General features: G+C 71.6%; 38 protein-coding genes and 1 pseudogene (1 of these 39 running past the window's edge). 27 read left to right on the top strand and 12 right to left on the bottom strand.

Features of this window, described 5'->3' with window-relative positions; genetic code table 11:
* A protein-coding gene (locus tag ACFVJX_RS05605) for an MFS transporter (protein ID WP_384126850.1) crosses the window boundary here: on the bottom strand, positions 1-877 show its 5' portion. Its footprint begins 398 nt before the window's first position; 877 of the gene's 1,275 nt are visible here — the first part of the coding sequence; it begins with the start codon at positions 875-877; its stop codon lies off the left edge, out of view.
* 493 nt (positions 878-1,370) lie between these two features.
* Positions 1,371-2,213: a FadR/GntR family transcriptional regulator gene (locus ACFVJX_RS05600; protein WP_384126848.1), complete on the bottom strand. Its 843-nt coding sequence runs from the start codon at positions 2,211-2,213 to the stop codon at positions 1,371-1,373.
* 242 nt (positions 2,214-2,455) lie between these two features.
* Here ACFVJX_RS05600 and ACFVJX_RS05595 point away from each other — a divergent pair, with 242 nt between their 5' ends.
* From ACFVJX_RS05595 to ACFVJX_RS05565, 7 genes are all read left to right on the top strand, one after another.
* Positions 2,456-3,298 (top strand): fumarylacetoacetate hydrolase family protein, encoded by an 843-nt coding sequence (locus ACFVJX_RS05595; protein ID WP_384126847.1) that lies wholly within the window; start codon positions 2,456-2,458, stop codon positions 3,296-3,298.
* 28 nt (positions 3,299-3,326) lie between these two features.
* A complete protein-coding gene (locus tag ACFVJX_RS05590; RefSeq protein ID WP_384126846.1) occupies positions 3,327-4,253 on the top strand; it encodes a VOC family protein in 927 nt (308 codons plus the stop codon).
* Positions 4,254-4,257: 4 nt separating this feature from the next.
* Complete coding sequence (locus ACFVJX_RS05585) at positions 4,258-5,892, top strand: bifunctional 3-(3-hydroxy-phenyl)propionate/3-hydroxycinnamic acid hydroxylase (RefSeq protein ID WP_384126844.1); 1,635 nt, start codon at positions 4,258-4,260, stop codon at positions 5,890-5,892.
* 180 nt (positions 5,893-6,072) lie between these two features.
* Positions 6,073-6,828 (top strand): CoA transferase subunit A, encoded by a 756-nt coding sequence (locus tag ACFVJX_RS05580; protein ID WP_384126843.1) that lies wholly within the window; start codon positions 6,073-6,075, stop codon positions 6,826-6,828.
* Positions 6,828-7,484 carry a CoA transferase subunit B gene (locus ACFVJX_RS05575; protein WP_384126842.1) on the top strand — a complete coding sequence of 219 codons (657 nt, stop codon included), beginning with the start codon at positions 6,828-6,830 and terminating at the stop codon, positions 7,482-7,484. Before ACFVJX_RS05580 ends, ACFVJX_RS05575 begins: the two co-directional genes overlap by 1 nt.
* An 85-nt stretch (positions 7,485-7,569) precedes the next feature.
* On the top strand, positions 7,570-8,679 hold the full coding sequence (locus ACFVJX_RS05570; RefSeq protein ID WP_384126841.1) for an amidohydrolase family protein: 1,110 nt from the start codon (positions 7,570-7,572) through the stop codon (positions 8,677-8,679).
* A gap of 173 nt (positions 8,680-8,852) precedes the next feature.
* A complete protein-coding gene (locus ACFVJX_RS05565; RefSeq protein WP_384126839.1) occupies positions 8,853-9,818 on the top strand; it encodes an amidohydrolase family protein in 966 nt (321 codons plus the stop codon).
* Between the two features lie 71 nt (positions 9,819-9,889).
* Here the strand turns inward: ACFVJX_RS05565 and ACFVJX_RS05560 are convergent, their stop codons facing one another.
* Positions 9,890-10,636: a hypothetical protein gene (locus ACFVJX_RS05560; RefSeq protein WP_384126837.1), complete on the bottom strand. Its 747-nt coding sequence runs from the start codon at positions 10,634-10,636 to the stop codon at positions 9,890-9,892.
* 104 nt (positions 10,637-10,740) lie between these two features.
* Here ACFVJX_RS05560 and ggt point away from each other — a divergent pair, with 104 nt between their 5' ends.
* Both ggt and ACFVJX_RS05550 read left to right on the top strand, forming a co-directional pair.
* Positions 10,741-12,549: a gamma-glutamyltransferase gene (gene ggt / locus ACFVJX_RS05555; protein WP_384126836.1), complete on the top strand. Its 1,809-nt coding sequence runs from the start codon at positions 10,741-10,743 to the stop codon at positions 12,547-12,549.
* A gap of 145 nt (positions 12,550-12,694) precedes the next feature.
* On the top strand, positions 12,695-13,543 hold the full coding sequence (locus ACFVJX_RS05550) for a glycoside hydrolase family 75 protein (protein ID WP_384126834.1): 849 nt from the start codon (positions 12,695-12,697) through the stop codon (positions 13,541-13,543).
* 5 nt (positions 13,544-13,548) lie between these two features.
* Here the strand turns inward: ACFVJX_RS05550 and map are convergent, their stop codons facing one another.
* Positions 13,549-14,316, bottom strand: a complete 768-nt coding sequence (gene map, locus ACFVJX_RS05545; RefSeq protein ID WP_384126832.1) for a type I methionyl aminopeptidase — start codon at positions 14,314-14,316, stop codon at positions 13,549-13,551.
* Between the two features lie 41 nt (positions 14,317-14,357).
* On the opposite strand from map, the gene ACFVJX_RS05540 reads away from it, so the two are divergent.
* The 6 genes from ACFVJX_RS05540 (at position 14,358) to hydA (ending at position 20,697) form a co-directional block, all read left to right on the top strand.
* Positions 14,358-14,627 (top strand): helix-turn-helix domain-containing protein, encoded by a 270-nt coding sequence (locus ACFVJX_RS05540; protein WP_384126830.1) that lies wholly within the window; start codon positions 14,358-14,360, stop codon positions 14,625-14,627.
* 49 nt (positions 14,628-14,676) lie between these two features.
* Positions 14,677-15,057, top strand: coding sequence for a PPOX class F420-dependent oxidoreductase (locus ACFVJX_RS05535; protein ID WP_384126829.1), 381 nt, complete (start codon positions 14,677-14,679; stop codon positions 15,055-15,057).
* 151 nt (positions 15,058-15,208) lie between these two features.
* Complete coding sequence (locus tag ACFVJX_RS05530; protein ID WP_384126827.1) at positions 15,209-16,687, top strand: hypothetical protein; 1,479 nt, start codon at positions 15,209-15,211, stop codon at positions 16,685-16,687.
* Positions 16,688-17,033: 346 nt separating this feature from the next.
* Positions 17,034-17,876 carry a nitrilase-related carbon-nitrogen hydrolase gene (locus ACFVJX_RS05525; protein WP_384126825.1) on the top strand — a complete coding sequence of 281 codons (843 nt, stop codon included), beginning with the start codon at positions 17,034-17,036 and terminating at the stop codon, positions 17,874-17,876.
* Entirely contained in the window at positions 17,873-19,156 is a 1,284-nt protein-coding gene (locus ACFVJX_RS05520; protein WP_384126823.1) for an aspartate aminotransferase family protein, read from the top strand. Before ACFVJX_RS05525 ends, ACFVJX_RS05520 begins: the two co-directional genes overlap by 4 nt.
* Before the next feature lie 140 nt (positions 19,157-19,296).
* Complete coding sequence (gene hydA / locus ACFVJX_RS05515) at positions 19,297-20,697, top strand: dihydropyrimidinase (RefSeq protein WP_384126821.1); 1,401 nt, start codon at positions 19,297-19,299, stop codon at positions 20,695-20,697.
* 34 nt (positions 20,698-20,731) lie between these two features.
* Here the strand turns inward: hydA and ACFVJX_RS05510 are convergent.
* Positions 20,732-21,070, bottom strand: a pseudogene (locus ACFVJX_RS05510) (flavin reductase family protein); the annotation flags it as partial.
* Between the two features lie 188 nt (positions 21,071-21,258).
* Positions 21,259-21,852 carry a TetR/AcrR family transcriptional regulator gene (locus tag ACFVJX_RS05505; protein WP_384126819.1) on the bottom strand — a complete coding sequence of 198 codons (594 nt, stop codon included), beginning with the start codon at positions 21,850-21,852 and terminating at the stop codon, positions 21,259-21,261.
* Positions 21,853-21,954: 102 nt separating this feature from the next.
* Here ACFVJX_RS05505 and ACFVJX_RS05500 point away from each other — a divergent pair, with 102 nt between their 5' ends.
* Positions 21,955-23,439, top strand: coding sequence for an MFS transporter (locus ACFVJX_RS05500; RefSeq protein ID WP_384126818.1), 1,485 nt, complete (start codon positions 21,955-21,957; stop codon positions 23,437-23,439).
* A 61-nt stretch (positions 23,440-23,500) separates the two neighbouring features.
* Here ACFVJX_RS05500 and ACFVJX_RS05495 read toward each other — a convergent pair whose 3' ends face one another.
* Positions 23,501-23,623 carry a hypothetical protein gene (locus ACFVJX_RS05495; protein WP_384126817.1) on the bottom strand — a complete coding sequence of 41 codons (123 nt, stop codon included), beginning with the start codon at positions 23,621-23,623 and terminating at the stop codon, positions 23,501-23,503.
* 187 nt (positions 23,624-23,810) lie between these two features.
* On the opposite strand from ACFVJX_RS05495, the gene ACFVJX_RS05490 reads away from it, so the two are divergent.
* From ACFVJX_RS05490 to ACFVJX_RS05480, 3 genes are all read left to right on the top strand, one after another.
* The gene (locus ACFVJX_RS05490; protein ID WP_384126816.1) at positions 23,811-24,344 is read left to right on the top strand and encodes an LLM class flavin-dependent oxidoreductase; all 534 of its coding nucleotides are present in this window, start codon (positions 23,811-23,813) and stop codon (positions 24,342-24,344) included.
* Between the two features lie 272 nt (positions 24,345-24,616).
* Complete coding sequence (locus tag ACFVJX_RS05485; protein WP_384126814.1) at positions 24,617-25,618, top strand: TIGR03842 family LLM class F420-dependent oxidoreductase; 1,002 nt, start codon at positions 24,617-24,619, stop codon at positions 25,616-25,618.
* A gap of 73 nt (positions 25,619-25,691) precedes the next feature.
* Positions 25,692-27,242, top strand: coding sequence for an NCS1 family nucleobase:cation symporter-1 (locus ACFVJX_RS05480; RefSeq protein WP_384126813.1), 1,551 nt, complete (start codon positions 25,692-25,694; stop codon positions 27,240-27,242).
* Here the strand turns inward: ACFVJX_RS05480 and ACFVJX_RS05475 are convergent.
* Positions 27,205-27,975 (bottom strand): hypothetical protein, encoded by a 771-nt coding sequence (locus ACFVJX_RS05475; protein WP_384126812.1) that lies wholly within the window; start codon positions 27,973-27,975, stop codon positions 27,205-27,207. The two genes, ACFVJX_RS05480 and ACFVJX_RS05475, sit on opposite strands and share 38 nt — an antisense overlap.
* A 179-nt stretch (positions 27,976-28,154) precedes the next feature.
* On the opposite strand from ACFVJX_RS05475, the gene ACFVJX_RS05470 reads away from it, so the two are divergent.
* Entirely contained in the window at positions 28,155-28,505 is a 351-nt protein-coding gene (locus tag ACFVJX_RS05470; RefSeq protein WP_384126810.1) for a hypothetical protein, read from the top strand.
* Between the two features lie 158 nt (positions 28,506-28,663).
* Complete coding sequence (locus ACFVJX_RS05465) at positions 28,664-30,169, top strand: amidase (protein WP_384126809.1); 1,506 nt, start codon at positions 28,664-28,666, stop codon at positions 30,167-30,169.
* On the opposite strand, the gene ACFVJX_RS05460 is transcribed toward ACFVJX_RS05465, so the two are convergent.
* Positions 30,144-31,076: an alpha/beta fold hydrolase gene (locus ACFVJX_RS05460; RefSeq protein WP_384126808.1), complete on the bottom strand. Its 933-nt coding sequence runs from the start codon at positions 31,074-31,076 to the stop codon at positions 30,144-30,146. The genes ACFVJX_RS05465 and ACFVJX_RS05460 overlap by 26 nt on opposite strands.
* A gap of 114 nt (positions 31,077-31,190) precedes the next feature.
* Here ACFVJX_RS05460 and ACFVJX_RS05455 point away from each other — a divergent pair, with 114 nt between their 5' ends.
* A complete protein-coding gene (locus tag ACFVJX_RS05455; RefSeq protein ID WP_384126806.1) occupies positions 31,191-32,102 on the top strand; it encodes a LysR family transcriptional regulator in 912 nt (303 codons plus the stop codon).
* Positions 32,103-32,114: 12 nt separating this feature from the next.
* Here the strand turns inward: ACFVJX_RS05455 and ACFVJX_RS05450 are convergent, their stop codons facing one another.
* Together ACFVJX_RS05450 and ACFVJX_RS05445 are read right to left on the bottom strand one after the other, a co-directional pair.
* Positions 32,115-33,179: a biotin/lipoate A/B protein ligase family protein gene (locus ACFVJX_RS05450; protein WP_384126804.1), complete on the bottom strand. Its 1,065-nt coding sequence runs from the start codon at positions 33,177-33,179 to the stop codon at positions 32,115-32,117.
* A gap of 353 nt (positions 33,180-33,532) precedes the next feature.
* Complete coding sequence (locus tag ACFVJX_RS05445) at positions 33,533-36,235, bottom strand: glycoside hydrolase family 97 catalytic domain-containing protein (protein ID WP_384136125.1); 2,703 nt, start codon at positions 36,233-36,235, stop codon at positions 33,533-33,535.
* Between the two features lie 583 nt (positions 36,236-36,818).
* On the opposite strand from ACFVJX_RS05445, the gene ACFVJX_RS05440 reads away from it, so the two are divergent.
* Positions 36,819-39,209, top strand: coding sequence for a DNAJC11 domain-containing protein (locus ACFVJX_RS05440; protein ID WP_384136127.1), 2,391 nt, complete (start codon positions 36,819-36,821; stop codon positions 39,207-39,209).
* A gap of 162 nt (positions 39,210-39,371) precedes the next feature.
* Here the strand turns inward: ACFVJX_RS05440 and ACFVJX_RS05435 are convergent, their stop codons facing one another.
* Positions 39,372-40,319 carry a methionyl-tRNA formyltransferase gene (locus ACFVJX_RS05435; protein WP_384136129.1) on the bottom strand — a complete coding sequence of 316 codons (948 nt, stop codon included), beginning with the start codon at positions 40,317-40,319 and terminating at the stop codon, positions 39,372-39,374.
* 248 nt (positions 40,320-40,567) lie between these two features.
* Between ACFVJX_RS05435 and ACFVJX_RS05430 the strand changes: the two genes are divergently transcribed.
* The 4 genes from ACFVJX_RS05430 (at position 40,568) to ACFVJX_RS05415 (ending at position 57,630) form a co-directional block, all read left to right on the top strand.
* Complete coding sequence (locus tag ACFVJX_RS05430; protein ID WP_384136130.1) at positions 40,568-41,917, top strand: lysine N(6)-hydroxylase/L-ornithine N(5)-oxygenase family protein; 1,350 nt, start codon at positions 40,568-40,570, stop codon at positions 41,915-41,917.
* A gap of 119 nt (positions 41,918-42,036) precedes the next feature.
* Positions 42,037-43,080 (top strand): iron-siderophore ABC transporter substrate-binding protein, encoded by a 1,044-nt coding sequence (locus ACFVJX_RS05425; RefSeq protein ID WP_384136132.1) that lies wholly within the window; start codon positions 42,037-42,039, stop codon positions 43,078-43,080.
* A 100-nt stretch (positions 43,081-43,180) separates the two neighbouring features.
* Complete coding sequence (locus ACFVJX_RS05420) at positions 43,181-57,424, top strand: amino acid adenylation domain-containing protein (RefSeq protein ID WP_384136134.1); 14,244 nt, start codon at positions 43,181-43,183, stop codon at positions 57,422-57,424.
* A complete protein-coding gene (locus ACFVJX_RS05415) occupies positions 57,421-57,630 on the top strand; it encodes an MbtH family protein (RefSeq protein ID WP_384136136.1) in 210 nt (69 codons plus the stop codon). The genes ACFVJX_RS05420 and ACFVJX_RS05415 overlap by 4 nt, the downstream gene beginning before the upstream one ends.
* Positions 57,631-57,671: the final 41 nt, after the last annotated feature.

Genomic DNA, 57,671 nt, shown 5'->3' with positions numbered 1-57,671 from the left:
CGGCCTTGATGAACCCCCGGTCGGCGATCATGCTCGCCACCACGGTGCCGACGATCGCCCCGATGTTGAAGGTGATGGAGAACTCGAGCGACGAGCTGAGGTCGTAGCCGGCGTCGACCATCAGGGTCGGCAGCCAACTGCCCGCTCCGTAGACGAGTACCAGGCCGGTGAAGGTCGCCGCCCAGAACAGCAGGGTCGCCCGCCGGTACTGCGGTGTCATCAGCCGCGCGAGCCGGTTGCCCGGGAGCGTGTTCTCGTCCCGGTGACCGGTCTCGGCCGGATGCTCCTGGACGCCCGCCGGAACCAGGCTCCACACGACGGGGATCAGGATCAGCGGCAGGACACCGAAGAGGAACAGGGTGTGGAAGTCCAGCGCCGGGAGCATGGCCCGGCCCAGAACGCCGGTGATCAGCCCGCCGATGGCGACGCCGGTCAGCGCGGTGCCGACCTGGAGCGAACGGCGGGCGGGCGGGACGGATTCGCTGACGTAGGCGGTGACCAGGGGGATGAGCGCGCCCAGACCGATGCCGGTCGCGAAGCGGGTCGCGGCGAAGAACTCGAGGTTGCCGGCCACCGCGCTGAGCAGCATCCACAGGCACAACCAGGCCAGTGCGGCGATCATCGGCGTACGTCGTCCGTAGAGGTCGCCCGCCCAGCCGGCTGCGATCGACCCCAGGGGCATGCCGAGTGCGGTGAGACTGCCGAGGAAGCCCAGGGTCGACCTCGTGACCTCCCAGTCGGGCTGGGCCAGCAGCGACGGGCCGACCGCGCCGAGGACGAACAGGTCGTATCCCTCGATGGTCAGGATGACGAGCCCGAGGATCACCGCGAAGCGCGGATGCGATCGGGACGCGGGCATGCCGGGTGTGGTGCTCATGGGCGAACTCCTCAGGGGTGGGCCGGGTGTCCGTGGGGCGGAGCAGGGCCGGGTGAGGCCGGTCGCCGGAAGCGGCCGGCTCGCGGTGCGTGAGGGGCCGGGCGCAGGAAGAGGCGCTCAGAGGTTCGCCGCGGGCATGGCGCGTGGGCGCCCTGTGCAGGCGTGAGCCGGTTACTGGAGCTGAGCTGAGCTGAGCGCTGTCGAGGTCCGGGGCACCCGGCGCACGTCGCCGCGGGGGCGGTGCGGTGCTGGTGCCGATGCCGTCGAAGAAGCGTCGCTGGGCGTCTCGATGACATACGCGGTGCCGACAGGCGCACGGGCGGATCGGGTGCCGCGCCGCCGTCCGGTCGCCCGGCGGTGCCTGCCGTGGTGGATTGGCTGTGATGTTGGGGGGACACGAGGCCGGCTGTCAATCCCCGCGACAGGGAAAAGGCCGGGCCCGGTCCTCGTACGGGACCGGGCCCGGCCCGTGCTGTGTGGTGGAGCCGGCTGCTCAGCGCGGCGGAGTGGGCTCTTCCGCCTGCAGACTGGTGTTGTGCTCGTGGATCAGCCGCAGGGCTTCGTCCCGGTCGCGCCGGTCGAGTGCGTCGACGAGGTCACGGTGGAGTTCGTGCCGGTGGCTGATGTACTCATCCAGCGGCTCCTCGCTCGTCGGCAGCACCGACAGGGTGTGCGACTCGATGAGATCCAGCAGGTTGGAGTAGAGCGAGCTCAGCAGTGCGTTCGGGCTGATGGCCGCGATGGCTGCGTGCAGGCGCCAGTTGGCGTGCACGAACGCGACGGGATCCGCGGCGTCCACGGCCCCCTCCATGGCGGTGATGTGCTCCTTCAGGCCGGAGATGTCCGCGGGCGAGGCGTGCCAGAGGGCGTCCTCGATCAGCAGGGGATCGAGCGCGTCACGGATCCGTACGGCGTTGGCCACATCGCTCTGCTGGGCATCCAGCGCCAGCACGGAGTTGCCGAGCCGGACCATCGGTGACTGCTCCGCGCTGAACAGTCCGCCGCCGGGTCCCGGCTTGACGGTGACCAGGCCGCGGGACTGCAGCAGGCGCAGTGCTTCGTTGAACGTGCCGACCGATACGCCGCAGTGCGTGCGCAGCTCTTCCTTGGTGCCCAGCCGTGAGCCCGGTTCGGCTGCCGCGACGAGTCCGGCGACCTTCTCCGCCGCGATTTCCGCCCGCCCCGACGACGGCGCACGGGAGGCTCCGACGGCCTGGCGGGGCGATGCAGGCCCGTCGGACGCGGCTCCCGAACGAGGGCTGGGGCGCTGGTCGGAGCCGGTCCGGACCGCCGCCCGCCGCTCGGTGTGCGCTGCGCTGCCGGGTGTGGTGGTCAAAGCTTCTCCAGGGAATCGACATATTCATCATGAAGGTTATCGGTCTAGCTCTTGACGTCGCGGGTGACATCGACGCAACATCGAGGTAATCATCATGCTGAATAGCCGGTGGGTGAGCAAGGGGTCCGTTGTCGCTGGCGGCCCTCCCTGCTCATCGGGCCGGTTGCTCGACGGCCTTCGTCCCACACGCCGACCACGGCGGTCGCGAAGGCCCTCGTCTCTTTCCTGTCAGGAGTGTCTCCATGCGTATCGCCAATATCTCCGGCCGTCTGGTCCTGATCGCCGACCGTCGCGCGATCGACGTCGAGCAGGCCAGTGGAGGCGCCTTCCCGGCCGATCCGCAGGCAGTCTACGAACGCTGGGCCGAGTTCCGGGCCTGGGCCGAGGCCGCCACCCTCCCTGCCGGGAAGCCCTTCGAGGTGTCCGATCTGGGATCCCCGGTGCCCGCCCCCCGCCAGACACTGGCCATCGGTCTCAACTACCGGGAGCACGCCGCTGAGTCCGGATTCGTCGCCCCCGAGGGCCTGCCGCCGGTGTTCACGAAGTACGTCACCAGCATCAGCGGGCCCGTCACCGAGGTGACGCTGCCGCCGAATGGTCATACGGACTGGGAGGTCGAGCTGGTCGCCGTCATCGGTACCCGTGCGGAGAAGGTGTCCGAGGCCGATGCGTGGAGCCACGTCGCAGGGCTCGCGGCGGGGCAGGACATCTCCGAGCGGGTGGTGCAACTGGCGGGCCCGGCGCCGCAGTTCAGTCTGGGCAAGTCCTTTCCGGGATTCGCCCCGATCGGGCCGTGGCTCGTCACACCCGACGAGTTCGCGAACCCGGACGACCTGGAACTGAGCTGCTCGATCAACGGCGAAGAGGTGCAGAAGGGTCGCACCCGCGACCTGATCTTCTCGGTGCCCGCTCTGATCGCCGGACTCTCCGCCGTGCTCCCGCTGCTGCCCGGCGATGTCATCTTCACGGGAACTCCGGCCGGCGTGGGCCTGGGCCGCGACCCGCAGCGCTGGCTCGCCCCGGGCGACGAGCTCGTCTCCACGATCGAGGGCATCGGCGAGCTGCGTCAGACCTTCGTGGCCTGACCGCCCGACGGACAAGGGAGTCCCTCTCATGGCACTGCACCGTCTGACCTCCATCACGATGGGGGTCCCCAACGTGGCCGAGACGGCCGCCTACTACTCGGATTTCGGGCTCGTCCCCGACGGTGACGGCTGGTTCACCACCCGTGACGCCGGCCGCCAGCTCCACATCGTCTTCGCACCCGGCCGCCGGCTGGTCGAGGTCCGCGTCGGCGCCGACACCCCGGACGACCTCGCAGCCGCGGCCTCCCGGCTGCACCGGCTCGGAGTGGACAGCCACACCGACGGCACCGCGCTGACCGCGTACGACCGGTCCACCGGGGTGCGTGCCGTGCTGGAGGTCGCGCCCCGGCTCGTGCAGGAAACGGTCCCGGCCACCGCCTACAACGGTCCGGGCCGTACCGAACGCGCCGGCTTCCGGGCGCCGGGCATCCTGCGCACCGACCGGGTGCGGCCACGCAAACTCGGCCACGCCGTCGTCGGCAGCACCGACCTCGAATCCACCACCGCCTTCTTCCGCGACGGGCTCGGCTTCAAGGCGTCCGACTACATCAAGGGCCACGGCGCGTTCCTGCGCTGTTCGACGGACCACCACAACATCCTGGTGCTCGCGGCTCCGGTCACCTTCCTGCACCACTCCTCGTGGCAGGTCGACGACATCGACGAGGTCGGCCGCGGAGCCACGGCCATGCTGGAGGACCACCCCGAGCGCCATATCTGGGGCCTGGGCCGCCACCACGCGGGCTCCAACTTCTTCTGGTACCTGAAGGACCCCGCGGGCAACTTCTCCGAGTACTACTCCGACATGGACTGTGTCGTCGACGACCAGCTGTGGACGCCGGAGGTCCTCGAAGGGGCCAAGGGACTCTTCAACTGGGGCCCGCCGCCCCCGCCGTCCTTCCTCGAACCCGAAGACCTTGCCGCGCTGATGACCGGCACCCACAGTGAGACGAGGTAGGGACATGACCCAGGAAACCTCGCGCGTGCACGACGTCGCGATCGTCGGCTTCGGCCCCGTCGGCCAGCTGCTCAGCCTGCTGCTGGGCAGGGCCGGCCACGACGTGATCGTCCTGGAACGCTGGCCCAGCCCGTACGACCTGCCCCGCGCGGTCCATTTCGACGACGAGATCGGCCGGATCTTCCAGGCGGCCGGAGTCGGCGAGGAGGTGCGCGCGGTCACCGACCCCGTTCCCGACCACTACGAGTGGCGCAACCGGGCGGGCGAGGCGCTGGTGCGCATCGACTGGTCCGGCACCGGGCCGTCCGGCTGGCCCACCGCCAGCTTCTTCTCCCAGCCGCAGCTCGAGGCCGTCCTGTCCAGGGCGGCCGAGGAACTGCCCACCGTCTCCATCCGGCGTGGCCGCGAAGTCGTCGGCATCGAGCCGCGCGAGGAGCACGTGCGCCTGACCACGTCGGGCGCCGCAGGCCCGGGCGAGGTGCGGGCACGCTATGTGATCGGTGCCGACGGTGCGAACAGCTTCGTCCGCTCGGGCATGGCCACCACAGTCACCGACCTGGGGTTCTTCTACGACTGGCTGATCGTCGACACCCTCCCGCAGGAGGAGACCACCTGGTCCCCGATGAACTGGCAGCTGTGCGACCCCGAGCGGCCCACCACCATCGTCTCCGGCGGCCCCGGCCGCAGACGATGGGAGTTCCTGCGCCTGCCGCACGAGAGCGTCGACGAACTCAACACCCTGGACACCGCGTGGCGGCTCCTGGAGCCCTGGGGCCGCACCCCGGACAACACCACGATCGAACGCCACACCGTCTACACGTTCCAGGCCCGCTGGGTCGACCGGTGGCGCGAGGGCCGGCTGATCCTCGCCGGGGACGCGGCCCACCAGATGCCGCCCTTCGCCGGGCAGGGCATGTGTTCCGGGATGCGCGACGCGATGAACCTGGCCTGGAAGCTCGATCTGGTCCTGGCCGGAACGGCTGACCCCGACCTCCTGGACACGTACACCAGCGAGCGCAGCGACCACGTCCAGCACGCCATCGGCATGTCGATGGCCCTGGGACAGGTCATCTGCGTCCTGGACGCGGAAGAGGCCGCGGCGCGCGACAGCCGCATGATCGCCACCGGCGCGGACCCGCGCCACGCGCTGCCACCGGCCCCGCCGCCGATACTGGGCGACGGCGTCCTGCAGCACGACGCGGAGGGCAACCGGGTCCCGGCCGTGGGCCACCTCACCCCGCAGCACCGGGTGACCCACCGCGGCGTGGCCGCCCTGCTGGACGAGCACACCACGGGCGGCTTCACGATCCTGACCGACGGCCAGGACCCGTGCGACGCCCTCGACACGGCCGACCGGCACTTCCTCGACAGCATCGGCGCGCACATCGTCGCGCTCCACGCCGGCAGCGCACCCTCGGACGGCTACCTCGACACGGACCACGCCTACCTCCCGCACATGCGTGAGCACGGCCATGTCGCCGCAGTCGTACGGCCCGACTTCTACCTCTTCGGCGCCGCCGCGAGCGGGCAGGAGCTGCACGAACTGATCGGCCGGCTCCGCGAGGAACTGCACTGTCCCGCGATGTCCGACGTCGTCAGGCCGGCGCCCGCACCGCTGCTGACCGCCTCCGAGCAGTAGCGCGACCACCACCGCCCGCTTCCGGACCCACGGACTGCGGGGACCGGGCCACCGCACGGCCCGTCCCCGCCGCGCCCGGGGACTGCCACGGCACCCCGGCGCCGCCCGGGGGCGTCCCGGCCCGCCGCTGCCGCGCGGCCCGGACGCCCCCGGTGTACGACCACCGACTCGAAGGACCTCATGGACAAGACAGCAGCCTCCGCGGCCGCAGCCGTGGCCGACATCGCCGACGGCGCCTCACTCGCCGTCGGCGGATTCGGCCTGTGCGGCATCCCCACGGCCTTGATCGGCGCCCTGTACGAACAGGGCGCCGGGTCCCTGCGTGTGGTGTCCAACAACTGCGGCACCGACGACCACGGCCTGGGCACACTGCTCGCCGCCCGCCGCGTCGCGCGGGTGACCGGCTCCTACGTGGGTGAGAACAAGGAGTTCGCCCGCCAGTACCTCGCGGGCGAACTCGAGGTGGAGCTCGTGCCCCAGGGAACGCTCGCCGAACGGCTCCGAGCCGGCGGCTGCGGCATCCCCGCCTTCTACACGCCGGCGGGCGTCGGCACGCAGGTGGCCGACGGCGGCATTCCATGGCGCTACGCAGCCGACGGTTCCGTCGCCGTGGCCTCACCGCCCCGGCAGACGGGCCTGTTCGGCGACCGGGTGTGCGTCCTGGAACACGCGATCACCTGCGACTTCGCCCTCGTACGGGCCGCCCGCGGCGACCGCCACGGCAACCTCGTCTTCGACAAGTCCGCCCGCAACTTCAACCCACTGGCCGCCATGGCCGGCCGGGTCACCGTTGCCGAGGTCGAAGAACTGGTCGAACCCGGGGACCTGGCCCCGGACGACATCCACCTGCCGGGCGTCTTCGTCCAGCGCGTGGTGGCACTCACCCCGCGGCAGGCAGCCGACAAGCAGATCGAGAAGAGGACGGTGCGCGTCTGATGGCCTGGAACAGGAACGAAATGGCCGCCCGTGCCGCTGCCGAACTGCACGACGGGGACTACGTCAACCTCGGAATCGGACTGCCCACCCTGATCCCCGACTTCGTTCCCCGCGACGTGCATGTCGTGCTCCAGTCGGAGAACGGCATCCTCGGCACGGGCCGCTACCCGGACGAGCACGAGGTGGACGCCGACCTGATCAACGCCGGAAAGGAAACGGTCACCGTACTGCCGGGCGCCGCGTTCTTCGACTCCGCGCTCTCCTTCGGCATGATCCGCGGTGGCCACATCGACACCGCGATCCTCGGCGCGATGCAGGTGTCCGCCGACGGTGACCTCGCCAACTGGATGATCCCCGGAAAGATGGTCAAGGGCATGGGCGGCGCGATGGACCTCGTCCACGGCGCCCGCCGCGTCATCGTGCTCATGGAGCACTCCGCCAAGGACGGCAGCCCCAAAATCCTGCCGCGCTGCACGCTGCCGCTCACCGGCCGCGCCTGTGTCCACCGCATCATCACCGACCTCGCCGTTCTCGACGTCACCCACGGCCGACTCGTGCTCGTCGAGACGGCGCCCGGCGTCACGGCCGAGCAGGTACTCGCCGCCACGGGCGCCCCTGTCCGTGTCCCGGAGGCGGCCGGCTCCGTTATCGGCTGACCGGATCGCTTCCACACCGGTCCGCCTTCGCCGTCCGGGCCCCGGCAGGGCCGCAGGCCCGGGCCCCGTCATCCAGGAGAGTCGCATGAAGCACCCCACGACCCCCACGACCACGTCCCCCGAGCGTCCCGCCAGAACAGCCCTGGAGAACGTCCGTGTCTTCGACGGGCAGCGGCTCCGCGAACCGGCCACGGTCGTCATCGACCAGGACGTCATCGGCACCGATGCCACAGGGGCCCAGGTGATCGACGCGCAGGGCGCGATCCTGCTGCCCGGGCTCATCGACGCACACATCCACCTCCACGGCCGCGACACCCTGGACAAGCTGTGCGCGTACGGGGTCACGACCGGACTGGACATGGCGACCTGGCCACCCCGGCTTCTGGCGTCACTGCGCCAGGTGCCGGGGCTCACCGACGTACGCAGCGCGGGCACTCCCGCCATCGGGGAAGGCGGCCCGCACGCGAGGATCCCGGGCATGGCGCAGGACGCCATCGTCCGTAGGCCGGAAGAGGCGGCTGACTTCGTCGCACGGCAGACCTCGGCGGGTGCCGACTACATCAAGATCGTCGCGGAGGCTCCGGGACACGGCGGCCCCGACCAGGACACCATGAACGCGCTGGTGGCCGCGGCCCGTGCCCACGGCCGCAAGACGGTCGCACACGCTGCCACGGGCGGGGCCTTCACCATGGCGCTCGAAGCGGGTGTCGACTTCGTCACCCACATTCCGCTGGACCGCCCCCTGGTGGACGAGGACATCTCCCGGATTCTCGCCCAGCGGCAGGTCGCCATCCCCACCCTGACGATGATGGAGGGCACCGCGGCGGCCCGCGGCATGGCACCGGCCTTCGCCCTCGCCTCGCGGAACGTCGCCGAACTGCACCGCGCAGGGATCCCCGTCCTGGCAGGCACCGACGCCAACACCCAGCCCGGGGTGCCCTTCCAGGTCGAGCACGGCGCGAGCCTGCACCACGAACTCGAGCTGCTCGTCGGCGCCGGTCTGAGCCCCGCCGAGGCGCTCCGCGCGGCCACCGTCCTGCCCGCCCGCCACTTCGGGCTCACCGACCGGGGAGCCGTGGCCCCCGGCCTCCGTGCCGACCTGGTCCTCATCGACGGCGATCCGCTCACCGACATCCGCGCCACCCGCAACATCCGGAACATCTGGTGCGGCGGCATCCCGCACACCCCCGCCTGAGGCGCGCACGCCCGCCTGAGTCTCGGTGCACACCCAGTCCGAGTGCGCCCCCCGCCTGAGCGCACCCCCCCCGCCTGAGCGCACCCCCCCCGCCTGAGCGCACCCCCCCGCCCGAGCGCACCCTCACGCCCGAGCGCACCTTCACGACCGACCGTAAGGACCGGCAGACGCCGATGAAGCAATCACCCCCGCTGGTGGACACGCACGCGCACTTCCTCACCCCCGAGTACGTGGAGGCGGCACGGACAGCCGGTCATATCCACCCCGACGGCATGGACGGCTGGCCCTCCTGGAGCGCCGCGGAACACCTCGATCTGATGGATCGCTGGGGCGTGCGGACCTCACTGCTCTCCATCTCCTCGCCCGGCACCCACTTCGGCGACGACGCGCACGCCCGCGAGCTGACCCGCCACGTCAACGAGGCCGGTGCCGCCGTTCGGCGAGACCACCCGGGACGGTTCGGGCACTTCGCCTCACTGCCGCTGCCCGATGTCGAAGGGGCGCTCGACGAACTCGCCCACGCCATGGACCACCTGTCCAGCGACGGCGTCACGTTGGAGACCAACACCCATGGCATCTACCTCGGTGACGCACGCTACGAGCCCCTGTACGCGGAACTCGACCGCCGCCGCACTCCTGTCTTCGTCCACCCCACCTCACCGCCCCACGCCGAAGACGTGGCACTGGGGCGCCCCCGGCCGATGGTGGAGTTCATCTTCGACTCCACCCGGACGGTGAGCGACCTCGTGTTCAACGGCGTGTTCAAGCGCTATCCGGACATCGAGTGGATCTTCTCCCACGGGGGAGGAGCGATCCCGCTGCTCAGCGAGCGCATGGAGCTGTTCCGGAAGGTCTTCGCCAAGGGGGACCCCGGCCTCGGGGCCATCCCGGAACAGCTCGGACGGCTCTGGTTCGACATGGCGGGCACCCCCTTCCCGCTCCAGATCCCCACACTCACCTCGGCCTTCGGGAGCGACAGGATCCTGTACGGCAGCGACTACTGCTGGACCCCCTCAGCGGGAGTCGACGCCCAGATCGCCTCCATCGAGGCCGCACGGCAGCCCGCCGGTGACACCTGGGCCGCGCTCACCACACGCAACGCCCACCGCCTGTTCCCGCGACTGGCCCGGACCCGCTGAGCGGAGCCTCATGGGCAGCTCAGCCGACGGCCAGGCCCCCAGCCCGCACGGGCCCCGGCCCCGGGCGGTGTTCAGCCCGCGCGGTGCGAGGTACGCGGTGCGGGCGCGGGGGCGGGGGCCTGTGCCGCGCGGGTCACGTCAGCCACCAGCTCCACCACATCGGGGCCGTACGCCTGGGAGTTGACCACCTTCAGCAGCAGGCAGAAGGTGTTGTTGCCGTGCTTTCGGGACAGCCGTTCGAAATTGCGGGCCAGATACCGGGACGCGGCCTGGTTGGTGATCGCCTGCTGCCCGCAGAACAGGAAGACCGGGCGGGCCTCCTGACCGGCGGTCAGCCGGGCGAGCAGTACGTACTCTGCGACACCCTTCTCCACCCGGTAGCGCTCCGAGCCGATCTGGAAGGCGCCCCGGTCCGGACCCGGCTCGGCATCGGTGTTCATCTTCACGCCGGGCAGCAGCGAGTGCAGATGCGCCGCCATCCGGCGGTTGGAGACCGGTCCGCCGACGCAGAACTCGGTCCGTTCCCCGATCCCCTGCTGGGCGACGTCGTGGGACAGGATCTGGGCGTGCGCCGAGCAGTCCTTGATCAGTGCGGAGAGTTCGAGCAGGGCGAAGACGTCGTGCCGGTGGACCGCGCCGTCGCCGCCCGCGTCTCGGTTGACGACGAGCAGGCACTCCGAGTTGCCGGGCAGCCCGAAGAACGCCTGCTTGCGGCGGAGCTTGCGACGCCAGAGGTAGCTGCGCGCGAGCCAGCCGATGGCGGCGCTGATGCCTGCGGCTATCACGCCCAGCACGATGTTGCGTACGTCGTCAGTCATGGGCGGGCATGTTAGCGGGCATTCGGCCTCAAGTTCGAGGCGGTCCTGACGGTGCGGCCGGGCCGGGGCTACCCTGCGCGGACGATCCTTCACTGGAGGTGCGCATGCGACGTTCCGTTGCACGGAATGTGTCGTTCCTGGGTGTTCTCGCCGCAGTGGTCTCGGTCGGGGCGGCGGCTCCGTCCTCCTCCGCGCCGCCGACCGCGCCGCCGCCCAAGTCGCCCGTCGCGGTCGGATACGGGGGAGCGGTCTCCAGCGTCGACGCCGACGCGACGGCGGCCGGTATCGAGGTGCTCCGCAAGGGCGGCAACGCGGTGGACGCGGCGGTGGCGACCGCGGCGGCGCTCGGGGTGACGGAGCCGTACTCGGCGGGTCTGGGGGGCGGTGGCTACTTCGTCCACTACGACGCCAGGACCCGTACCGTGCAGACCATCGACGGCCGGGAGACCGCACCGCGCAGCGCGGACTCCTCGCTCTTCCTGGAGAACGGTGCGCCGCTCGCCTTCGACGACGCCGTCACCAGCGGACTCGGTGTCGGCACGCCCGGCACCCCGGCGACCTGGGAGACGGCGCTCGACACCTGGGGCAGCAAATCGCTCCGGCAGGTGCTGAAGCCGGCCGAGCGGCTGGCCCGTGACGGCTTCGTCGTCGACAGCACGTTCCGCTCCCAGACGGAGGGAAATCAGGCCAGGTTCGCCGACTTCCCGGCGACCCGGAAGCTCTTCCTGCCGGGCGGCCGACTGCCGGTGGTGGGTTCGGTGTTCAAGAACCCGGATCTGGCCCGGACCTACGACGAGGTCGGCCGGAAGGGGCTCGACGAGATCTACCGGGGCAAGCTGGCGCAGGACGTCGTGCGGACGGTACGCAATCCGCCGGTCGACCCAGCGTCCTCCCGGGTGGTGCGGCCCGGCGACCTCACCACGAAGGACCTGCGTTCCTACCGGGCGCTGCGGCAGGCACCGACGAAGACCGGCTACCGGGGCCTGGACGTGTACGGCATGGCGCCGTCATCATCCGGTGGCACGACGGTGGGCGAGGCGCTCAACATCCTGGAGTCCACGGACCTTTCGAAGGCCACCGAGGCGCAGTATCTGCACCGCTACATCGAGGCGAGCCGGATCGCGTTCGCCGACCGGGGGCGCTGGGTCGGCGACCCGGCGTTCGAGAAGGTGCCGACGCGTGCGCTCCTCAGCCAGCGGTTCGCCGACTCGCGGGAGTGCCTGATCAAGGACGACGCGGTGCTGACCAGCCCGCTCGCGCCGGGTGACCCCCGTCACCCGGCCGACTGCGCCACCGGCGGGACGGCGGCGCCGACGACGTACGAGGGGGAGAACACCACTCATCTGACGACCGCCGACAAGTGGGGCAACGTCGTCGCCTACACGCTGACGATCGAGCAGACCGGCGGCAGCGGCATGACGGTGCCCGGGCGGGGCTTCCTGCTCAACAACGAGCTGACCGACTTCTCGTTCGCGCCCGCCGATCCGGCCGTCCACGATCCGAACCTGCCCGGCCCGGGCAAGCGGCCGCGGTCGTCGATCTCGCCGACCATCGTGCTGAAGCACGGACAGCCCGTGCTGGCCCTGGGGTCGCCGGGCGGTGCCACGATCATCACGACCGTGCTGCAGTCGCTGATCGGCAAGGTCGACCGGGGTCTTCCGCTGGTGGACGCCATCGCGGCGCCCCGCGCCAGTCAGCGCAACGCTGCGAGTACGGAGCTGGAACCGGCGTTGTGGAACAGCCCGGTGCGAGCCCAACTCGAAGCTCTGGGGCACGTCTTCACGCCGAACCCGGAGATCGGGGCGGCGACGGGCGTGCAGCGGCTGCCGGACGGGCGATGGCTCGCGGCCGCCGAGACGGAGCGGCGGGGCGGCGGTTCGGCGATGGTGGTGAGGCCCGCCGGGCGGTCCTGACGGGTCGTCAATAGCGGTACGGGAGGGGCCGGTCGTTCGCGAGGGAAGCGCGAGGCCGGCCCCGGAGTCTTGACGTGAACATGCCTGGGGGAGCATCTTGGCCATCTCGGTAAGGAAAGTTTCCTAATAGAAGGGCACCCCCACCATGCGTATGCGAACGCTTGCCCTCGCCACAGCCTCCGGCGCCGCTCTGCTCGCGGCCGGTTCACTCTCACCGGTCGCCCAGGGCGACGCCGGTTCCCTCGCCCCCACTCCCGCGGCAGCCCGGAACGCACAGCCGGGCGTGGTCCACCTCACGCCCGTCGGTCATGCCCGCCCGCTCTCCGACGACGGACCCTCCGGCAGTGCCGGTCCGACAACCTCCCAGGACTCCGCGGCCGGACAGCAGTCCCCGCCCGGCGTCGAGGAGGGCTCGGTCGGCGCCGCGGACCTGCTCGCCAAGGTCTCGTCCTGCTCGCAGATCTCGAACGGCAAGTACCGTACGGACGAGGAGACTTCGGCCACCGTGCCGGTCTGCGGCAAGAACGGCGCGGTGTTCTGGAAGGCCGACATGGACATCGACTGCGACGGTCAGGTGACCACGGCCTGCAACGAGGACACCGATCCGTGGTTCCAGGGCGACACCGCATTCCACACCTCCGACGACAAGCCGCTCAGCGCGGAGAAACTCCCCTACGTCGTCGTGCCGAGCAGCAGTGACATCTGGAACTACAGCAGCGCCGGCATCAAGGGCGGCGGCGTCGTCGCCGTCATCTACGACGGCAAGGTGGAGTACGCCGTCGTCGGCGACACCGGCCCCGACAAGATCATCGGCGAGGCCTCGTACGCCACGGCGAAGGCCCTCGGCATCGATCCCGACCCGGAGACCGGCGGCGCCGGGTCAGGCGTCACCTACATCCTGTTCAAGGACTCCGTGGTGTCGCCGATCGAGAGCCACGACGCCGCCGTGACCGCGGGCGACGCCCTCGCCAGGAAGTTCCTCGAGAACAACTGAGGCTGTCACAGCGCGGTGAGGATCCGGGGGCCGTCGTCCGTGATCGCCACCGTGTGCTCGGCGTGTGCGGCCCGGCTGCCGTCGGTCGAACGCAGGGTCCAGCCGTCCCGGTCCGCGTAGAAATCGTCCCCGCCTCCGGCGATCAGCATCGGCTCGATGGCCAGCACCATCCCGTGCCGCAGCACCATTCCGCGACCCGGGCGGCCCTCGTTGGGGACGCCCGGGTCCTCGTGCATGGCGCGGCCCACACCGTGCCCGCCGAAGCCCTCCGGGATGCCGTATCCGGCGCTCCGGCAGACCGTGCCGATGGCGTGTGCGATGTCGCCGATCCGGTTGCCCACCAGGGCCGCCGCGATGCCCGCGTCCAGCGCCGCGAACGCCGTCTCGATCAGCCGGGTGTCCTCCGGCCGGGCCCGGCCGACCGTGAAGCTGATCGCCGAGTCGCCGGCCCAGCCGCCGAGCGTCGCGCCCCCGTCGATACTCACCAGGTCGCCGTCGCGCAGCCTGTAGTCCGTGGGGATGCCGTGCACGATCGCGTCGTTGACCGAGGCGCAGATCACGCCGGGGAACGGGGTCGGGGCGAAGTGCGGGCGGTAGCCGAGGAACGGTGAGCCGGCCCCCGCCTCGCGCAGGACGCCGTGCGCCACCTCGTCGAGTTCGCGCAGGGACACGCCGACCGTCGCCGCTTCCCGTGCGGCTGTCAGCAACTGCGCCACGACCCGGCCGGTCTCGCGCATGGCTTCGATGGATGAATCTGTCTTGAGTTGCACCATGCCAATTACTATACCGGTCTCTGCGGTATTAGAATGACGCCATGGTACGAACACCCCTGACCCCCGAAGAGCGCCTGCGCGGCGAACGGCTCGGCCGGCTGCTCCGCGAGGCGCGCGGCCGCCGGAGTATGGCCGACATCGCCGGCAGCGCCGGGATCTCGGCCGAGACGCTCCGCAAGATCGAGACCGGCCGCGCCCCCACGCCCGCCTTCTTCACCGTCGCGGCACTGGCCGGGGCGCTCGGCCTCTCGATGGACCAACTGCTCATGCGCTGCGCCCCGGAGCCGGACACCGTGCCGCTGGCCGGGTAGCGGCCGGGCTCCCGCGACCCCCGCTCGCGCGGTGCGTAGGGTTGCGCCCATGAGCCTCCAGGACTTCGCCCGAAGCGAGTACGTCAGTCTCACCACGTACCGGAAGAACGGCACGCCCGTCGCCACGCCGGTCTGGGCCGCCGCGGACGGGGACCGGCTGCTCGTCTGGACCAAGACCGACTCGTGGAAGGTCAAGCGGCTGCGCAACGACAGCCGTGTCGTCGTCACCGTCTGCGATGTGCGCGGGCGGATCGCGGACGGCGCCCCGAGCGCGGAGGGGACGGGCCGGCTGCTCGACGCCGAGGGGACGGCCGGTGCGCGCCGGGTCATCGCCCGCAAGTACACCTGGAAGTACTGGCTGCTCGACTACCCGGCGATGATCGCCCGCCTCGGCAAGCGACCGCACACCGGGATCGCCATCACCTTCTGAACCCCGGACGAGGCTTCCCGGGAGTGCTCGCGGCCACGGGTGCGCGCCGCTTGCACCAGCGCCGAAAAGAGCACGTAGTCACGCCGTAACACACCTGCGGTCGAATGCCTGCGGACTGGAAGGTTCCAGTCGAGGGCGGCCGAGGGCGATGATGACGGTGCATCAGCATGCTGTGTCCGTAAGTGAGTTCGCACGCTACCTGCGATATCTGACGGAGCTGCTCGATCCCGCCCGGGGCTGGTACGGCGTCTTCCGCAGACGCGATCCCGAAGGGATGCGGGCCTGCCTGGAGGGTGCCGAGCTCCCGCCCTGGGATGTGATGGAGTCGCTCCTCGCCGACCTCGCCGCCACGCGTGGCGCCGTCTTCGCGGAGCGCGAGTCGGTGCGGGCGGCCGAGCTCTACGTGGCGTCCGCCGTGGGCCACGACCGCCGCCCCGGCGGCAGGCAGCAGCTCGTGGAACGGCTGGAGCTGATGTTGCGGGAGCAGGCGTACGCCGCGCAGCGTCTCCGCGCGGCCCACGAGGGCGGTGAAGCGGGCGCGCCGGACTCCGATTCGGTCGCCTGGGCCCGCGACGACCATGAGCGCGCCTCGGCCCGCTGCGCGGAGCTGCGCCGACGGCTGGCGGCGGTGGCGGTGCCCGCCGGCCCGCTCCACACGGAGGGCGAACCGGAGCCGGGGGCGGAGCCCGAACCGGGGCACGGTGCGCGGGACCGCGGTTCGGCCGGGGCACCCGGACCCGCCGCCCGGGCCGCACCTGAGCCGGGCGGCCCCGCCGCAGCCTCGCCCGCCCCCGAGCGGACGCTCTCCTCGGACCCTGCCGCCCCCGCCCCCGAGCGGACGCTCTCCTCGGACCCTGCCGCCCCCGCCCCCGAGCGGGCGCTCCCCTCGGGCCCTGCCGCCCCTGCCGCCTCCGTCGCTCCCGTCCGCAGGAGGCCGCGCGGGGCCAGGTTCGCCGGGCTGGACGTGGACGACGAGAGTCCCGGGTCCCTCGCACCCGTCCTGCCCGTCCCGTCGGTCACGGCCGCAGTGCCGCGTGGCGCCCGGTTCGGTGGCGCTCCCGGCCCGGACGAACCGGCCGTGCGCGCCGAGGCCGCTCCGGACCCCGAGGCGCTGAGTTCCGCCCGGGACACCGTCGCGGTGCTGCTGCGGCTGCGGACGGAAGGCCGCAGCGGGGAGGCGCACGGGGTGCTCTGCGAGGCGGCCGGGCGGGCCGCGGACCGGCTGCCGGTGCTCGCCGCCGAACTCCAGCGGGCAGGGCTCGGCGCCGACTGGGCGACCCTGTTGTGGGAGGTCGCCTCGCAGCCTCCACAGGCGCTCGCGGCCGCGGCCGCCGCGCTGGCCGAGGCGGGCCGGCCGGAGGACTGCGGCCGGCTGCTACGCCAGGGGGTGGCGCGGCCCGCGGCCGAGATCGCCGATGCCGTCGTCGCGCTGGACCGGGCCGGTCGCGGGCCCCAGGCGCAGGCGCTGCTCGGTGCCTTCGTCCGGGTGCGGACACCGCAGGACGCAGCCCGGATCGCGGAGAGCGATCCGCGCCATCTCGTACCGCAGCTGCTGACGGCGGCCCGTGGGGTGTCCGAGGCGCGGGAGCGGGATGTGGTGCACGCGCTCAGAGTGGCGGGGATCGGCTAAGGGCTGTCCCGTAGTCCCTGGTGGATCGGCGCGCGGCGTCGGATGCGGTGCATCGCAGGGCGGAGGGACGTCCGCGTACTGGATGTGTTCCGGCGTTCCGGCAACGCGGCGGGGCGCCGTAGCCGGCGTCGTGCGCCCGCCGGGGATTACGGGACAGCCCTTGGCACCGGGCCTTGCGGGCCACTCCCGGGGATGGACCGCACGGGTGTGAAACATGATCGACTCCGCTGGTTCACGGCGATGGTCTTGCCCCACTGTGTGACGGGGCTTACGTTCTCCTCTACGCACGTGTCTACGGGCGTAGAAACGCAAGAGGCTCTCTGACGCCGCGTCGAAGGAGCAGCTCATGTCCCAAGTCGTACGCGCCGCACTCGTCCAGGCGACCTGGACCGGCGACACCGAATCCATGATCGCCAAGCATGAGGAACATGCTCGCGAGGCCGCCCGGCAGGGTGCGAAGATCATCGGTTTCCAGGAGGTGTTCAACGCCCCCTACTTCTGCCAGGTGCAGGAACCCGAGCACTACCGCTGGGCCGAGGCCGTGCCCGAGGGGCCGACCGTGCAGCGGATGCGGGAGCTGGCCCGCGAGACCGGCATGGTGATCGTCGTCCCGGTCTTCGAGGTCGAGCAGTCCGGCTTCTACTACAACACCGCCGCCGTGATCGACGCCGACGGCTCGTATCTCGGCAAGTACCGCAAGCACCACATCCCGCAGGTCAAGGGGTTCTGGGAGAAGTACTACTTCAAGCCCGGCAACGTCGGCTGGCCGGTCTTCGACACGGCGGTCGGCAAAGTCGGCGTCTATATCTGCTACGACCGGCACTTCCCCGAGGGATGGCGTCAACTCGGACTCAACGGAGCCCAGTTGGTGTACAATCCGTCCGCGACCTCGCGCGGCCTCTCCGGCTACCTCTGGCAGCTGGAACAGCCGGCGTCCGCCGTCGCCAACGAGTACTTCGTCGCCGCGATCAACCGCGTCGGCCAGGAGGAGTACGGCGACAACGACTTCTACGGCACCAGCTACTTCGTCGATCCCCGTGGCCAGTTCGTCGGTGACGTGGCCAGTGACAAGGCCGAGGAACTCCTGGTCCGCGACCTCGACTTCGGGCTCATCGACGAGGTCCGTCAGCAGTGGGCGTTCTACCGGGACCGCCGGCCCGACGCGTACGAGGGACTGGTGGAGCCGTGAGCAGTCTGCACCACCGCCACCTCGCCGTCAGCCCGGACTGGCTGGCGCTCTACTACCGGCACCCGCTGGAGATCACCCACGGCGAGGGCCGGCACGTCTGGGACGCAGAGGGCAGGCGCTACCTCGACTTCTTCGGCGGCATCCTCACCACGATGACCGCCCACGCGCTGCCCGAGGTCACCAAGGCCGTCACCGAGCAGGCCGGGCGGATCATCCACTCCTCGACGCTCTACCTGAACCGGCCGATGGTCGATCTCGCCGAGCGCGTCGCCAGCCTCTCCGGCATCCCGGACGCCCGGGTCTTCTTCACCACCTCGGGCACCGAGGCCAATGACACGGCACTGATGCTGGCCACCGCGTACCGCAGGTCCAACCAGATCCTCGCGATGCGCAACAGCTACCACGGCCGGTCCTTCTCCGCGGTCTCGATCACCGGCAACCACGCCTGGTCGCCCACCGGCCTCTCCCCGCTCCAGACGCTGTACGTGCACGGCGGCGTCCGTGGCCGCGGACCGTACGCGCACCTGAGCGACGGGGAGTTCATCGCGGCCTGCGTGGCGGACCTGGAGGATCTGCTGGGCCACACCCGGGACGCCGCCGCCCTGATCGCCGAACCCATCCAGGGCGTGGGCGGGTTCACCTCACCGCCCGACGGTCTGTACGCGGCGTTCCGCGAAGTCCTGGACCGGCACGGCATCCTGTGGATCTCCGACGAGGTGCAGACCGGCTGGGGGCGCACCGGCGAGCACTTCTGGGGCTGGCAGGCACACGGGCAGAACGGGCCGCCCGACATCGTCACCTTCGCCAAGGGAATCGGCAACGGCATGTCCGTCGGCGGCGTCATCGCCCGTGCGGACGTCATGAACTGCCTGGATGCCAACTCCATTTCCACGTTCGGAGGCTCCCCGGTCACCATGGCCGCCGGACTGGCCAACCTCTCGTACCTCCTCGAACACGATCTCCAGGGCAACGCCCGCCGGGTCGGCGGGCTGCTCATCGAGCGGCTGCGGGCGATCGCCGCAGGCTCCGAGTGCGTGCGGGAGGTACGCGGCCGCGGTCTGATGATCGGCATCGAACTGGTGAGACCCGGCACGGACGAGGCGAACCCGGAAGCGGCCACGGCCGTGCTGGAGGCGGCCCGCGAGGGCGGTCTGCTGATCGGCAAGGGCGGCGGCCACAACACCAGCGTGCTGCGCATCGCCCCGCCCCTCTCGCTCTCCATCCCGGAGGCGGAGGAGGGCGCGGAGATCCTCGCCGAAGCACTGAGGGCGGCGGGGTGAGCACGTGACGGAGACGCGGCGTCCCGCGCCGGGGAGCCCCGGCGCGGCCTGTCGCCACAGCGCGTCACCGACTTCCACGTTCTTCGTCACGCACCCTGCCCGCGTGCGTAGAACCGTTCCGCCACAGTGAGGAGGGGTACATGAGCCGCACCGTCATCCACGGCGGCCTCGTCATCACCGCGTCCGACGAGATCCACGCCGACGTACTCGTCGAGGACGGCCGGATCGCCGCACTCGCCGCGCACGGCACCGAAGCCGCAGCGAACTGGACCGCAGACCGGACCATCGACGCCACCGGAAAGTACGTCATCCCGGGTGGCGTCGACGGGCACACCCACATGGAGATGCCGTTCGGCGGCACGTTCGCCTCCGACACCTTCGAGACCGGTACCCGGGCCGCGGCCTGGGGCGGCACGACGACCATCATCGATTTCGCCATCCAGTCCAAGGGCGGCTCGCTCGCCGAGGGGCTGGACGCATGGCACGCGAAATCGGACGGGAAGTGCGCGATCGACTACGCCTTCCACATGATCATGTCCGATGTGAACGAGTCCTCGCTCAGGGAGATGGACCGGCTCGTCTCGGGCGGCGTGACGTCGTTCAAGCTCTTCACCGCATACCCAGGGGTGTTCCTCTCCGACGACGGCCAGATCCTCCGGGCGATGCAACAGGCCGGCTCCAACGGCGGACTGATCATGACGCACGCCGAGAACGGTCTCGCCATCGACGTGCTGGTGGAACAGGCACTGGCGCGTGGCGAGCGGGACCCGCGCTATCACGGCGAGGTACGGAAGGCGCTCCTCGAAGCCGAGGCGACGCACCGGGTGATCAAGCTGAGCCAGGTGGCTGGGGCGCCTCTCTACGTGGTGCACGTGTCGGCCCGGGAAGCACTCGCCGAGCTGGCGCGCGCCCGGGACGACGGCCTTCCGGTCTTCGGCGAGACCTGCCCGCAGTACCTCTTCCTGTCGACCGACAACCTGGCGGAGCCCGAGTTCGAGGGCGCCAAGTACGTCTGTTCCACCCCGCTGCGCCCGAAGGAGCACCAGGCCGCGCTCTGGCGTGGCCTGCGGACGAACGACCTGCAGGTGGTCTCCACCGACCACTGCCCGTTCTGCTTCAAGGGCCAGAAGGAAATGGGCCGGGGGGACTTCTCGAAGATCCCCAACGGCATGCCGGGCGTCGAGAACCGCATGGACCTGCTGCACCAGGCCGTCGTCGACGGGCACATCAGCCGCCGTCGCTGGATCGAGATCGCCTGCGCCGCGCCGGCCCGGATGTTCGGCCTGTACCCGAAGAAGGGCACGATCGCGCCGGGCACCGACGCCGACATCGTCATCTACGACCCGCATGCCGAGCAGGTCATCTCCGCCGAGACACATCACATGAACGTCGACTACTCGGCGTACGAGGGCAAGCATGTGACGGGTCGGGTGGAGACCGTGCTGTCCCGCGGTGTTCCGGTGATCGACGACCGTGCGTACGTGGGCCACCCGGGGCACGGGACCTATCTGCCGCGGGGGCTCGGCGAGTACGCGAACTGAGCGCGGACCAAGGCAGCGTGCGGAGCTCGCCGTAGGCGCCGCGGTAGTAGACGAGCGGCCCGGCCGTCGTCAGGTCGGATGCCAGGTGGTCGACGTGGGCCACGACGATGTCGTGGTCACCCGCGGCGTGCTCCGCCGTGATCGAGCACTCCAGCCAGGCGAGCGCCCCGTCGAGCACCGGCAGGGCGGAGGGGGACGGGGATCAGGAGAGGTGGCGGAACTTGTCGCCCCCTCGGGCGGAGAGGCGGCGTGAGACGTCCTGCTGGTGCTCGCTCAGGATGTTGACGCAGATCCGTCCCGTTCCGCGCAGCCGGGGCCACGTCACGCTGGTCCGGGCCGCGCAGAACGAGACCAGGGGTGGCTGCAGGGACACCGAGGTGAGGCCGATGTGCGGGGGCGCCTGCGGTGCGCTGCCGTCGTCGGCGAAGGAGTAGCGGTACGCGGCTTGAACTGATCGGTGCGGAGCGCCAGTTGGGCCACGGTTCGTATCGGCCTTGCCGACATGGTGGATCTGTACCTTGACGCCGAGTTCACCGGGATAGTCGCCCTGGATGCCGATACTCAGCGGTCCGGGTCCGCCACCACGACGCCTTCCAGCATCAGCTCCAGCACGCGGGTGCTCGCGTCCCGGCCGGGCGCTGAGTTCTCCCGTACCCAGCCGGCCGCGGTGAGCAGGTCGAAGAGTTCGTCGGGGGTGAGGTCGGCGCGCACCCGGCCCGCCTCCTGGGCGGCGGCGAGCAGGTCCGCCCCGCAGCCGTGCATCGCCGTACAGGCGACGTGCGAGGGCGTGCCCTCGTCGTACATCGCTTCGGTCAGGATGCCGACGAGCCCGCGGAAGGTGCTGATGTGTGCCACGGCGCTGGTCATCCAGTGGACGAGCGCGTCGAGCGGGTCACTGTCCGTGGCCCGCTCCCTGGCGGCCGCGACCAGCGTGTCCAGGCCGTCGCGGGTGGCTGCCTCGACGAGCGATGCGCGGGTCGGGAAGTGCCGGTAGAGCGTGCCGATGGCCACCCCCGCCTGGCCCGCGATGTCCTCCAGCGACGCGTCCGAACCGGATGCGGCGAAGGCCCTGCGGGCGGCTTGAAGGATCGCGTCGTAGTTGCGCCGGCCGTCGGCGCGCTTGGGGCGCCGGGCGATGTAGGGCGTCTTCTCCATGGCCCGTTCCTCCCGCGGTTGACTACATGAGGCAGCCTCAGCTTAACTTGTTCCATAACCTGAGGCATCCTCAGGTTGGCCGTCCCCGAAGGAGGCACCTCCATGTCCACCGAGACCAGTCCAGGAGCCGGGTCCGAGACACAGGCCCCGCCCCAGGCGTCCCCCGCCGCCTGGAGGCTGGTGCTCCTCGCCGTCGTCGGCGCCGAGTTCATGCTTCAGCTCGACGGCACGATCGTGAACGTCGCACTGCCCGGCGTCCAGGCGGACCTGGGGCTCGGCGTCACCGGCGGCGCCTGGGTGCTGAACGGCTTCTTCCTCGCCTTCGGCGGCCTGCTGCTGCTCGCCGGCCGGCTCGGCGACGTACTCGGTCACCGCCGGGTCTTCCTCTTCGGCATCGCCCTGGTGGGAGCGGCCTCGCTGCTCGCCGGTCTGGCGCCCGGCTTCCCCGTCCTGCTGACCGGCCGGGTGCTGCAGGGGGCGGGGGCCGCCATCGCCGGACCGACCGGGCTCGCGCTGCTCACCATCGAATTCGAGGGCGAACGCCAGCTGAAGGCCTTCGGTCTGTACTCCACGGTCACCGGCCTCGGCGCGGCATCCGGGATGATCCTGGGAGGCATCCTCACCTGGGCCGGCGACTGGCGCTGGACCCTGCTGGTGAACGTCCCCGTCGCGGCGGCCATCCTGCTCGTCGCCAACAAGGCCCTGAGTCGCGGCGACACACCCACCACCCGGCGCTCGCTCGGCGTGCCCAGTTCGATCCTGGTCACCGGAGCGCTGGTCGGGCTGGTCCACGGGCTGGTCCGGGCCGCCGAGGCCGGCTGGTCCGACACCTGGACCCTGGTCTCCCTCGCCGCCGCCGTGGTGCTCACCGCGGGACTGCTCGCCGTGGACTCGAAGTCGGCCGAACCACTGCTCCCGCTGCGCGTCTTCGCCAGCCGCGAGCGGACCGGCGGATTCATCGGCCTCGTGCTGCTGGCCGCCGTGCTGACCGGTTTCCTCTTCTACACGATCCAGTACCTGGACGCCGTCCTGGGATTCGGCGCGCTCAAGACCGGATTCGCGATCCTCCCCTTCGGCCTCGGCATCCTGCTCACCGTGCAGCTGCTCACCAAGTACCTGGCGGCGATCAGCCTCAAGCTGCGCGGCATCCTGGGCCTGGTGCTGGTGGTCGGCGCGGTGCTCTGGCTCACCCGGCTCGACGGGCAGAGCAGCTACGCCACCGACGCACTGCCGCAGATCGTGCTGCTCGGCCTCGGCGTCGGACTGGCGATCGTGCCAATCAACATGACCATCCTCTCCACCACAAGCCCCGAGGACACCGGCATCACCGCCGGAATCCTCCAGGCCGCCCTCACCGTCGGCGGCACCGTCGGTCTCGCCGTACTGCTCCAGCCCTTCACCGCGGGCGACGGAGGCATCGCCGAGAACGTCTCCGCGCTCTACACCTGGGCGGCCGGCATCGCCGGAGCCGGACTGCTGGTCACCCTGGTCTTCTGGTTCGGCCCCGGGACCCGCAAGGCGGTCGGCGACGGGGACGCCGGTCCGGGAGCGGCCGAAGCCGTGACCGCGCCGGACGCCGGCCAGTAGCCGGACGGCCGGGTGAGAAGCCGTGCCCCGGCTCACCCGGCCGCCCTCCGGCCCTCGCCCGCTACCAGCGGACCGGAAGCTCCGGAAGCGTACGCACCATCAGGTCACTCACCGTGTGCACCGTGGCCGGGTCCACGGCGAGCCGCGGATCGGGCAGGTTCGCCGTGAGCACCTCCAGCGCCACGGTCGGCTCCAGCCGGGCGACGCCCGCACCGAGGCAGAAGTGAGCTCCATGACCGAACGTCAGATGCTTTCGCGATGACGGAGGGTCCGGGGTCCGGGACGAAGGTCCGCGGATCGGTGAGCACCTGCCGGGCGTCGGCGTGCGCCACACCGCGGACGTCGTTCTGACCGCGTGGCATCGGTACCTCGTGCAGCAGCGACGCGCGCAGCCGCCGGACGAGCTCCGGCGACGGCCGGCCGTCAGCCCCGAGTCCACCCGGTTCGCGGTGCAACGGGGCTTCAACCTGCTGGGCCTCGCTCTCGCCACGCCTGCCGAACCGGCCAAGAGCCGGCAGACCGCCCAGGACCTCGCCGCCGAGCACGGTGTGAGCACGGACGGCATCGAGTACGGGGTCAACCGTTTCGTGTACTGCGGCACCGACCCGGACGCCCGGCGGCCGGCGGCCCGCGAGGTCGCCCGCCAGATCCAGACCTCCCGCGCGCCGGCACAGGGCTCCGTGCCGGACGGCGGGCTGCCGCCGATGCCCGGTCGCATCGACCCGGCCGACGAGGCGCTGGCCGCCGAACGGCTGCTCGCCGGATCGCCGGACGAGATCCGGGAACGGCTCACGGGGCTCGCCGAGGCGGGCGTGACCCAGGTCAACGCCGCCTTCGAGTACGGCGCGCTGCCGGCCGGCATCGTCTCCGCCTCGATGGAGCTGTTCGCCGCAGAGGTGCTCTGAGCGCGGCGGGGCGCGTATCGGGGGATCTTCGGAGGTCCCCTTCCCAAGACCCCGCGAGCAGTCCAGGATTGTCCCCCCGTGACTCGCGTGCACGGCGTCGTTGCGCAAGGTCCGGCACGGCCTTGTGTGAGGATCTGCCGAGTACGTCACTCGGGGGCGCGCCCGTGGAGACTCCGCGGGCGCGCCCCCGAGCACCTGATGACCGGGGCCCGGGAGCGGGCGGCATGTTCACCCCGTGCGCCACCTGTCAGTACCTGGACTAGGAGCCTGGCATGGACTTCGGACTCGTCCTGCAGACGGACCCGCCGGCGTCGGCCGTCGTCGGCCTGATGCGCCGCGCCGAACGCAACGGCTTCCGCTACGGCTGGACCTTCGACTCGGCGGTGCTCTGGCAGGAGCCCTTCGTCATCTACAGCCGCATCCTCGAACACACCGAACGCCTCGTGGTCGGCCCGATGGTGACCAACCCGTCCACCCGCACCTGGGAGGTCACGGCCTCCACCTTCGCCACGCTCAACGACATGTACGGCAACCGTACGGTCTGCGGCATCGGGCGCGGCGACTCGGCCATGCGGGTGGCGGGCCGCCGTCCCAACACCCTGGCGCGGCTGGGCGACGCCATCGAGGCCATCCGCGACCTCGCCGAGGGCCGCGAGGCCGTCATCGACGGACAGCCGCTCCAGATCCCCTGGGTCAAGGACGGCCGGCTGCCCGTCTGGATGGCCGCCTACGGCCCCAAGGCCCTCGCGCTGGCCGGGCAGAAGGCCGACGGCTTCATCCTCCAGCTCGCCGACCCCTTCCTCACCGAATGGATGGTCAAGGCCGTACGGGAGGCGGCGGCCGAGGCCGGCCGCGACCCGGACTCCGTGACCATCTGCGTCGCTGCGCCCGCCTATGTCGGCGACGACCTCGACCACGCCCGCGAGCAGTGCCGCTGGTTCGGCGGCATGGTCGGCAACCACGTCGCGGACCTGGTCAGCCGGTACGGCGAGCACTCCGGCCTCGTCCCGGAGGCCCTGACCGAGTACATCGCGGGACGCTCCGGTTACGACTACAGCCACCACGGCAGGGCCGGGAACCCCGACACCACCTTCGTACCGGACGAGATCGTCGACCGGTTCTGCCTGCTGGGACCGCCCCAGGCGCACATCGAGAAGCTCCGGGCCCTGCGTGACCTGGGCGTCGACCAGTTCGCCGTCTACAACATGCACGACGCCCGCGAGGCCACGATCGACGCCTACGGTGCCGAGATCATCCCCGCCCTCTCCGGCTGACCGCCGCCCGCGGTCGTCCGGACCCCGCGCCCCGCCCGCACGGCACCGATTCCGAGCGAAGGGTCCAGCCGCCATGACATCCACCGTCCCACCGCCACCACCACCGGACCGGATACCCCCGGCCCCGGACCGCGTCGGACTCGACCCGGGCACCGCCCCCACCGACAACCGGTTCGTCAACGGGGACCTGTTGCCCGTCCCGCTGGAGCGGCGCAACTGGACGACGTACAACTTCGCGGCCCTCTGGGTCGGCATGGCCCACAACATCCCGTCCTGGCTGCTCGCCTCCGGCCTCGTCGCCCTGGGCATGGACTGGAAACAGGCCGTCTTCACGATCGCGCTCGCCAATCTGATCGTCCTCGGGCCGATGCTGCTCACCGGGCACGCCGGCCCCAAGTACGGCATTCCGTTCCCGGTGCTGGCCCGCGCCTCGTTCGGGCTGCGCGGCGCCAATCTGCCCGCCCTCATCCGGGCCGCGGTGGCCTGTGCCTGGTTCGGCATCCAGACCTGGATCGGCGGCGTCGGCATCTTCACCCTGCTCGGGAAGATGTTCGGCGGCTGGGCGAAGGCCTCCGAGATCGGCGGCCAGCCGTGGACGCTCTGGCTCTGCTTCGTGGTGTTCTGGGCGGTCGAACTCGCCATCATCTACCGGGGGATGGAGGCCCTGCGCCGTTTCGAGAACTGGGCTGCGCCCTTCGTCATCGTCGGCGCGGTGGTGCTGCTGGTCTGGATCGCGGTCAAGGCGGGCGGCTTCGGGCCGCTGCTCGACCAGCCGTCGGAGCTCGGCTGGGGCAAGGACTTCTGGCCGGTCTTCTTCCCCTCCCTGATGGGGATGATCGCCTTCTGGGCCACGCTCTCCCTGAACATCCCCGACTTCACCCGCTTCGGGGCCGGTCAGCGCGCCCAGATCCGGGGCCAGTCGTTCGGGCTGCCCACCACGATGACGCTCTTCGCCCTGCTCTCGGTCCTGGTGACCTCCGGATCGCAGGCCGTGTACGGCGAGGCGATCTGGGACCCGGTCCAGTTGGTCGCCCGGACCGACAACGTCTTCGGACTCCTCTACGCCCTGGTGACGGTGCTGGTCGCCACGATCTCCGTGAACATCGCGGCGAACGTGGTCTCGCCCGCCTACGATCTGGCGAACCTCGCGCCGAAGCTCATCAACTTCCGTACCGGCGCGCTGGTCACGGGCATCGTCGGCGTGCTGATCATGCCGTGGAAACTCACCGAGACGCCCGAGCTGTACATCTTCACCTGGCTCGGTCTCGTCGGCGGGCTGCTGGGTACGGTCGCCGGCATCCTGATCGCCGACTACTGGATCGTCCGGCGCACGGTGCTCGACCTCGCCGACCTCTACCGGCCCGGCGGCCGCTACTGGTACACGAACGGCTGGAACTGGCGGGCCGTTGTCGCCTTCGTCGTCGGAGGCGTCCTCGCGATCGGCGGATCGCATTCCGAGCCCGGAAAGGGGCCGTTCCCGGCCGACGGACTGATTCCCTTCCTGAAGCCCCTGGCCGACTACGGCTGGGCGGTCGGACTTGCCTCGTCGCTCGTGCTGTACGTGGTGCTCACCGGCCGGGCGGCTGTCACGCCGTCCCCGCCGAGCGGCCCAGCAGGGCGTTGATGCCGAACGTGTCGTCCGGCGCGGGCGTGGCCGTGGGCACCGGCCTGCCGAAGGCGGAGAAGTCCACGGTCGCGTCCGCGCCGCCGCCCTTCAGGGTGAGCCGCAGGGGGTAGGGCTTGCCCGTGGCGGCCACGTACAGCCTCAGCGTCGTGTCGTCGCGCAGCCTGGTCAGCGGCACCACGGGTGCCCTGCCGAGCGTGGTCCTCGCCCCCTTGTTGAGGGTGCCGGTGCCGTTGTCGGCGTTTTCGCTGACCAGCTTCTGGAAGGTGTCGAGATCGCAGGCCTTCGTCAGGGTGAGCAGCCGGGGATCGTTCGCCGAGGCCTTCATGTAGCGGCCGTTCAGGATCGCCGCGAAGGCCTGTCCGCCGTCGGGGACCTGGTTCTTCCAGAAGTCCGCGTCCGGTCTGACCCAGACGGTGCCGCCGCGCTTGATGATCCGCACGGAACCCTGACTGTCGCCGAGGTCCACCGTGCCCGTGCAGTTGTCGTCCCGGTCCAGCGTGAGGTCCAGGGACATCGGTGTGCTGTCCCTGCCGAGATCCCCCCTCGTGCGCAGGTGCATGGAGTGGGCGCCGAGCAGGGCGTCCCGCGAGCGGTCGGCGATCTGCTGGGCGGTGAGCGTGTCGATGTCCTCCGCGTGCGCCACGCCTCCGACGAGGCCGCCGCCGGTGACGGAGAGCACGACCGCCGCCGCCCATGCGGCCGGGCGGGTGCCCAGGTGCGGACCGGTCACGTCGCCTCCTCGAAAGGTCGTGGCGGATCTTTTCGAGCGTACGCCGGGGCGGAGGCCGCCGCCCGATGACGCAACGGCGCCCGAACGTGTACCCAGCGTGACGAAGTGCGGCGTTTTCGGTTAGGCAAGCGGGTGGCCGGTCGCAGGCACACCCGGTTCGTCACGACCGAGAGGGAATCATGAAGAAGTCCATGCGGAGCCTGTCCGGGACCGTCCTGCGAGGAGCCGTCGTCACGGGGCTGACCACGGCGTTCGCGCTCTCCACCGGGCTGGCCGCGGCCGCTGCTCCGGCGACGCCCCCGGGGCTCTCCTGCGAGACCGGCAAGCACGCCGTCGACGACTACACCGGCTACGCGCTGTGCCGGAACAACGGCGGCACGACGCAGACCTTCTGGGTGCACCTGGTCTGCGGCTGGTCCCCGGACGTCGACGGCGAACACGTCACGCTCAGCCCGGGCCAGTCCGGCCAGTCGACCGCGCACTGCGCCGGCCTCGGCACAGGCATCGGCGAAATCACGGTCCAGCCGTAGCCCGCCCCGGGGCCCGCGCGAACCCGGCCCGTCCGGAGTCCGGGGAAGGGACCGGGGCGTCGGAGCGGGCCGCACCCCGCGGGAGGGCCGGGTCCGCAGTATGTTCGTCCGGGCGGACAGGTGCGCGCACCTGACGGTACGAGGGAGGCGGGCAGCACATGTCCTCAGCGCAATCCACCGGAACGGACGCGGCGGCCCCGGCCGGGCTGGCCGACAGCGCGCGGGCCCTGGCGGACGGCACCATCACCGCCACCCGGCTGGTCTCCGCCGCACTCGCCCGGATCGAGGCGAGCCAGGGCACCCTCAACGCCTTCCGGCACCTGCGGGCCGAGGCAGCACTCGGCGAGGCTGCGGAGGCCGACCGCCGGCTGGCCGCGGGGGAGCGGCTGCCGCTGCTCGGCGTGCCCGTCGCGGTCAAGGACGACACCGATGTCGCCGGCATGCCCACCTACTTCGGCTGCGCCGGGGAGCGGCCCGTCGCCGTCGCGGACAGCGAGGCAGTACGCAGGCTGCGTGGAGCCGGGGCCGTGATCGTGGGGAAGACCAACTCCTGCGAACTGGGCCAGTGGCCGTTCACCGAGGGGCCGGCGTTCGGCGCCACCCGCAATCCGTGGAACACCGACCACACCCCCGGGGGTTCGTCCGGCGGTTCGGCGGCCGCCGTCGCCGCCGGACTGGTGCCCGCCGCGCTCGGCTCCGATGGCGCCGGGTCCGTCCGGATCCCGGCGGCCTGGACCCACCTCGTCGGCATCAAGCCGCAGCGCGGCCGGATCTCCGTCCACCCGCAGAGCGACGCCTTCCAGGGACTCACCGTCAACGGGCCGCTCGCCAGGACCGTGGCGGACGCCGCCCTGCTCCTGGATGCCGTGGCGGGAGCGCACCCCGACGACCCGCACCGCCCGCCGCCCGTCGAGGCCCGCGCCGCCGCCCTCCGCGATCCGGGCCGGCTGCGTATCGCCGTCGCCTGGCGGCCCCCGCTCACCCTCACGCGGACCGCGCCCCACCCGGACGTACGACGCGCCGTCACGGAGCTCGCCGAGGCCCTGGCCGCGCTCGGCCACCACGTCGAGGAGGCCAGGCCCCGCTACGGGCTGATCGGCCTCGGCTTCGTGCCGCGTGCCACGGCGGGGATCGCCGAACTCGCCGCCCTGCACCCCGAGCCCGCGCTTCTGGACGCCCGCACCCGCAGCGCGCTGCGCACCGGCACCCGGCTCGGCGGCCGGGTGGTAAGGGCGGCCAGGGAGCGCGAGGTGCGCCAGCACCGCCGGATCGGCGCGCTGTTCCACCCCGCGCGCGGCCGCTCCGGACCGGGATTCGACGTGCTGCTCACCCCGACCACCGCTCTCCCCCCGCCCCGCATCGGCAGGTTCGACGGCCTGAGCGCCTGGCGCACCGACGTGGCGATCACCGAGGCGTGCCCGTACGCCTGGCCCTGGAACGTGCTGGGCTGGCCCGGGATCAGCGTCCCCGCGGGGTTCACCTCCGACGGTCTCCCCGTCGGCGCCCAACTGCTCGGCCCCTCCCGCAGCGAGGAACGGCTGATCTCGCTGGCCGCCCAGTTGGAGGCCGACCGGCGCTGGTACGAGCACCGGCCGCCGCCCGTGCCGCGGGGCGTGCCCGCCCATGGGCCGGGGTCCGTCAGGCCCTGTGAGCCGAGGCGCTGACAGGGCCGGCGACCTCACGCCCCAGGAACTCCAGCAGCGCCGATGTGAAGGCCGCCGGGTTCTCCTCGGCGATCCAGTGCGCCGTGCCCGGTACGACGCACTCGGTCACCCGGTCGGCCACCTCACGCATCATCTCCCCGACGAGCGCCCCCGAGGTGCTCATGGCTCCGCCGACAGCCAGCACCGGCACGGTCAGCGGGCCGTTGCGGGCCAGCGCCGCACGGTTGTCGGCGGCGTCCTGGTCGAAGGCCCGGTACAGCTCGAAGCCCGCGCGCATCGCACCCGGCGCGGAGTAGGCCGCCACATACGTGTCGAAGTCGCTGTCCGTGATCGCCGACGGATCCGAGTTGCGTACCGCGAAGAAGGCCCGGAGGTACTGCCTTTCACGCCCGGCGACCAGCATCTCCGCCACGTCGCGGGCCCCGTGGAAGGCGAAGTGCCATACCCGCGGATCGCTGCGCAGCCGGTCGAAGACCTCGGTGCCGGGCAACGGGGCGTCCACCGCCACCAGATGGGAGACGTCGTCGCGGAACTGCTGCGCGTATGCGTAGGCGACCATCAGCCCGATGTCGTGACCGGCCATCACCACCGGTTCCTGCACGCCGAGATGCTCGTGCAGCAGTCGGTGGATGTCGCGCGCCACCGTCCACTTGTCGTAGCCGCCGGCCGGTCGGAAGGAGTGGCCGGCGCCCCGGTAGTCCGGTGCGACCACCCGGAACCCGGCCTCGGTCAGCGGCCGGATCACCCGGTGCCACTCCCACCAGGTCTGGGGGAAGCCGTGGAGCAGCACGATGGTGCGGTCCCCCTGGCCCGCGGTCACGTAGTGCAGCCGCAGTCCGGGCTCCACATCGGCCATGCCGTGCGTGACGGCGGGCGGGGCCGTTCGGTCCAGGGGCGATGACGGCATGCGAGGGCCTCCTGCGCTGGGTCGGTGGGCCGGACGGCCCCACGACTCCACGGTGCGCCCGGCAACCCATCAGCACAAGTGAAATGATCTATACCTACTGTTAATGTCAGCTACATGCTTGATATGAGGCGCATGCAGGTGCTGCGAGCGGTGGTCACCAGCGGATCGGTCACCGCGGCGGCGGCCAACCTGGGATACACCCCTTCCGCCATCAGCCAGCAGGTCTCGGCCCTGGAGAAGGAGGCCGCCATGCCGTTGCTGGAGCGGGCCGGGCGGGGCGTCCGTCCCACCGAGGCGGGACGGCTGCTCAGCGGTTACGCGGCCGCGCTCGGCAGGACCGTCGCGGAGGCCGAGACGGCACTGGCCGACCTGCGTGAGGGCCGCACCGGACAGGTGGCCGTCCGCTACTTCGGCACGGCGGGCGCTCCGTTGATGGCGCCTGCTCTGGCACGGCTGCGCGCCAGCCACCCCGGAGTACGGTTCGACCTCAGGCTGATCGACCCGGACGACCCGCTGCCGGAGGTGCGGCAGGGGCGGGCCGATCTCGCGGTCGTGGTGCGTCCTGCGGACGGGGCGCCGGCCGGACTCCGGCTGCTTCCGCTGTTCGATGATCCGTACCGGGTGGTCCTGCCCGCAGGCCATCCGCTCGCAGGCCGGCCCGGACTCGCCCTCGGGGACCTCGCCGACGAGCCGTGGGTGGGCAGTGAGCGCTCGTCCGATCCCTGCCAGGCCCTGGTGCTCGACGCGTGCGCGGCGGCCGGATTCAGCCCCGGATTCGTGGTGGAGAGCGGGGACTACGCCACGGCCCTGGGCTTCGTGTCCGCCGGCCTCGGTGTCGCCCTGATCCCGCGGCTCGGTCTGCGCGGTGTGCCCGCGGACGTGGTGGTCCGCGAGGTCCGTGCTCCCGAACCCGTCAGGTCGGTCTGCGCCGCGGTGCGGGAGTCGATGACGCTCCCGCCCGCCGTCCGTGCCCTGATCGACGCCCTCGGCGAGGCCGCGCTGAACCTGGAGCCCGGCCGGGACTGACCTCCGGGCCCGCTACGGCACCCGCGCGGTCCACTCCGCCGTGCCGAACTTGGTGCGGACGAGCTCCTCGGCCCGGTCCTGCTCGTCCCGGGTCACCTTGCCAGTGGTGAGTCCGTGGCGGGTGCGGAACGACTCGATCATGTTGTCGATGACGGCCGGACGGGGGAGGCCGGTCTGCCGACGCAGGGGATCGACGCGCTTCCTGGCGCTCTTGGTCCCCTTGTCGGACAGCTTCTCCCGGCCGATCCGCAGCACGTCGAGCATCTTGTCGGCGTCGATGTCGTAGGACATCGTCACGTGGTGCAGGACGGCGCCCGGCCCGCCGTCGGGACCGACGACTCGCTTCTGCGCCGCCCCGGCGATCTTCCCGACGTCGGTCGCGATGTCGTTCAGCGGCTGGTACCAGGCCTTGATGCCCATGTCGCCGAGGGCTTCGAGCACCCAGTCGTCCAGGTAGGCGTAGCTGTCGGCGAAGGAGAGCCCCGAGACCAGGGACTCGGGGACGGACAGGGAGTACGTGATGGTGTTGCCCGGCTCCACGAACATCGCTCCGCCGCCCGAGACCCGGCGGACGACGCTCACACCGTGCCGTGCGGCGGCCTCGGCGTCGACCTCGTTGCGCAGCGACTGGAAGCTGCCGATGATCACGGCGGGGGAGGCCCACTCCCAGACCCGCAGTGTCGGTGGCCGCCGCCCGGCGGCCACCTCGGCGGTGATGACCTCGTCGAGTGCCATGTGCAGGGCGGGTGCCTGTGGTTCCTCGTGGATGAGCTGCCAGTCGTAGTCGCTCCACTCGGTGGCGTGCGCCAGCGCCCGGCGTACGGCGACGGCGACGCCCTCGGAGGTGAGGCCGAACATCACGGTCGCCGCGGGGAGCGCGGCGTCGATCCGGGCGGTGAGCTCCGCGGTGCCGGTGTTGGCGGGGGCACCCTCCAGCGCCGCGTCGATCGCGAGGATCGCCTCGTCCGGTTCCAGGAAGAAGTCCCCGGCGACCCGTACGTCGCGCAGAGCACCGCCCTCGACCGCCAGGTCCACCACGACCAGCTTGCCGCCGGGGACCTTGTACTCACCGTGCACGGCTTCGTTCCCTTCCGGTGCGCGGTGTGGATCCTGAGCCTGTTGCCCGGTATTCGGATAGACGCGCACATACCTCGCATCGCACTCTAATGCTCGCTCGCGACGGGCGGACACGCAGCCTCGATGCCCCTGGTGAGGCATCGCGCAGGCGCCCCTGGTGCGGCATCGCCAGTGCGACCGTCGCGCCTGCCGTATGCCCGGGGGCCGAACGGGCCGAACGGGCCCCGGATACGGCCCGATGTGTCTGCCGCCTCCGCCGCCGCCCGCCGTTTTGCCAGGCGCAGGCGCCTGCGCCCCTGCCGTGGGCCGCGGTCGCGGACCACGGCAGGGGCGCCTCCGGGCCCGTCCCGTTGTTACCGGCGGGCGGTGCCGGCGGCGACGTGCAGTCGTGCGTCGGCCCAGTCCGCGTGGTCCGAGTCGTTGCCGTCACCGCCGTCCGTCACGCGCAGGGTCAGCCGCCGCACGCCGGTGACGTCGATGTCGAAGGTATGGGCGGCGTCGTCCGGTCCCATGACCTCGCTCGTGCCCAGTACCTTCCCGTCGCCGATGACTTCGAAGACCACGGAGCCCTTGTCCTGCTTCTCCTCGTCGATGCCGACGTCGGCATCGAAACGGTCATAGCCCCCGTCCAGGTCGACCGTCACCTCGGAGGGCGCGTGCGTGCCGAGCCCCTTGTCGTAGCTCCGGTCACCGATGCGCAGCGGGCCCCCGTCGCCCTTGGCCGACTCGCCGTTGGACGTGTCCCGCTCGACCGGGCCCCAGCCGTTGCTCTCCGCCGAGAAGGGGAGATCACTGACGTAGTCGATGCCGGGCGGTGACACGAAGACCCGGGCCTGCCTGTGCAGGCTCAGTTCCGGGGCTGTCGCGCCCGCGGCCGGGTCCCGGTAGGCGACGGTCACCGGTATGTCCGTCCACCCGTAGGCGGGCTGCTCCGGCACGGTGATCCGCCAGTCTGCGGTCAGCGGCTGACCGGTGGCCAGCTCGGCTGCGGTCGCCCCCGGCCCCTCGATGCGCCAGCCGTCCGGGGCCTTCGCACCGATCGTGACATCGGTGACCGGGCCGAACTCGTCGACCGTGAAGCTGCCTTCGAGCTTCACCACCGTGCCGGGACCGGCCGTGGTCTGCCGCGGGTCCACCGTCAGCGTGCCGGAGGGGACATGGTGTACGGGCTCGTCGCAACCGGCCCGGCCGGGTACGGCGCGGCAGACGATCGCGGCGAATCCACCGTTCTCGGCCCCGGGCACCTCCAGGGTGTCGTGGCGAGTGAGCAGCCGGCTCTCCCGGACCAGGCCGTCCGAGCCGTCGCGGACCATGTCGACGCGCCATTTCCCGCCGCTCAGGAAGTCCAGCGGTACCCGGTGGGTACGGGCCGCACCAGCGGCCATCTCACCCAGGAACCAGCGGGCGCCGCTGCGCCGTGCGAAGCCGGCGCTCCGGCCGGGCGCGCTGCCCTTCAGCAGCTTCGTCTCGTCCCAGACCGTCGGCACCTGTTCCAGGAAGCGGGCCAGTTCGGGGCGGTCCCGGTACTCCTCGATGCTGCCCGCGAAGTTCTGCAGACCCGACTCGAATATGACGGACAGGGCGAGTTCGGCCGCATCGGATGTGTTGCGCTGACCGAACTGGAAGCCCATCGGGGTGAAGTCCATCGACCCGACGACGTTACGGGTGAACGGCAGCGTCGCGATGTTGTCGGCCCGGACGTCGCCCTGCTCGGCGCCGTGCACCGCCTCCATCGACATCACCTGCGGCCAGGTGCGCTGGATGCCGTTCGGGATCGTGGAGCCGTGGAAGTCGACGAGGAGTCTGCGCTCGGCCGTGGCTTCGAGTATCTCGTCGTACCACTGATAGCGCTCACGGGTGTCGGAGTCCATGAAGTCGATCTTGAGGCCCGCGGCGCCCCACTTCTTGACCTTGTCCAGCTGGGCGTCACGCTCGGCGGCGGTGTCGAGGTCCGTCCAGGGCATCCACAGCAGGATCTTCACCCCGCGTCGTTTCGCGTAGTCCATGAGCTGCGGCATCCAGTCCGTGGTCTTCCAGCCGTCGTCGACGAGGGCGTACTGCCACCCGTGCGCCGCCGCGTAGTCCACGAACGTTTCCTGCGTCTCCAGGCTGCGCTGGGCCTCGTTGAACCCGGCCAGCCAGGACCAGGCGACCTTGCCGGGTTTGATCCAGGAGGTGTCGCGGATCCGGGACGGCGGCGCCAGGTCGTCGATGAGGGTGGACTCGGTGATCGACGCGAGATCGCCGATGACGGCGGCGCGCCAGGGGGTGGTGAGCGGTCCGTCCGAGTGGACTTCCTTGTCGGCCAGCGCCAACTCATAGCGTCCGGAGCCCTGTTCGTGTACCAGGCGGCTGCCGGAGTACCGGCCGTCGAGGTCCGACTCGGCGAGTACGACGTTCTGGTCGCCCACCTGGAAGAGCGCCGGGTAGCCGTACTCGCCGCTGGCCGCGGAGGCCGCGGTGGTCCGGTCGTAGGGCTGTTCGTGAGGGGCGGCGTAGGTGCTGAGCCAGGCCGGCGAGGAGGCCGGCGGCTGGAAGGCGGAGGCCTCGTGCTCGATGGTGACGCCGTCCTTGCCGGGCAGCACGTAGCGGTACGCCACACCGTCGGCGGCGGCCCGCACCACCAGATCGAGGCGTGCGCCGCCCTTCCCCTCGAAGGCGAACCGTGACTCGTTCATGTGGACGGACCGCCGGAGCTGCTTGCCGACGGTCGTCGTGTACTTCTCGTCGACCACCCGGTCGGTACGGTGCAGCAGGTGAAGTCGCGAGGTCAGATCCGCGTGGTCGGTGACCACCCCGACGGGTGCCGGTTCCAGGACCGTCCGGCCGTCGCGCCGGACGGAGAAGTCGAGCGAGCCGTCGGCCCGGTCGAGGGTGACGACTGCGGTGGGCCCGCCGCGCCGCACGGTCCACGATGTGGCCGCAGGACCGGAATGCGAGTCGACAACGTTGTCAGTCAATGCGCTCGCCTGGCCGGCCGAACCCAGGGCGAGCGCGGCGCTGACTGTCGCGGCCATCAGCGCCATGGGGCCGGTGCGCAGGTTTCGTCGTCTCATTCAGTCCTCCGTATCGGAACCGACCAACTACCAACAGCACCGGACGACTTCGAACAGTGCTGATGCCTGCTTACCGGTCGGAACGAAGCCTGTAAACAGGCTGCACCGGAATCGGTGCACCGCCCCCGGTCCGTGTGGCCCCGGGGGTCGTCCGCCGCCCGCGCTCGGGCCGGGCCGAGACCGAAGAGGAATTGAAACGTTCAATGCAGGCGGATGTTGCCGGGCGTGTACGTGCGCCGATGGGCGACTCGGATGACTTACTTCCTGTGCATTGCCTGAATCGAGGCAACTGGCCTAGCCTGTCGCACGGTTTGAATCGAATCAACAGGGCCCCATCATCTCGGTGAGCTGTCCGGCGTTCGACGCCCGTGAACGAGCACGACGAGCACTGGTCGGCCGACTGGCCGACCGGTCTTCTGCCGAGCGCGCGACGGGCGGACGGGGCCTCCGGCCGTCCTCGGATGCCGCGTCAGGTCCCGTGACGAGTCGTGATGAGTCGTGATGAGTACAGAGAGGACCACCGGCATCTCGTCCGCTCGGCCGAGACGGGTGGCCATTCCATCTCGCAGTCAGGGAGCACCGCATGGTCACGCGTAGAACGTTCCTGTCCGGCTCGGCGGCCGCAGCGGTGGTGGGTGTCGCTTCGGAGCCGGCTGCCGCGGCTCGGACACCGGCCGCTGCCATGCCGGTGCGCCCGATCGACCGGCAGTCCGTCGTGGCCCGCCATCGAGTCGTGCGCGGGAGACTCGACACGCAGAGCCCCCTGCAGGTCGGCAACGGCGGGTTCGCATTCGGTGTCGACGCCACCGGGCTGCAGACGTTCGTCCCCTTCAACACCATGTCCGACTGGGGGTGGCACAGCTTCCCGCTGCCGCCCGGCCAGGAGCCCTCGGACTTCCGGGGCCAGGTCTGGGACACACACGGCCGTCCCGTCGACTACCCCATCCCGGATCCGGACCAGCCCGACCTGTCGTCGTGGCTCTACGCCAACCCGGCCCGCATCAACCTCGGACGTATCGGTCTCGAACTGGCCATGCCCGACGGTCGCGCCGCCGTCGCCGGTGACATCAAGAGAATCCACCAGGATCTCGACCTGTGGACCGGCGTCATCGACAGCCGGTTCGAGATCGCCGGTGAACCGGTGCACGTCCGGACCTGCTGCCACCCCGATCACGACACGGTCGCCGTGGAGATCGACTCGCCGCTCGTCGCTGCCGGACGATTGGCGGTCTTCCTCGACTTCCCGTACGCGGATGGGCAGGAGTTCGCCGCGTATGTCGGCACCTACGGGGCCCCAGACGCCCACGAGACGACGGCGACGACACACGGGCGCAACCACGCCGACATCACGCACCGTCTGGACTCCACCGTCTACCACGCCGCGCTCGCCTGGGAGGGGCACGGGGTGTTCACCGGCCTGGGCTCCACCCCCGGAGAACTCGTCGTCCGCACCGCGCGGTACGGCACCGACGGTCATTGGGGCGACGTCACCGGCAGGCTCGCGCAACTGGTCTCGGACGATTCGCTCCTTCTCCTCGTCAACCACCTGAACCTCGGCGACCCGGCGCCCGGCCTGGCCAAGCGCCTGGAGCTCGGCTACACCTACGCGGGCCAGGACCACGACATCGTCGTCCCCGACGACCAGGAACTGTCGATCGGAGCAGCGGCCAACCGGCATCGCTACCGACTCGCCGGCGACCGCCACACCGATCGGCTCCGGTTCACCTGCACCTTCGCGCCCACGTCGTCCGGGCCGGTGCCCGCGTCGAGCGCGACCTTCGCGGCGAGCACGCGGGCCTGGCGGCAGTACTGGCTGTCCGGCGGCGCGATCGACCTCTCCGCGAGCACCGATCCGCGCTGGACGGAACTGGAGCGTCGCGTGGTGCTCTCCCAGTACCTGATGCGCGCGAACGAGGCGGGCTCGCTCCCGCCGCAGGAGTCCGGGCTCGTCAACAACGGCTGGAACGGCAAGTTCCACATGGAGATGTACTGGTGGCACGGCGCGCACTGGGCGCTGTGGAACCGCTGGCCGATGCTGGACCGCAGCCTGGACGTGTATGAACGCTTCCACCGGACCGCGCGTGAACGGGCGGAGTCCCAGGGCTTCCGCGGAGCGCGCTGGCCGAAGTGCACGACGGCCGACGGGCGTGAGTCGCCGCACGTCATCCACGCCCTGCTGATGTGGCAGCAGCCGCACCCGATCTTCCTGGCCGAGATGGACTACCGGGCGCATCCCGACGAGAGCACCTTGCGCAAGTGGCGCGACATCGTCTTCGACACCGCGGACTTCCTCTCGTCGTGGGCCTTCCGGGACGAGGACACGCGCCGCTGGATCCTCGGCCCGCCCATGCACGTCGTGTCGGAGAACACCGACCCAAGGACGACACGGAACCCGACGTTCGAGCTCGCCTACTGGCGCTTCGGCCTGCGGGTCGCGCAGCAGTGGCGTGAACGGCTCGGCCTGCGCGGGGACCCGGAGTGGCAGCGCGTCCATGACGGGCTGGCACCGCTGCCGGTGCAGGACGGCACGTACGTCCTGCACGAAGGCGTCCAGGACATGTGGACGCGGTGGAACTACGAGCACCCGGCCCTGATCGGCGCGTTCGGCTGGCTGCCGGGCGACGGCGTCGACGTCCCCACGATGGCCCGGACCGCCGAGAAGGTCTTCACCGGCTGGCAGTTCGACCGGACCTGGGGATGGGACTTCCCGATGCTCGCCATGTGCGCCGCGCGGCTCGGACGTCCCGAGGACGCCGTGGACTTCCTGCTGCACCCGGCCGCGGGGTTCCAGTTCGACGACGCGGGCCTGGCGACCGGCGGCCCGTTCCCGTACTTCCCGAGCAACGCCGCGCTGCTGTACGCCATCGCGTTCATGGCCGCCGGCTGGGACGGCGCACCGGACCGGCACGCGCCGGGCTTTCCGGCGGACCGGCGATGGACGGTGCGCTTCGAAGGGCTGCAGCAGGCCGTGTGAGTTCAGGTGGCCCGCCGCGCCGGCCCGCCCCGCCGGGTCACGAGCCGGCGCGGCGCCCACCAAGGGCCGGCCGCACGGACGCGGGCAAGGGGGTCCGGGCGAGGGGGGCAGGCGTACGCCGGCCCCGGCCGGCGGCGCGCCGGGCCGGGGCCGTCCGGTTCCTCAGGGGCGGCCGGTGAGGTATCCGCCCATGGAGGTGAAGTACTCGGTCGCCGGCAGCTCCCGGCCGTCCTCGGTCCGCACCCGGGTGATGGCGAGACCGTGGTTGAGGCCAGTGCGCGCGTCCGCACCCGCGACGATCGCCACTCCCTCGCCCTCGCGGTAGAAGATCCGGCCGGGCGTTCCGCCGTAGCGGCCCTCGGACACGACGGCGGACACCACTTCGAGCCGCTTGCCGCGGTGGAAGGTGAAGGCGTTCGGATAGGGCGAGGTCTGGGCGCGCACCAGACGCTCCAGTGCCTCCGCGGGCCAGTCCCAGTTGATCCGGATGTCCTCCTCGGCGCGCTTGTGGAAGAACGTCGCCTGCGAGCGGTCCTGCCGGGTGAACTCGGTCTGTCCGGAGGCGATCAGGTCCAGGGCCCCGACGGTGACCGGGGCGATCAGCTCGACGGTCTTGTGGAACAGGTCCACGGAGGTGTCGCCCGGCTCCACCTTCACCGCGCGCTGGTCCACGATGTCACCGGCGTCGAGCACCTCGTCCATCATGTGCGCGGTGACGCCGACTTCGCTCTCGCCGTTGATGAGCGCCCAGATCAGCGGTGAGAAGCCGGCGTACTTGGGGAGCAGCGAGTCGTGGACGTTCAGCGTCCCGTGCCGGGGCAGGTCGTAGATCCGCGGGGGGATCCAGGTGCGCCAGTTGTTGGCGACGATGATGTCCGGGGCGGCCTCCTGGAGCAGCTGGAACAGTTCCTCGTCGTCGGGCCGGTTGCGGATGATCACCGGGACCCCGTGCTCCTCGGCCAGGTCCGCGACCGAGTCGCTCCAGATCTTCTCGTACGCGTGCTCGCTCTTGGGATGCGTCACGACTGTCACCACGTCGTGCTCGGAGTCCAGGAGGGCTTGCAGGGTGCGGTGGCCCCAGGTCTGGTAACCGAACATGGCGACCCGCATGGGTTCCTCCTCAGGTGAGCGACTGATCGACGTCAAGTAAAGCAAGCCTTACCTAATGACGCAACGCGCCCTGATTTGAGGCGCGTTAGGTAGGGCGCCGGATGATTAGTCCCTTTTGCCTGGTCGACAGGTCCATCAAAGTCAGGTTAGCTTTACCTAAGTTCAGCTGGCTACCGCTTCCGGTGTGCCCGCGTCCCGTACTTTTCGTCCACGCCTGACAGGCGGCTGTCCCGCACGATGGGAGTGACATGTCACAGGTTGATCCTGGCGACGCACCTCTGATCCACGACCTCATAGGAATCGGCTTCGGGCCGTCCAATGTGGCCATGGCGATCGCGCTCAGCGAGCACAACGCGCGAGTCGGCAGGCAGGAGGCGGTCACGGCTCACTTCTTCGAGCGTCAGCCGTCCTTCGGCTGGCACCGCGGCATGCTGATCGACGACGCGACGATGCAGGTGTCGTTCCTCAAGGACCTGGTGACACTGCGGGATCCGTCCAGTGAGTACACCTTCCTGCGCTATCTGCAGAGCCGGGGCCGGCTGATCGACTTCGTCAACGGCAAGAACCTCTTCCCGCTGCGCGTGGAGTTCCACGACTACTTCGAGTGGGCCGCGGCGAAGGTCGACGACATGGTCTCCTACGGCCACGAGGTGGTCTCCGTCGAGCCCGTCCTGCGGGACGGAGTGGTCGAGTACGTCGATGTGACGGCACGGTCGGGCACCGAGACGGTCGTCCACCGCGCCCGCAACCTCGTCGTCGGCACCGGGCTGAGCCCGCTGATGCCGGAGGGCGTCGAGCGCACGGACCGGGTCTGGCACAACTCCGACCTGCTGGCCAAGGTCGACTCCCTGGAGGGCACCGACCCCACCCGGTTCGTCGTGGTCGGCGCCGGGCAGAGCGCCGCCGAGAACGTCGCGTACCTGCACCGGCGCTTCCCGCAGGCCGAGGTCTGCGCGGTCTTCTCCCGCTACGGCTACAGCCCCGCCGACGACAGCAGCTTCGCCAACCGGATCTTCGACCCGGAGGCGGTCGACGAGTACTTCACCGCCCCGGACGACATCAAGCGCAAGCTGATGGACTACCACGGCAACACCAACTACTCCGTGGTGGACATCGACCTGATCGACGACCTGTACCGCCAGGCGTACCAGGAGAAGGTGCTCGGTACCGAACGGCTGCGCTTCATCAACATCTCCCGGCTGACCGGTGTCCAGGAGACCGGGGACAAGGTCCACGCCACCGTCACCTCCCTGGTCACCGGCGAGGAGAGCACGCTGGAGGCCGATGTCGTGGTCCTCGCCACCGGCTACAGCCCCGTCCAGCCCCTCGGCCTCCTCGGCGACGTCGCACAGCACTGCCACCGCGACGAGGAGGGCCGCGTCCGGGTCGAGCGCGACTACCGCATAGCGACGGACGACGAACTGCGCTGCGGCATCTACCTCCAGGGCGGCACCGAACACACCCACGGCATCACCTCCTCCCTGCTCTCCAACACCGCGATCAGGGTCGGTGAGATCCTCGACTCGGTAGTCGAGCGCGGCCTGAAGAACACCTCGGACGAGCCCCGCCCCCTCGCCGACGGCGTCGCCACGCCCTGATCGCCCCCGTTCCCGGCCCGCCATCGGTCCGTCCCCCCACATATCGCCCTGCCGCCGCCCGTACGGCTGTACGCGGCGTGCTCGGCACGCACAGTGAGAACCCCTTGAGAGGAACATCCGTGTCCACTGGTACACGCACCGCGCTGACGCGGTTCGTCAGATTCGCTCCCCGGGTGGCCGTCGCGGTCGTCGCCGCCGTCGCTCTGGCCGCCTGCGGGAGCGGCGACGACAAGGCCGGGCCCGGTACCCCGGCCGAGGCGGGCGGGAAGTCGGGCACCTTCCCGGTGACGGTCCAGCACAAGTACGGCAGCACGACCATCGAGTCGGAGCCCCGGCGGATCGTCACGCTGGGCCTCTCGGACCAGGACGCGGTCCTCGCGCTCGGCATCAAGCCCGTGGGCGCGGTGGACTGGTTCAAGGAGAAGCCGTACGGCAAGTGGCCGTGGACCAAGGACAAGTGGGGGTCCGACCGGCCGGACATCGTCGGTGAGCGCGACGAGTACAACATGGAGAAGATCGCCGCACTCAAGCCGGACCTCGTCATCGCCCAGTACTCGGGGATGAAGAAGGAGCAGTACGAGACCCTCTCCAAGTTCACCAAGGTCGTCGCCCAGCCCAAGGGCCTGCCCGACTACGGCGCCTCCTGGCAGGTGATGACCCGTCAGATCGGTGCATCACTCGGCAGGAAGACCCAGGCCGAGAAGCTGATCACCGACATCGACGCCCGCTTCGAGAAGGTCCGCGACGAGCACCCCGAGTTCGCCACCAAGACCCTCGCCGTGGCCGACAGCTTCGAGGCCGGCAAGTACTCCGCGTTCACGAAGACCGACCCCAAGTCGATCTTCTTCTCCGAGCTGGGCTTCAAGCTGAAGCCCGAGATCGACAAGCTGGCCAAGCCGGGCTGGAACGCCGCCGAGCTCAGCGCCGAGAAGCTGAACGTGCTGGATGTCGACCGGCTGGTCTGGGTGACCTCCAGCACCGACGCCAACGACCGGATCAAGGCCGAGCCGCTCTACAAGAACCTCGAGGTCAGCAAGGACAAGCGTGATCTGTTCGTGCCGTACCAGGGCCCGGACATCGGTGCCGCTTTCTCCTTCAACACGGTTCTCTCGATCCCCTACGCGATCGACGAGATCGTTCCGCTGCTGACCGCCATCAAGTAGCGCGCGGGGTATCCCGTCCGACGGTGCGCCGGCCCGGCACACCGTCGGACGGGACGTCCTCTCCTTGCCGCACGCCACCAGGGAAAGGCCATTTCGTACGATGTTTGACGCCGAGCCGGACCGGACACCCACCGCCGGAACACCCGTGACCGGCGGGCAGGCCGGGATCTGGCTTGCCCAGCAGATTGAGCCCGACAGCTCCGCCTACAACATCGTGTTCGCCCTGGACCTGCGAGGCGACACCGACCTCGGCCGCCTCGCCGCCGCCGTGCGGCAGGCCGTCGGCGAAGCCGACTGTCTGCACGTCACGTTCACCCCCGGGGACGGCGGCCCGCGCCAGACGCCGACGGCCGTCCCCTTCGACGTGCCCGTCGTCGACCTGCGCGACGCCCCCGACACCGAGGCCGCCGTCGCCGACTGGACGGCCGCCGAACGCGAACGGTCCGTGGACCTCGGCCGGGGGCCGCTCTTCGCCCAGGCCCTGCTCAGGCTGGCCGACGACCGGGTCCGCTGGTACCAGCGCTACCACCACATCGTGCTCGACGGCATGGGCGTCACGCTGATCACCCGCCGGGCCGGTGAGCTCTACACCCTGGGCGAGGACGCCCCTGCCCGCCCCGACCGCTCCCTCACCCGGCTCGTGGACGCCGACCGGGAGTACCGCGCCTCCGCGCAGCACGCCGCGGACCGCGCCTGGTGGCACCAGCACCTGGCCGGCCGTCCCGAGCCCGTACGCCTGGTCGAACGCGGCCCGTCCCTGATGACACGGCGGCTGCGACGCACCGTCGAACTCCCCGCCCGGGACGCCGAACGGCTCGTCGCCGCCGCGGCCGGTGCGGGTGTCAGGCCCTCCCGGCTGCTCGTCGCCGCCGTCGCCGCCTATCTGCACCGCGTCACCGGGGAGCAGGACCTCGTCCTCGGCCTGCCGGTCCACGCCCGCCAGGACGCCGTCTCGGCGGCCGTCCCGGGCATGGTCTCCAACATCGTCCCGCTGCGTCTGACCCTCCGCCCCGGCACCACGGGCGCGGACCTCGTCGCCGATGTCCGGCAGGCGGTGTCCGACGCGGTCGCGCACGGCCGCCACCGCGCCGAGGACCTGGCCAGGGACCTCGGCCTCGTCGGCGGCGTCCCGGATCTGGTCGGACCCACCGTCAACATCCTCCCCGGGGACACCGGATCCGATTTCGCCGGACTGGAGACCGGACTCCGTGGCGAGTGGCTGGGCCCCGTCAGCGACCTGGCCTTCGCCTTCACCCTCTCCGGGAACCGAGACGGTCACGCCGTCACCGTCCACCTCGACGCGGACGCGGACCTCTGTGACGAGGAGACCCTCCGGGACCACGAACGCCGCTTCCTCGCCCTGCTGAACGCCCTCACCGAGGACCTCGACCGGCCGGTGGGTCGCATCGAGCTCACCTCCGCCGCCGAACGGGACCTGCTGCTCGGCGAGTTCGCCGGAGCCACGCGTGAGGTCGACGATCTGTCCTGGCCCGCCGCGTTCGAAGCGCAGGTGCGCCGCTCGCCCGAGGCGATCGCGCTCGTGTGCGAGGACCGCGAGATCACCTACACCGCGCTCAACGCCGCCGCCAACCGGCTCGCCCGCCTCCTCACCTCCCGCGGGGTGCGTGCCGCCGACGTCGTGGCCGTGGCACTGCCGCGCTCCCCGGAACTCGTGGTGGCACTGCTCGCGGTGCTGAAGGCCGGAGCCGCCTACCTGCCGCTGGACGCCGACCACCCCCAGGACCGGACCGCGTACATGCTGTCCGACGCCGGGGCCACCACCCTGCTCACCGTGCGCGAACTCGCCGGCCACCTCCCCGAGCAGGACGCGGCCCGCCTGCTCCTCGACGACCCGGCGACCGCGGACGCCCTCGCCGCGCAGGACGAGAGCGACCCCGGGACCCCGGTCGCCCTGGACCAGGCCGCGTACGTCATCTACACCTCCGGCTCCACCGGCCGCCCCAAGGGCGTGATCGTCACCCACGACGGAGTCGGCAGCCTCATCGCCACGGCCACCGACCGGATCGGCGTCACCGCCGCCAGCCGCGTCGTGCAGTTCGCCTCCGTCGGTTTCGACGTGACGGTCTGGGACCTGATCATGTCGCTGTGCGTCGGCGGCCGGATCATCGTCGTCCCCGCCGAGCGCCGGGTCGCCGGCCGCGCCCTCACCGACTACATCGCACACCACCGCGCCACCCACATGATCCTTCCCCCGGCGCTGGTCTCGGCGCTGCCGCAGGACTGCGAACTCCCCGAGGGCGCCGTCCTCGTCGTCGGCACCGAAGCCGTCCCGAGCGAGCTGATCGCCCGCTGGTCCGGACGGCTCCAGGTTGTCGTCGCGTACGGACTCACCGAGGCGAGCGTCAACTCAACTCTGTGGCATGCCCGTTCCGGCCGGCCCGGCCCCACGCCGATCGGGCGGCCCGACCCGAACACCCGCACCTACGTCCTGGACGCCGCCCTGCGTCCGGTCCCGGCGGGCGCCGAGGGCGAGCTCTACGTCGCCGGGCGAGGCCTGGCGCGCGGCTATCTGGGCCGCCCCGCGCTGACGTCGGAGCGGTTCGTCGCCGACCCGTACGGCGAGCCCGGCACCCGCATGTACCGCACCGGTGACCGGGTGCGCCGGTCCGCCGACGGCAATCTGGAGTTCCTGGGCCGGGCCGACGGCCAGATCAAGATCCGCGGTCACCGGATCGAGCCGGGCGAGATCGAGAGCGCCTTCATGGCCGCCCCCGGCATCACCCAGGCCGCCGTCCTCATCCGAGACGACCACCGGGGCGCCAAGCGCCTGGTCGCCTACCTGGTCGGGGAGGGGGACGCCGCCGCCACCGAGAGCGCCGTCACCGCCGCACGGGCCCGGGTGGCCGAAGCGCTGCCGGACCACATGGTGCCCACCGCCGTCGTCGTCCTGGACGGCCCCCTCCCGCTCACCCCCAACGGCAAGCTGGACAACCGCGCCCTGCCCGAACCCCACTGGACGGCGGCCGGCGGCACGGACACACCCACCGGCCCGGCCGAGACCGTGCTCGCCGCCCTCTTCGCGGAGCTGCTCGGCCTGCCGGCCGTCGGGGTCCGGAGCAGTTTCTTCGAGCTGGGCGGCGACAGCATCGTCGCGATCCAGCTGGTGAACCGTGCGCGCGAGGCCGGTCTCACGATCAGCCCGCGCGACGTCTTCCGGCTCCGCACCGTCGCCGCCCTGGCTCGCGCCGCCGGGCCCGCACCGGCCCCGGCGGCGCTTGACGAGGAGCTGGACGAGGACGCCCTGCCGGTCTCCCCGCTCCAGGAGGGCTTCTTCTTCCACGCCGCGCTCGACGCGGACGGCGCGGACCTCTACCTGGTCCAGGAACTCCTCGAACTGGACGGGCACGTGGACCCGGACCGGCTGCGCGACGCTCTCCAACTGATACTTGACCGGCATCCGTTGCTGCGCGCCTCGTTCCGGCAGCTGCCCGGCGGCGAGGTCGTCCAGCGCCTCGCCGGACGCGTCACCCTGCCCTGGCGTGAAGCAGACACCGCCGACACCGCCCTGGACGACGTGCTCCGCGCCGACCGGGCCGAGCCCTTCATCCTGGACCGGCCACCGCTGCTCCGCGCCACCCTCGTACGGGACGGCGGGCGGCATCGGCTGCTGCTGACGCTGCATCACATCGTCGCGGACGGCTGGTCGGTCTCCGTGCTCCTGCGCGAGCTCACCGCCGCCTACCGGGGCGATGAGCTCCCCGCCCCGGCCGATCCCCGCCCCTACCTCGGCTGGCTGGCGGCCCGGGACCGGGACGGTGCACGTGACGCGTGGCGGCAGGCGCTGACCGGGCCGCCGGAACCGACCCGGCTCTCCGCCCTCGCCGCCGCCCCCGACGACGAACGGGCCCCGGCCAGGCCGGAACAGGTCGACACCCGGCTGCCCGAGGAGTTCACCGCAGCTCTCACCGGGTACGCCCGCGCCCACGGCCTCACCCTGAGCACCGTCGTGCACGGCGCGTGGGCCCTGCTGCTCGGGGCGCTCACCGGCAGCGGCGACATCGTCTTCGGCACCACCGTGTCCGGCCGCACCACCGAGGTCACGGGCCTGGACTCCGCCGTGGGCCTCTTCATCAACACCGTCCCCACCCGCGTCGGGCTCCGCCCGCAGGAGACGCTCACCGAACTGCTGCGCCGCGTCCAGGACGAGCACAGCGCGCTCCTGGACCACCAGCACCTCGGACTGGCCGACATCCAGCGCGTCGCGGGAGGCGGCGAACTCTTCGACACACTCGTGGTGTTCGAGAACCACCCCGCGGCGCAACCGCCCGCCGCCCGGGAGCCGGGTGAGCTGCGCATCACCGGCAACGAGGTCCACGATGCCGTGCACTACCCCCTCGCGCTCATCGTCGAGCCCGGCAACGGCGGACTGCTGCTGCGCTTCAAGCACGACGCCACCCGCTTCGACCAGGTGGCCGTCGCCGTCATCGCCAACCGGTTCACCGCCCTGCTGCGCACCCTGGTAGCCGATCCCGGCCGCACCGTGGCCCGGACCGGGCTGCTGTCCGGGCGGGAGCACGCCCACCTCGCCGAACTCAACGCCACGGAACGGGCCGTCCCCGAGGCCACCCTCGCCTCGCTGTTCGCCGCGCAGGCGGCCCGCACTCCGGACGCCCCGGCCGTCATCTTCGAGTCCACCACCCTCAGCTACGCCGAACTCGACCGCCGAGCAGAGGCGTTGGCCCGGCGGCTGCGCTCACGTGGCGCCGGACCGGAGAGCTACGTAGCGGTCGCCGTACCCCGGTCGGCCGAACTGCTGGTCGCCCTGCTGGGTGTTCTCAAGGCCGGCGCCGCCTATGTGCCCGTCGACCTCGACTACCCCGCCGAGCGCGTCGCGTTCGTGCTCGACGACTCGGGCGCCCGGACGGTCGTGACCACCACGGAAGCGGCCGGAATGCTGCCCGCCGGCCCGGACCGGTTGCTCGTCGACCGGGACGAGGACCTCCCCGGCGCGGACGTCCACGAAGGCCCCGTGCGGCACGCGGGCCCGGACCACCCGGCCTATCTCATCCACACCTCCGGATCCACCGGGCGCCCCAAGGGCGTCGCCGTCACCCACCGGGCCGTGGTCAACCGGCTGGCCTGGATGCAGGGGGAGTACGGGCTCGGCGCGGACGACCGGGTCCTGCAGAAGACCCCGGCCGCCTTCGACGTCTCCGTGTGGGAGTTCTTCTGGCCGCTCATGGAGGGCGCGACCGTCGTCCTCGCCCGCCCCGGTGGCCACCGCGACCCCGGCTACCTGGCCGAGGTGATCCGCTCGCGACGGATCACCACGCTGCACTTCGTGCCGTCCATGCTGGCCGCGTTCACGCAGGCCCTGGACTCCGCCACCGACCGTCCCGACTGGGCGGACAGCCTGCGGAGGGTGTTCTGCAGCGGCGAGGCACTCACCGGCGCACAGGCCGGGGACTGGTCGGCGCTGACGTCCCGCTCAGGGCGGGCCCCGGTCCCGCTGCACAACCTCTACGGGCCCACCGAGGCCGCCGTGGACGTGACCTCCTTCGCCTACGACGGCCACGCCGGACGCACCGTCGCCATCGGCCGCCCGGTGTGGAACACCCGGCTGCACGTCCTGGACCCGTTCCTGCGCCAGGTTCCGGACGGGGTGCCGGGGGAGCTCTACCTCGCCGGTACGCAACTGGCCCGCGGCTATCACGACCGGCCCGGCACGACCGCCGAGCGGTTCGTCGCCGATCCGTTCGGCGGGCCGGGGGAGCGCATGTACCGCACCGGCGACCTGGTGCGGCGTCGCACCGACGGCGTCGTCGAGTACCTCGGCCGCACCGACCGGCAGGTCAAGATCCGGGGCAACCGCATCGAGCTCGGCGAGATCGAGGCCGCCCTGGCCGCGCTCCCGGGCGTCGCCGGGGCCGCGGTGATCGTCCGCGACGGAGCCCTCGCCGGTTACGCCGTGCCCGTCCCCGGCACCGTCCCGGACCAGGAGGCCCTGCGCGCCGCGCTCGCCGAGGTGCTGCCCGCACCGATGGTGCCGAACGCCGTCCAGGTCCTCGACGCGCTGCCACTGACACCCAGCGGCAAGCTCGACCAGAACGCACTGCCCGCCGCCGCACCCGCCCCCCGCACCGGGGGGCGGGCGCCCGGCGACGAGCGCGAGAGCGCCCTGTGCGAGATCTTCGCCGAGGTGCTCGGCACGGAGGGCACCGGCGCAGACGACGACTTCTTCGTCCTCGGCGGCGACAGCCTCAGCTCGATCTCGGTCGCCACCCGGGCCCGCGCGCGCGGCCTGGCGATCGGCCCCCGCGAGGTGTTCGAGCACCGGACCCCGGCCGCCCTGGCAGCCGCTGCCGCACGTTCCGCCGTGGCTCCGGCCGTTCCACCGGCTCCCGAACCGGCCGCCCCGGCCGACGCCGTGACCGTGCCCGCGACCGAGGCGGGACAGGCGGCCGCCGCCCTCCGGGCCGTACTGACGGCTCAGGAGCGGTCCGGCGCCGACGTCGACCCCGCCCTGCGGGCCCTGCTCGCCCAGCTGACCTCCGTCACCGGCCCGGAGCCGGAGGCGCCCGCCCCGCTGGGTGGCCTGGTGCTCTCGCCGGAGGAGAGCGACCACGTCGGCGCCACCGCCGGACTCCCGGTAGCCGACATCTGGCCGCTCTCCCCCCTCCAGGAGGGCATGTACTTCCACGCCACCTACGACTCGGACGAGGCGCTCGACGTCTACCTCTCCCAGGAGACCCTGGACTTCGACCGCCGCGTCGACGCGGACCGGCTGCGCGCCGCCTGCCGGGCGCTGCTGGCCCGCAACACCGGTCTGCGGGCCGGATTCACCGCCGACGGCCTGCCCCGACCGGTCCAGTTCATCGTCGACGGGGCCGAGATCCCGCTCGTGGAGGAGGACCTCTCCGGGCTCTCCGCCGCGCAGCAGCACAGCCGGACCCGGGAACTGCTGGCCACCGACCGCCGCCGGCGCTTCGACCTGTCCGCGCCCCCGCTGTGCCGGCTGCTGCTCATCCGGCTCGGCGACGGCCGGGACCGGCTCGTGGTCACCCACCACCTCATCCTGTGGGACGGCTGGTCCGCGTGGCTGTTCCTGGAGGAACTGTTCACGCTGTACGAACGCGCCGGCGACGCCACCGGGCTCCCGGCCCCCGGCTCGTACCGCGACTACCTCGCCTGGCTGGACGAGCAGGACACCGAGGTCGCCCTCGCGGCGTGGCGCCGGTCGCTCTCCGGCTTCGACGAGCCGACCCTGCTCGCCCCGGCCGGGCGCGATACCGGCCCGGTCATCCCGGCCGACTTCGACACCCTGCTGACGCCGGCGACCAGCCAACTGCTGCGCTCCACCGCGCGCCGGCACGGGCTCACCCTGAACACCGTGCTGAACGCGGCCTGGGCACTGGTCCTCTCGGCGACGACCGGCCGCGCCGACGTGGCCTTCGGCACCGCCGTCGCCGGACGGCCCGCGGACGTCCCGGACGCGGCCGGAATCATCGGCATGTTCCTCAACACCATCCCGGCACGCGTCGCGTTCACCCCGGACGAGCCGCTCCTCGACCTGATGCGCCGGATGCAGTCCGAGCGTGCGGCCGTCATGCCGTACGAGTACGTCGGACTCGGCGCCCTGCAGCAGGAGACGGGCCACCGCCGGCTCTTCGACACGCTCTTCGTGCTCCGCTCGGCCGACGGCGAGGACCGCGCCGCCGAACTGCGGCAGCGGCACGGCATCACCGCCATGTCCAACGTGGACGGCACCCACTTCCCGCTCACCCTGATCGTCACGCCCGGCAGCCGGATCCGGATCACCCTGGCGGCCCGGCCCGACCTGTTCGACGCCGAGGCCGCGACCAGGATCCTCGACCGGTTCACGGCCGTGCTCGGCCGGCTCGCCGAAGGCCTCGCCGCCGACGACGCGGCCGAGGTGCGGACCGCGGGTCTCGACCTGCTGCTGCCCGCCGAGCAGGCAACGACGGCCGCCGCCCAGCGCACCGGCCGCGAACCGGTGCCCGACGAGACCGTCGCAGACCTCCTCGCCGAGCAGGTCGCCCGCACCCCCGACGCCGTGGCGCTCGTCTTCGGCGAACGCGCCCTCACCTACGCCGAACTGGACACCCGGATCAACCGGCTCGCCCGGCTGCTGCTGGCCCGTGGAGCGGGTCCGGAGAAGGTGGTGGCGCTCGCGCTGCCCCGCTCCATCGAGATGGTCGCCGCGCTCTTCGCCGTACTGCGCACCGGCTCCGCCTACCTGCCGCTCGACCTCGACCACCCCGCCGACCGGCTGCGGCTGATGGCACGGGACACCGGACCGCTGTGCCTGGTGTCCACCACCGCCGTCGCCCCGTCCCTGCGCGACGGGGAGGGCGCCGTAGCCCCCGAACTCCTGCTGGACGAACCGGCGGTGGCGGCCGAGCTGGCCGCGCTCCCGGGCGACCCGGTCACGGACGCCGAACGGCCCGGGTTCGCGCACGGGTCGCCGGGCCGGCTGGAACACCCCGCGTACGTCATCTACACCTCGGGCTCCACCGGCCGCCCCAAGGGCGTCGTCACCCCGTACCGCGGCCTGACGAACATGCAGTTCAACCATCAGAAGGAGATCTTCGACCCGGCCATCGCCGCGGCCGGCGGCCGGCGGCTGCGCATCGCGCACACCGTGTCCTTCGCCTTCGACATGTCCTGGGAGGAACTGCTCTGGCTCGTCGAGGGCCACGAGGTCCACATCTGCGACGAGGAGCTGCGCCGCGACGCCGAGTCGCTGGTCGCCTACTGCGACAGCCACCGCATCGACGTCGTCAACGTGACACCGACCTACGCCCAACTGCTCATCGAGGAAGGCCTCCTGGACCGGGACGAGGCAGCCGGGAAGCACCGGCCCGCGCTCGTCCTGCTCGGCGGCGAGGCGGTCCCCGACACGGTGTGGACCCGGCTGCGCCGCACCGACGGCACCTACGGCTACAACCTCTACGGGCCGACCGAGTACACGATCAACACGCTCGGCGCCTCCACATCCGACAGCGGCACATCCACGGTCGGCGTCCCCATCCGGGGCACCCGCGCCCATGTGCTGGACCCGATGCTCCGCCCCGTACCGCCGGGCAGCCCCGGCGAGCTGTACATCGCCGGCACCGGCCTGGCCCGCGGGTACCACGACCGGACCGCGCTGACGTCCGAGCGGTTCGTCGCCGACCCCTTCGGCGAACCGGGCGAGCGCATGTACCGCACCGGTGACCTCGTACGCCAACGCCCCGACGGCCTCCTCGACTTCCTCGGCCGCACCGACGACCAGGTGAAGATCCGCGGCTACCGCATCGAGCTGGGCGAGATCTCCTCGGCCCTGTCCGCGCACCCCGAGGTCGCGCACGCGGCGGTCGTCGTCTCGGAGCGGGCGGGCACCAAGCGGCTGGTCGGCTACGTCGTACCGGAGGAGGGCGCCGGGACCGGCGACACACTGACCGGACGGCTGCGCGACCATCTGAAGGCCGGACTGCCGGACTACATGGTGCCCGCCGCCCTCGTCACCCTGGAGACGCTGCCCCTGACCGTGAACGGCAAGCTGGACGTCCGGGCCCTGCCCGCCCCCGACCTCGCCGGTACGGGCACCGGCCGCGCCCCGCGCACCGCGCGGGAGGAGACGCTCTGCGACCTGTTCGCCGAGGTGCTCGCACTGCCCGCGGGCAGTGTGGACATCGACAGCGACTTCTTCGACCTGGGCGGGCACTCCCTGCTGGCCACCCGGCTGATCGGCAGGGCCCGTACCGCGCTCGACGCCGAGCTGGCGATCAGGGACCTCTTCGAGGCACCGACCGTCGCCGAACTGGTGGCGCGCGCCGCCCGGACCGACGGCGCCGCCCGGCCGGCGCCGACCGCGGGCGAGCGGCCCGAACGGCTGCCGCTGTCCCACGCCCAGCAGCGGCTCTGGGTCATCCAGCAGATCGAGTCCACCTCGGCCGCGTACAACTTCTCGCTCGCCATGCGGATGCGCGGCCCACTGGACCGACCGGCCCTCCGTGCCGCCCTGGCCGATGTGACGGGGCGCCACGAGGCGTTGCGTACCGTCTTCTTCACCGCCTCCGACGGGCAGGTCTTCCAGCGGGTGCTGCCCGCGGACCAGGCGCACCCCGTGGTGGAGTACCTCACGGCCGCCGAGGACGAGGTACCGGGCATCGTCGACACGGTCGTCAGCCGGCCGTTCGACCTCGCCGCCGAACTGCTGCTCCGCGCAACGGTCGTGGAGCTGTCGCCCGAGGACCACGTCGTCGTGCTGCTGCTGCACCACATCACCACCGACGAATGGTCGGACCGGCCGTTCCTGCGGGACCTGACCACCGCCTACACGGCCAGGCTCGAAGGCAGGGCCCCCGACTGGGAGCCGCTGCCCCTCCAGTACGCCGACTACGCCCTGTGGCAGGGCCGGCTGCTCGGCGACGCCGCCGACGGGAACAGCCTGGCCGCCCGCCAGCTCGACCACTGGCGTACGGTCCTGGCCGGCGCCCCGGAGGAGCTGGAACTGCCCACCGACCGGCCCAGGCCGGCCCGCCCGGCGTTCTCCGGCGCCGAACTCGACATCGCCTTCGACGCACCGGCCCACGAAGGTCTGAAGAGGCTCGCCCGGGAATCCGGCGCGAGCATGTTCATGGTGGTGCACGCGGCCGTCGCCGCCCTGCTGCACCGCATGGGCGCCGGGACGGACATCCCCCTCGGTTCCCCCATCGCGGGCCGCGGCGACGAGGCGCTGGACGAACTGGTCGGGTTCTTCGTCAACACCCTCGTGCTGCGCACCGATGTGAGCGGCGACCCCGCCTTCACCGAACTGCTGGCCAGGGTCCGCGACACCGACCTGGCGGCCTTCTCGCATGCGGACGTGCCGTTCGAGTCCGTCGTCGAGGCCCTCAACCCGACGCGTTCGCTCTCCCGCAACCCGCTCTTCCAGGTGATGGTCGGCTACCACGCCCGCACCGGCGATGAACTCCGACTGCCGGGGTTGCGAACGGAGTACGTACCCTTCCGGATCCGCTCCGCCAAATTCGACCTGGTGTTCAGCTTCACCGAGCACACCCCGGCGGACGGCGGACCCGGATCGCTCGGCTGCCGGCTGGAGTTCGCCACCGAACTCTTCGACCGGGAGACCGCCGAACAACTCGGCGAACGGCTGCGCACCCTGGTCGCCGCGATCGTCGCCGCTCCCGGCGAGCCACTGTCCCGGGCCGAGATCCTCTCCGCCGGCGAACGGCGGTCGGTCCTCGAGGACTTCAACTCCACCGCCCGGGAGGTCGACGAGGAGTCCCTGCCGCAGATGTTCGCGCGGCGGCTCGCCGAGCGGCCCGGGGCGGTCGCCGTGGTGGACCGCTCCCGCTCGGTGACGTACGCACAGCTCGACGACCGAGCGGCCCGCATCGCCCGGCTGCTCGCCGCTCACGGGGCCGGCCCGGAGAGCGTGGTCGGGGTGGCCGTGCCCAGGTCCGTGGACATGATCGCCACCGTGCTGGCGACGCTGAGGCTGGGTGCCGCTTTCCTGCCGCTCGACATGGTCCACCCCGGGGACCGGCTCAGCTACATGATCGAGGACTCGGGGGCCGCACTGGTCGTCGGCATCGAACCGGTCGCCGGGAAGATCCCCGAGGTGGCTGGCGTTCCCGTGGTCCTGCTGGACGCGCCGGACACCGCGGCGGCCCTGGACGCCCCGCTCGGGGCGGTCCTGCCGGACGGGCCCGTCGGCCCGGACCAGGCCGCGTACGTCATCTACACCTCCGGTTCGACCGGCCGCCCCAAGGGTGTGGTCGTGCCCCACGAGGGAATCCCCTCCCTCGTGGCCACCGCCGTCGACCGGATGGGCCTGCGACACGACAGCCGCGTACTGCAGTTCGCCTCCACCGGCTTCGACGTCTTCGTCTTCGAGCTCTCCATGGCGCTGTGCCACGGCGGCCGGCTCGTACTCATCACCGACGAGGCCCGGGTCGCGGGACCTGCGCTGACCGGATTCCTCGCGGACCACCGGATCACCCACATGATCCTGCCACCGTCCCTGGTGTCCGCCCTCCCGGCCGGCTGCGAACTGCCCGAGGGCTCCACCGTCCTGGTGGGCACCGAGACGGTGCCACCGGAGCTGTTCGACCGCTTCGGCGACACGGCCCGGCTGATCTGCGCGTACGGGCTCACCGAGGCGACGGTCAACTCGACGCTTTGGCCCGCCCACGAGCACGGCGGCAGCCCGGCCGGCCGGGTGCCCATCGGCCGGCCCGACCCCAACACCCGCGCCTACGTGCTCGACGCGGGCCTGCGGCCCGTCCCGCCCGGAGTGGCCGGCGAGCTGTACGTCGCCGGGCGCGGCCTCGCCCGGGGCTACCTCGGCAAGCCGGCGCTCACCTCCGAGCGGTTCGTCGCCGACCCCTTCGGAGCGCCCGGCAGCCGGATGTACCGCACCGGTGACCGCGCCCGCTGGCGCCGCGACGGCAACCTCGACTTCCTCGGCCGCGCCGACACCCAGGTCAAGGTGCGGGGCTTCCGCATCGAGCTGGGCGAGATCGAGGCGGCACTCGCCGGGCACCCGTCGGTCGCCCAGGCCGCGGTCGTCCCCGACCGCGACGGCGACATCGTCCGGTTGATCGCCTACGCGGTCCCCGAGTCCGGCGATCCGGACCCGCAGGAGCTGCGCGCCCATGTGGCCGGGCTGCTCCCCGAGTACATGGTCCCGGCCCTGGTCGTGCCGTTGGACGGCCCGCTGCCGCTCACACCCAACGGCAAGCTGGACCGCGCCGCGCTGCCCGCGCCCGACTGGTCCGCGATGACGGGCGACGCCCGCCCGGCCGGCCGGACCCAGGCCAGGATCGCCGCACTGTTCTGCGAGATCCTGAAGCTCGACGACGTCGGTGTCCACGACAGCTTCTTCGCGCTCGGCGGCCACTCCATGGCGTCGATGCGGCTGCTGGGCCGTATCCGTGCCGAGTTCGGGGTCGAACTGAGCATCAGGGACGTCTTCGACGCGCTCACCGTCGCCGGACTCGCCGCCGCGCTGGAGGGTGCCGCCGCCGCACGCCCCGCGCTGCGCCCGGCCGGGAAGCGGTCCGGGCCCCTGCGGGCGGCGCCCGTCCAGAACTGGCAGTGGCAGTCCTGGCGCGCCGGAAACGGCGTCGACCACGCGCTGGCACTGCGCTCGACGGGCGGGCTCGACGCCGACGTCATCGCCGCGGCGCTCGCCGATGTGGCGGCCCGGCACGAGCCGCTGCGCACCACGTTCACCGAACTGGACGGCACCCTGTACCGGCGGCCGGCCGAACCCCCCGCGCTGACCGTGGAAACGTGTGCCGACCTGGATGCCCGCCTGGCCGAGATCGCGGGCCGGGCACCGGACGCGGCGACGCGGGCGCCCATCGGGGCGCATCTGCTGACCGGTCCCGACGGCAGCCAGGCCCTGCTGCTGACCATGCACTACCTCGCAGTCGACGAATGGTCCGTGGTCCCGCTCTTCCGCGACCTGGTCACGGCCCACACCGCCCGCGCCGACGGCCGGGCGCCCGGCTGGGAGCCGCTGCCGGTCGGCTACGGCGACTACGCCCACTGGGCGCACGAGACGCTCGGCGACCTCAACGACCCGCGGAGCCCGGGCGGGCAGCAGCTCGACCACTGGCGCCGGACGCTGGACGGACTGCCGGAGCACCTCGCCCTGCCGGCCGACGGCCCCCGCCCGGCCGGCCCGGACACGGGCACGCGGCCCGGGGACCACATCGCCTTCGTCCTCGACGAGGAGCTGCACGCCGCGGTGGACCGGCTCGCCCGGGCCACCGGCACCAGCATGTTCATGGTGCTCCACTCGGCCCTGGCGGCGCTGCTCACCGGGCACGGCGCGGGCACCGATCTGCCGATCGGCACGATGGTCGCCGGACGCACCGACGACCAGCTCGCCGACCTGGTCGGCTGCTTCTTCAACACGGTCGTGCTGCGCACCGACACGGCCGGTGACCCGAGCTTCGCTGAACTGCTGACCCGGGTACGGGAGACGACGCTGAGCGCCCTCGACCGGCAGGACGTGCCCTTCGACGAGGTCGTGCGGGCCGCCGGACTGTCGCCCCGGGGGCCGCAGGTCATGGTGATCCACCACGAACAGGCCGACGCCGAACAACTCGAGGGCGGCATCGGCTCACTGGAGGCCGTACCGACCGGCGTCACCCGGGCCGAGCTGACCCTCAGCTTCTACGAACCGCGCGGCGACGGCCCCGTGCACTGCGCCCTGATCCACGCCACCGATCTGCTGGGCGCCACCAAGACCCGGCAACTCACCGACGAATACCTGGAGTTGCTGCACCGCGTGGCAGCTCATCCGGAACAGCCGCTGTCCGAGCTGTTCACCGCACCGTCCAAGAGGAGTGACAACGCATGACGACCAACCCGTTCGAGGACCCGCAGGGCACCTTCCTGGTCCTGGTCAACGACGAGAACCAGCACTCGCTGTGGCCCGCCTTCGCCGAAGTGCCGGCCGGGTGGCGGACCGTGTTCGGCGCGGACACCCGTGAGGCCTGCCTCGCCCACGTCGAGGAGAACTGGACCGACCTGCGGCCGGCCAGCCTCGTCGCCCTCCAGGGCTGATCAGCACATACGCCGCCGCCCCTCGGTGAGAACATCTCACC

The sequence above is a fragment of the Streptomyces sp. NPDC127177 genome (assembly GCF_042672475.1).
Classification (GTDB): domain Bacteria; phylum Actinomycetota; class Actinomycetes; order Streptomycetales; family Streptomycetaceae; genus Streptomyces.
Note: the sequence above shows the minus strand (reverse complement) of the source record. Positions and strands in the feature narration are given on the sequence as shown.

Bases quoted from the DNA above. Each gene is read 5' to 3' on its own strand.
- hydA (WP_384126821.1), top strand. From the start codon at position 19,297: ATGAGCCGCACCGTCATCCACGGCGGCCTCGTCATCACCGCGTCCGAC.
- ACFVJX_RS05470 (WP_384126810.1), top strand. From the start codon at position 28,155: ATGAAGAAGTCCATGCGGAGCCTGTCCGGGACCGTCCTGCGAGGAGCC.
- ACFVJX_RS05445 (WP_384136125.1), bottom strand. From the start codon at position 36,235: ATGAGACGACGAAACCTGCGCACCGGCCCCATGGCGCTGATGGCCGCG.
- ACFVJX_RS05565 (WP_384126839.1), top strand. From the start codon at position 8,853: ATGAAGCAATCACCCCCGCTGGTGGACACGCACGCGCACTTCCTCACC.
- ACFVJX_RS05485 (WP_384126814.1), top strand. From the start codon at position 24,617: ATGGACTTCGGACTCGTCCTGCAGACGGACCCGCCGGCGTCGGCCGTC.
- ACFVJX_RS05415 (WP_384136136.1), top strand. From the start codon at position 57,421: ATGACGACCAACCCGTTCGAGGACCCGCAGGGCACCTTCCTGGTCCTG.
- ACFVJX_RS05505 (WP_384126819.1), bottom strand. From the start codon at position 21,852: ATGGAGAAGACGCCCTACATCGCCCGGCGCCCCAAGCGCGCCGACGGC.
- ACFVJX_RS05575 (WP_384126842.1), top strand. From the start codon at position 6,828: ATGGCCTGGAACAGGAACGAAATGGCCGCCCGTGCCGCTGCCGAACTG.
- ACFVJX_RS05550 (WP_384126834.1), top strand. From the start codon at position 12,695: ATGCGTATGCGAACGCTTGCCCTCGCCACAGCCTCCGGCGCCGCTCTG.
- ACFVJX_RS05500 (WP_384126818.1), top strand. From the start codon at position 21,955: ATGTCCACCGAGACCAGTCCAGGAGCCGGGTCCGAGACACAGGCCCCG.
- ACFVJX_RS05585 (WP_384126844.1), top strand. From the start codon at position 4,258: ATGACCCAGGAAACCTCGCGCGTGCACGACGTCGCGATCGTCGGCTTC.
- ACFVJX_RS05590 (WP_384126846.1), top strand. From the start codon at position 3,327: ATGGCACTGCACCGTCTGACCTCCATCACGATGGGGGTCCCCAACGTG.
- ACFVJX_RS05420 (WP_384136134.1), top strand. From the start codon at position 43,181: ATGTTTGACGCCGAGCCGGACCGGACACCCACCGCCGGAACACCCGTG.
- ACFVJX_RS05530 (WP_384126827.1), top strand. From the start codon at position 15,209: ATGACGGTGCATCAGCATGCTGTGTCCGTAAGTGAGTTCGCACGCTAC.
- ACFVJX_RS05570 (WP_384126841.1), top strand. From the start codon at position 7,570: ATGAAGCACCCCACGACCCCCACGACCACGTCCCCCGAGCGTCCCGCC.
- ACFVJX_RS05460 (WP_384126808.1), bottom strand. From the start codon at position 31,076: ATGCCGTCATCGCCCCTGGACCGAACGGCCCCGCCCGCCGTCACGCAC.
- ACFVJX_RS05465 (WP_384126809.1), top strand. From the start codon at position 28,664: ATGTCCTCAGCGCAATCCACCGGAACGGACGCGGCGGCCCCGGCCGGG.
- ACFVJX_RS05430 (WP_384136130.1), top strand. From the start codon at position 40,568: ATGTCACAGGTTGATCCTGGCGACGCACCTCTGATCCACGACCTCATA.
- ACFVJX_RS05455 (WP_384126806.1), top strand. From the start codon at position 31,191: ATGCTTGATATGAGGCGCATGCAGGTGCTGCGAGCGGTGGTCACCAGC.
- ACFVJX_RS05540 (WP_384126830.1), top strand. From the start codon at position 14,358: ATGGTACGAACACCCCTGACCCCCGAAGAGCGCCTGCGCGGCGAACGG.
- ACFVJX_RS05435 (WP_384136129.1), bottom strand. From the start codon at position 40,319: ATGCGGGTCGCCATGTTCGGTTACCAGACCTGGGGCCACCGCACCCTG.
- ACFVJX_RS05480 (WP_384126813.1), top strand. From the start codon at position 25,692: ATGACATCCACCGTCCCACCGCCACCACCACCGGACCGGATACCCCCG.
- map (WP_384126832.1), bottom strand. From the start codon at position 14,316: ATGGTGCAACTCAAGACAGATTCATCCATCGAAGCCATGCGCGAGACC.
- ACFVJX_RS05595 (WP_384126847.1), top strand. From the start codon at position 2,456: ATGCGTATCGCCAATATCTCCGGCCGTCTGGTCCTGATCGCCGACCGT.
- ACFVJX_RS05440 (WP_384136127.1), top strand. From the start codon at position 36,819: ATGGTCACGCGTAGAACGTTCCTGTCCGGCTCGGCGGCCGCAGCGGTG.
- ACFVJX_RS05560 (WP_384126837.1), bottom strand. From the start codon at position 10,636: ATGACTGACGACGTACGCAACATCGTGCTGGGCGTGATAGCCGCAGGC.
- ACFVJX_RS05535 (WP_384126829.1), top strand. From the start codon at position 14,677: ATGAGCCTCCAGGACTTCGCCCGAAGCGAGTACGTCAGTCTCACCACG.
- ACFVJX_RS05525 (WP_384126825.1), top strand. From the start codon at position 17,034: ATGTCCCAAGTCGTACGCGCCGCACTCGTCCAGGCGACCTGGACCGGC.
- ggt (WP_384126836.1), top strand. From the start codon at position 10,741: ATGCGACGTTCCGTTGCACGGAATGTGTCGTTCCTGGGTGTTCTCGCC.
- ACFVJX_RS05580 (WP_384126843.1), top strand. From the start codon at position 6,073: ATGGACAAGACAGCAGCCTCCGCGGCCGCAGCCGTGGCCGACATCGCC.